Source organism: Streptomyces sp. NBC_00316, assembly GCF_036158715.1.
Taxonomy (GTDB): Bacteria; Actinomycetota; Actinomycetes; order Streptomycetales; family Streptomycetaceae; genus Streptomyces.
Genome location: NZ_CP108023.1, coordinates 2,872,745 through 2,930,415 on the forward strand (window position 1 = coordinate 2,872,745; position 57,671 = coordinate 2,930,415).

At 69.2% G+C, this 57,671-nt stretch carries 46 protein-coding genes, 5 tRNA genes and 2 pseudogenes (2 of these 53 running past the window's edge); 24 read left to right on the forward strand and 29 right to left on the reverse strand.

The window, feature by feature from the left end; all coding sequences use genetic code 11:
* Nucleotides 1–117, forward strand: the 3' portion of a protein-coding gene (gene cofC, locus OG878_RS12640; RefSeq protein ID WP_328886887.1) for a 2-phospho-L-lactate guanylyltransferase. The gene continues 567 nt to the left of window position 1, outside the view; 117 of the gene's 684 nt are visible here — the last part of the coding sequence; its start codon lies off the left edge, out of view; the stop codon is at nucleotides 115–117.
* 10 nt (nucleotides 118–127) lie between these two features.
* Nucleotides 128–331, forward strand: coding sequence for a hypothetical protein (locus tag OG878_RS12645; protein WP_277328562.1), 204 nt, complete (start codon nucleotides 128–130; stop codon nucleotides 329–331).
* Nucleotides 332–432: 101 nt separating this feature from the next.
* Here the strand turns inward: OG878_RS12645 and OG878_RS12650 are convergent, their stop codons facing one another.
* From OG878_RS12650 to leuC, 4 genes are all read right to left on the reverse strand, one after another.
* Nucleotides 433–1,089, reverse strand: a complete 657-nt coding sequence (locus OG878_RS12650; RefSeq protein ID WP_328886888.1) for an HU family DNA-binding protein — start codon at nucleotides 1,087–1,089, stop codon at nucleotides 433–435.
* 142 nt (nucleotides 1,090–1,231) lie between these two features.
* Nucleotides 1,232–1,459, reverse strand: coding sequence for a hypothetical protein (locus OG878_RS12655; protein ID WP_266924228.1), 228 nt, complete (start codon nucleotides 1,457–1,459; stop codon nucleotides 1,232–1,234).
* 104 nt (nucleotides 1,460–1,563) lie between these two features.
* A complete protein-coding gene (gene leuD, locus OG878_RS12660; protein WP_328886889.1) occupies nucleotides 1,564–2,157 on the reverse strand; it encodes a 3-isopropylmalate dehydratase small subunit in 594 nt (197 codons plus the stop codon).
* A 5-nt stretch (nucleotides 2,158–2,162) separates the two neighbouring features.
* Nucleotides 2,163–3,587, reverse strand: coding sequence for a 3-isopropylmalate dehydratase large subunit (gene leuC / locus OG878_RS12665; RefSeq protein ID WP_328886890.1), 1,425 nt, complete (start codon nucleotides 3,585–3,587; stop codon nucleotides 2,163–2,165).
* 173 nt (nucleotides 3,588–3,760) lie between these two features.
* On the opposite strand from leuC, the gene ndgR reads away from it, so the two are divergent.
* Nucleotides 3,761–4,477, forward strand: a complete 717-nt coding sequence (ndgR, locus tag OG878_RS12670; protein WP_026237628.1) for an IclR family transcriptional regulator NdgR — start codon at nucleotides 3,761–3,763, stop codon at nucleotides 4,475–4,477.
* Between the two features lie 68 nt (nucleotides 4,478–4,545).
* Here ndgR and OG878_RS12675 read toward each other — a convergent pair whose 3' ends face one another.
* Complete coding sequence (locus tag OG878_RS12675; protein ID WP_328886891.1) at nucleotides 4,546–5,052, reverse strand: DUF4188 domain-containing protein; 507 nt, start codon at nucleotides 5,050–5,052, stop codon at nucleotides 4,546–4,548.
* Nucleotides 5,053–5,152: 100 nt separating this feature from the next.
* Here OG878_RS12675 and OG878_RS12680 point away from each other — a divergent pair, with 100 nt between their 5' ends.
* Nucleotides 5,153–5,794, forward strand: a complete 642-nt coding sequence (locus OG878_RS12680; RefSeq protein WP_328886892.1) for a MerR family transcriptional regulator — start codon at nucleotides 5,153–5,155, stop codon at nucleotides 5,792–5,794.
* 88 nt (nucleotides 5,795–5,882) lie between these two features.
* Here the strand turns inward: OG878_RS12680 and OG878_RS12685 are convergent.
* From OG878_RS12685 to OG878_RS12725, 9 genes are all read right to left on the reverse strand, one after another.
* Nucleotides 5,883–5,955 (reverse strand) — tRNA-Glu (locus OG878_RS12685).
* A gap of 20 nt (nucleotides 5,956–5,975) precedes the next feature.
* Nucleotides 5,976–6,047: transfer RNA gene (locus tag OG878_RS12690), tRNA-Gln, on the reverse strand.
* 12 nt (nucleotides 6,048–6,059) lie between these two features.
* Nucleotides 6,060–6,132: transfer RNA gene (locus OG878_RS12695), tRNA-Glu, on the reverse strand.
* A gap of 60 nt (nucleotides 6,133–6,192) precedes the next feature.
* Nucleotides 6,193–6,265: transfer RNA gene (locus OG878_RS12700), tRNA-Glu, on the reverse strand.
* 25 nt (nucleotides 6,266–6,290) lie between these two features.
* A tRNA-Gln gene (locus tag OG878_RS12705) sits at nucleotides 6,291–6,362 on the reverse strand.
* A gap of 87 nt (nucleotides 6,363–6,449) precedes the next feature.
* Nucleotides 6,450–7,169: an HAD family hydrolase gene (locus tag OG878_RS12710; protein WP_328886893.1), complete on the reverse strand. Its 720-nt coding sequence runs from the start codon at nucleotides 7,167–7,169 to the stop codon at nucleotides 6,450–6,452.
* Between the two features lie 268 nt (nucleotides 7,170–7,437).
* Complete coding sequence (gene gltX / locus OG878_RS12715; protein ID WP_328886894.1) at nucleotides 7,438–8,913, reverse strand: glutamate--tRNA ligase; 1,476 nt, start codon at nucleotides 8,911–8,913, stop codon at nucleotides 7,438–7,440.
* Nucleotides 8,906–9,691: a fumarylacetoacetate hydrolase family protein gene (locus OG878_RS12720; RefSeq protein WP_328886895.1), complete on the reverse strand. Its 786-nt coding sequence runs from the start codon at nucleotides 9,689–9,691 to the stop codon at nucleotides 8,906–8,908. Before OG878_RS12720 ends, gltX begins: the two co-directional genes overlap by 8 nt.
* An 82-nt stretch (nucleotides 9,692–9,773) precedes the next feature.
* Nucleotides 9,774–9,956 carry a hypothetical protein gene (locus OG878_RS12725; protein ID WP_328886896.1) on the reverse strand — a complete coding sequence of 61 codons (183 nt, stop codon included), beginning with the start codon at nucleotides 9,954–9,956 and terminating at the stop codon, nucleotides 9,774–9,776.
* Between the two features lie 579 nt (nucleotides 9,957–10,535).
* On the opposite strand from OG878_RS12725, the gene OG878_RS12730 reads away from it, so the two are divergent.
* The 8 genes from OG878_RS12730 to OG878_RS12765 all read left to right on the forward strand — a co-directional run bounded on the left by OG878_RS12730 (nucleotide 10,536) and on the right by OG878_RS12765 (nucleotide 21,043).
* Nucleotides 10,536–14,225 (forward strand): sensor histidine kinase, encoded by a 3,690-nt coding sequence (locus OG878_RS12730; protein ID WP_328886897.1) that lies wholly within the window; start codon nucleotides 10,536–10,538, stop codon nucleotides 14,223–14,225.
* A 9-nt stretch (nucleotides 14,226–14,234) separates the two neighbouring features.
* The gene (locus OG878_RS12735) at nucleotides 14,235–14,648 is read left to right on the forward strand and encodes a roadblock/LC7 domain-containing protein (RefSeq protein ID WP_024495006.1); all 414 of its coding nucleotides are present in this window, start codon (nucleotides 14,235–14,237) and stop codon (nucleotides 14,646–14,648) included.
* Nucleotides 14,649–14,781: 133 nt separating this feature from the next.
* Nucleotides 14,782–15,189 (forward strand): DUF742 domain-containing protein, encoded by a 408-nt coding sequence (locus tag OG878_RS12740; protein WP_277328550.1) that lies wholly within the window; start codon nucleotides 14,782–14,784, stop codon nucleotides 15,187–15,189.
* Complete coding sequence (locus OG878_RS12745) at nucleotides 15,170–15,751, forward strand: GTP-binding protein (RefSeq protein ID WP_073738725.1); 582 nt, start codon at nucleotides 15,170–15,172, stop codon at nucleotides 15,749–15,751. The genes OG878_RS12740 and OG878_RS12745 overlap by 20 nt, the downstream gene beginning before the upstream one ends.
* A gap of 359 nt (nucleotides 15,752–16,110) precedes the next feature.
* Complete coding sequence (locus OG878_RS12750) at nucleotides 16,111–19,302, forward strand: sensor histidine kinase (protein WP_328886898.1); 3,192 nt, start codon at nucleotides 16,111–16,113, stop codon at nucleotides 19,300–19,302.
* A 10-nt stretch (nucleotides 19,303–19,312) separates the two neighbouring features.
* On the forward strand, nucleotides 19,313–19,726 hold the full coding sequence (locus OG878_RS12755; protein WP_030980891.1) for a roadblock/LC7 domain-containing protein: 414 nt from the start codon (nucleotides 19,313–19,315) through the stop codon (nucleotides 19,724–19,726).
* A gap of 89 nt (nucleotides 19,727–19,815) precedes the next feature.
* Nucleotides 19,816–20,481, forward strand: coding sequence for a DUF742 domain-containing protein (locus OG878_RS12760; protein WP_328886899.1), 666 nt, complete (start codon nucleotides 19,816–19,818; stop codon nucleotides 20,479–20,481).
* Nucleotides 20,462–21,043 (forward strand): GTP-binding protein, encoded by a 582-nt coding sequence (locus OG878_RS12765; RefSeq protein WP_014048542.1) that lies wholly within the window; start codon nucleotides 20,462–20,464, stop codon nucleotides 21,041–21,043. Before OG878_RS12760 ends, OG878_RS12765 begins: the two co-directional genes overlap by 20 nt.
* A 156-nt stretch (nucleotides 21,044–21,199) precedes the next feature.
* Here the strand turns inward: OG878_RS12765 and OG878_RS12770 are convergent, their stop codons facing one another.
* From OG878_RS12770 to OG878_RS12780, 3 genes are all read right to left on the reverse strand, one after another.
* Nucleotides 21,200–21,409 (reverse strand): acyl-CoA carboxylase subunit epsilon, encoded by a 210-nt coding sequence (locus tag OG878_RS12770; protein WP_328886900.1) that lies wholly within the window; start codon nucleotides 21,407–21,409, stop codon nucleotides 21,200–21,202.
* 84 nt (nucleotides 21,410–21,493) lie between these two features.
* Nucleotides 21,494–23,077: an acyl-CoA carboxylase subunit beta gene (locus OG878_RS12775; RefSeq protein WP_328886901.1), complete on the reverse strand. Its 1,584-nt coding sequence runs from the start codon at nucleotides 23,075–23,077 to the stop codon at nucleotides 21,494–21,496.
* A gap of 297 nt (nucleotides 23,078–23,374) precedes the next feature.
* A complete protein-coding gene (locus tag OG878_RS12780) occupies nucleotides 23,375–27,247 on the reverse strand; it encodes an endo-alpha-N-acetylgalactosaminidase family protein (RefSeq protein ID WP_328886902.1) in 3,873 nt (1,290 codons plus the stop codon).
* Between the two features lie 475 nt (nucleotides 27,248–27,722).
* Here OG878_RS12780 and OG878_RS12785 point away from each other — a divergent pair, with 475 nt between their 5' ends.
* Entirely contained in the window at nucleotides 27,723–28,949 is a 1,227-nt protein-coding gene (locus OG878_RS12785; protein WP_328886903.1) for a glycoside hydrolase family 64 protein, read from the forward strand.
* A gap of 73 nt (nucleotides 28,950–29,022) precedes the next feature.
* Here the strand turns inward: OG878_RS12785 and OG878_RS12790 are convergent, their stop codons facing one another.
* Nucleotides 29,023–29,547, reverse strand: a complete 525-nt coding sequence (locus tag OG878_RS12790; protein WP_328886904.1) for a hypothetical protein — start codon at nucleotides 29,545–29,547, stop codon at nucleotides 29,023–29,025.
* A 234-nt stretch (nucleotides 29,548–29,781) separates the two neighbouring features.
* Here OG878_RS12790 and OG878_RS12795 point away from each other — a divergent pair, with 234 nt between their 5' ends.
* From OG878_RS12795 to OG878_RS12835, 9 genes are all read left to right on the forward strand, one after another.
* Nucleotides 29,782–30,396, forward strand: a complete 615-nt coding sequence (locus OG878_RS12795) for a YceI family protein (protein WP_328886905.1) — start codon at nucleotides 29,782–29,784, stop codon at nucleotides 30,394–30,396.
* 831 nt (nucleotides 30,397–31,227) lie between these two features.
* Nucleotides 31,228–32,169, forward strand: a complete 942-nt coding sequence (locus tag OG878_RS12800; protein WP_328886906.1) for an ABC transporter ATP-binding protein — start codon at nucleotides 31,228–31,230, stop codon at nucleotides 32,167–32,169.
* Nucleotides 32,166–33,524: an ABC transporter permease gene (locus tag OG878_RS12805; RefSeq protein WP_328886907.1), complete on the forward strand. Its 1,359-nt coding sequence runs from the start codon at nucleotides 32,166–32,168 to the stop codon at nucleotides 33,522–33,524. Before OG878_RS12800 ends, OG878_RS12805 begins: the two co-directional genes overlap by 4 nt.
* Before the next feature lie 4 nt (nucleotides 33,525–33,528).
* Complete coding sequence (locus OG878_RS12810) at nucleotides 33,529–36,285, forward strand: alkaline phosphatase family protein (RefSeq protein ID WP_328886908.1); 2,757 nt, start codon at nucleotides 33,529–33,531, stop codon at nucleotides 36,283–36,285.
* A gap of 170 nt (nucleotides 36,286–36,455) precedes the next feature.
* Nucleotides 36,456–37,103: a class I SAM-dependent methyltransferase gene (locus OG878_RS12815; RefSeq protein WP_328886909.1), complete on the forward strand. Its 648-nt coding sequence runs from the start codon at nucleotides 36,456–36,458 to the stop codon at nucleotides 37,101–37,103.
* A gap of 443 nt (nucleotides 37,104–37,546) precedes the next feature.
* Nucleotides 37,547–38,908: an SGNH/GDSL hydrolase family protein gene (locus OG878_RS12820; protein WP_328886910.1), complete on the forward strand. Its 1,362-nt coding sequence runs from the start codon at nucleotides 37,547–37,549 to the stop codon at nucleotides 38,906–38,908.
* A gap of 52 nt (nucleotides 38,909–38,960) precedes the next feature.
* A complete protein-coding gene (locus OG878_RS12825; protein ID WP_328886911.1) occupies nucleotides 38,961–40,238 on the forward strand; it encodes an IS701 family transposase in 1,278 nt (425 codons plus the stop codon).
* A 681-nt stretch (nucleotides 40,239–40,919) separates the two neighbouring features.
* A complete protein-coding gene (locus OG878_RS12830; RefSeq protein ID WP_328886912.1) occupies nucleotides 40,920–41,009 on the forward strand; it encodes a DUF397 domain-containing protein in 90 nt (29 codons plus the stop codon).
* Nucleotides 41,010–41,106: 97 nt separating this feature from the next.
* Nucleotides 41,107–41,379: a hypothetical protein gene (locus tag OG878_RS12835; RefSeq protein ID WP_328886913.1), complete on the forward strand. Its 273-nt coding sequence runs from the start codon at nucleotides 41,107–41,109 to the stop codon at nucleotides 41,377–41,379.
* A 151-nt stretch (nucleotides 41,380–41,530) separates the two neighbouring features.
* Here OG878_RS12835 and OG878_RS12840 read toward each other — a convergent pair whose 3' ends face one another.
* From OG878_RS12840 to OG878_RS12885, 10 genes and pseudogenes are all read right to left on the reverse strand, one after another.
* Entirely contained in the window at nucleotides 41,531–42,880 is a 1,350-nt protein-coding gene (locus tag OG878_RS12840) for a hypothetical protein (RefSeq protein ID WP_328886914.1), read from the reverse strand.
* Between the two features lie 80 nt (nucleotides 42,881–42,960).
* Nucleotides 42,961–43,351 (reverse strand): annotated as a pseudogene (locus tag OG878_RS12845) (TetR-like C-terminal domain-containing protein); the annotation flags it as partial.
* An 84-nt stretch (nucleotides 43,352–43,435) separates the two neighbouring features.
* On the reverse strand, nucleotides 43,436–46,525 hold the full coding sequence (locus tag OG878_RS12850; RefSeq protein ID WP_328886915.1) for a glycoside hydrolase family 3 protein: 3,090 nt from the start codon (nucleotides 46,523–46,525) through the stop codon (nucleotides 43,436–43,438).
* A 44-nt stretch (nucleotides 46,526–46,569) separates the two neighbouring features.
* A complete protein-coding gene (locus tag OG878_RS12855; protein WP_328886916.1) occupies nucleotides 46,570–47,988 on the reverse strand; it encodes a GH1 family beta-glucosidase in 1,419 nt (472 codons plus the stop codon).
* Between the two features lie 28 nt (nucleotides 47,989–48,016).
* Nucleotides 48,017–49,036 (reverse strand): ABC transporter ATP-binding protein, encoded by a 1,020-nt coding sequence (locus OG878_RS12860; protein ID WP_328886917.1) that lies wholly within the window; start codon nucleotides 49,034–49,036, stop codon nucleotides 48,017–48,019.
* Nucleotides 49,033–50,010: an ABC transporter permease gene (locus tag OG878_RS12865; RefSeq protein WP_328886918.1), complete on the reverse strand. Its 978-nt coding sequence runs from the start codon at nucleotides 50,008–50,010 to the stop codon at nucleotides 49,033–49,035. Before OG878_RS12865 ends, OG878_RS12860 begins: the two co-directional genes overlap by 4 nt.
* A gap of 4 nt (nucleotides 50,011–50,014) precedes the next feature.
* A complete protein-coding gene (locus OG878_RS12870; protein WP_328886919.1) occupies nucleotides 50,015–50,995 on the reverse strand; it encodes an ABC transporter permease in 981 nt (326 codons plus the stop codon).
* The gene (locus OG878_RS12875; protein WP_328886920.1) at nucleotides 50,992–52,038 is read right to left on the reverse strand and encodes an ABC transporter ATP-binding protein; all 1,047 of its coding nucleotides are present in this window, start codon (nucleotides 52,036–52,038) and stop codon (nucleotides 50,992–50,994) included. Before OG878_RS12875 ends, OG878_RS12870 begins: the two co-directional genes overlap by 4 nt.
* A 20-nt stretch (nucleotides 52,039–52,058) precedes the next feature.
* On the reverse strand, nucleotides 52,059–53,735 hold the full coding sequence (locus OG878_RS12880; protein WP_328886921.1) for an ABC transporter substrate-binding protein: 1,677 nt from the start codon (nucleotides 53,733–53,735) through the stop codon (nucleotides 52,059–52,061).
* 205 nt (nucleotides 53,736–53,940) lie between these two features.
* On the reverse strand, nucleotides 53,941–54,915 hold the full coding sequence (locus tag OG878_RS12885) for a LacI family DNA-binding transcriptional regulator (RefSeq protein WP_328886922.1): 975 nt from the start codon (nucleotides 54,913–54,915) through the stop codon (nucleotides 53,941–53,943).
* A gap of 369 nt (nucleotides 54,916–55,284) precedes the next feature.
* On the opposite strand from OG878_RS12885, the gene OG878_RS12890 reads away from it, so the two are divergent.
* Together OG878_RS12890 and OG878_RS12895 are read left to right on the forward strand one after the other, a co-directional pair.
* Nucleotides 55,285–56,586 (forward strand): RNA-guided endonuclease InsQ/TnpB family protein, encoded by a 1,302-nt coding sequence (locus tag OG878_RS12890; RefSeq protein ID WP_328891221.1) that lies wholly within the window; start codon nucleotides 55,285–55,287, stop codon nucleotides 56,584–56,586.
* A gap of 83 nt (nucleotides 56,587–56,669) precedes the next feature.
* Nucleotides 56,670–56,888 (forward strand): annotated as a pseudogene (locus OG878_RS12895) (ricin-type beta-trefoil lectin domain protein); the annotation flags it as partial.
* A gap of 66 nt (nucleotides 56,889–56,954) precedes the next feature.
* Here the strand turns inward: OG878_RS12895 and cimA are convergent.
* Nucleotides 56,955–57,671 carry the end of a citramalate synthase gene (cimA, locus tag OG878_RS12900; protein WP_328886923.1) on the reverse strand. It continues 897 nt past the right edge of the window, so 717 of the gene's 1,614 nt are visible here — the last part of the coding sequence; its start codon lies off the right edge, out of view — the gene reads right to left on this strand; it ends in the stop codon at nucleotides 56,955–56,957.

Below are 57,671 nucleotides of genomic sequence, written 5' to 3' on the forward strand. Positions count from 1 at the left end.
GAATCGGTGCGCCAGGACGTGGACACCGGTGACGATCTGCGGGCCGCCGTCCGCCTCGGCGTGGGCCCGCACACCGCGGGCCGCTGGGCCGCGGGGGTGCCCGCGGGGGACCGATAGGCTGCCGTTCATGCAGGCGACCTCGTACACGTACGACCCAGAGACCCGCACCGGCAGCGTGCTGCTCGACGACGGCACCCCGGTGGACTTCGACGCCCCGGCGTTCGACGCGGGCGGCCTGCGGCTGCTGCGCCCCGGGCAGCGGGTGCGGATCGAGGTCACGGGCGAGGGCGCGGACCTGCGGATCACTCTGGTGACGCTGCAGACGTTCTGAAGGCGCTCCGGGCCGCCGGCCGGACCCCGGACAGCCCGCGGGCCGGGCTCCCCAGGGGGAGCCCGGCCCGGCGCATGTGAGCAGCCCTGCGCTGCCCGGTCTCACTTCTTCCGCGCGACGGCCTTCTTGGCCGTGGTCTTGCGCGCCGTGGTCTTCTTCGCGGGCGCCTTCTTCGCCGTGGCCTTCTTGGCCGGCGCGGTCTTCTTGGCGGTGGCCGTCTTCTTCGCCGCGGCCGCCGTGGTCTTCTTCGCTGCTGCCGTGGTCTTCTTGGCCGCCGCGGTGGTCTTCTTCGCCGTGGTCTTCTTCGCGGCCGTGGTCTTCGCCGCGGTCACGGTCTTCTTGGCGGCGGCCTTCTTCGCCGTGGCCTTCTTGGCAGTGGCCTTCTTGGCAGCGGCCTTGGTGGTCGCGCGCGTGGAAGCACCGCCCGAGAGGCTGCCCTTGGGCGCCTTCTTCACGGCCACTTCGCCGCCCTTGGGGAGCTTCTTCGAGCCGCTGACCAGGTCCTTGAAGCCCTGTCCCGCGCGGAAGCGGGGCACCGAGGTCTTCTTGACCCGCACGCGCTCACCCGTCTGCGGGTTGCGGGCGTAGCGGGCCGGGCGGTCGACCTTCTCGAACGAGCCGAAGCCGGTGACCGAGACACGGTCTCCCGCGACGACCGCACGGACGATCGCGTCGAGTACCACGTCGACGGCGTCTGCGGCCTGCTGGCGGCCGCCGACCTTGTCGGCAATCGCTTCTACGAGCTGCGCCTTGTTCACGTCTTCCCCTTCGGAGACATTGCCAGAACGAATGTGTTCAAGCCTTTTCGCACGTTAGGCAGATATATACCGCAAATCAAACACGAAACGGGCTAATCACCCTAGTGCCGCAACGAAGTCGACCGCTGCGCAGTTCACGGAGTCAGTCACCTTCGGGGAATCGGCCCTCATCGAGGTCCTTCATCAAACGGTCCAGACGCCTTGCCGCATCCGGTAGATCGTGCTTCGCCGCGGCCGTGACGACCAGCAGCTTCCGGGACAGCGCCATCCGTACGCCCTCCGGGACTTGCAGTGCGCGCACTCGTGCGTGCGCTTCCTTCAATCGGTCGGCGACTTGGCCGTAAAGCTTGAGTTGGCTGTCGCGTTCCATGCACCGATTGTGCCATCTGGGGCGAGTTGTCGCCCGACGGGGTCTCAACAAGCGACTGCGCCCTCTACCAGAAGGCAGAGGGCGCAGTACTGGAAACGCGCTGCTCAGGCGTTAATTGTACGCGGCTTGAAGGTCGGCCTTGCCGCCTCATAAGTCGCGATGTCCGCTTCGTTCTGAAGGGTGAGGCTGATGTCGTCCAGCCCGTTCAGCAGTCGCCAGCGGGCGTTCTCGTCGAGCTCGAAGTCGGCCGTGACGCCCTCGGCCCGGACTTGGCGGGCCTCCAGGTCGACGGTGATCTCGGCCGTGGGGTCGGCCTCGGTCAGCTCCCAGAGCGCGTCTACGACCTTCTGGTCGAGGACGACGGTCAGCAGGCCGTTCTTCAGCGAGTTGCCACGGAAGATGTCGGCGAACCGGGAGGAGATGACGGCCTTGAAGCCGTAGTTCTGCAGGGCCCAGACGGCGTGTTCACGCGACGACCCGGTACCGAAGTCGGGACCGGCCACCAGGACCGTGGCGCCGTCCCGCTCGGGGCGGTTGAGGACGAAGTCCTCGTCCTTGCGCCAGGCCTCGAAGAGTCCGTCCTCGAAGCCGTCGCGGGTGACCTTCTTCAGCCAGTGGGCGGGGATGATCTGGTCGGTGTCGACGTTGCTGCGGCGCAGCGGGACGGCCCGGCCGGTGTGTGCGGTGAAAGCTTCCATGATTCTCAGACTCCGGCGGGCGTACGGACGTCGGACAGGTCGGCCGGCGAGGCCAGGTGGCCCAGCACGGCGGTGGCGGCGGCGACCTGCGGGGAGACCAGGTGGGTACGGCCGCCCTTGCCCTGCCGGCCCTCGAAGTTGCGGTTCGAGGTGGAGGCGGAGCGCTCGCCGGGGGCCAGCTGGTCGGGGTTCATACCGAGGCACATCGAGCAACCTGCGTGCCGCCATTCGGCGCCGGCCGCGGTGAAGACCTTGTCCAGGCCCTCCTCGACGGCCTGCAGGGCGACCCGGACCGAGCCCGGGACGACCAGCATCCGTACGCCGTCGGCGACTTTGCGGCCCTCCAGGACGGAGGCGACGTTACGCAGGTCCTCGATGCGGCCGTTGGTGCAGGAGCCTACGAAGACGGTGTCGACACTGATCTCGCGCAGCGCCTGCCCGGCGGTCAACCCCATGTATTCCAGGGCCTTTTCGGCGGCGTTGCGCTCCGAGGCGTCCTCGTACGAAGCCGGGTCGGGGACGTTCGCCGACAGGGGCGCGCCCTGGCCGGGGTTGGTGCCCCAGGTGACGAACGGGGCCAGTTCCGCGGCGTCGATGACGACCTCGGCGTCGAAGACCGCGTCGTCGTCCGTGCGCAGCGTCTTCCAGTACGCGACGGCGGCGTCCCACTCCTCGCCCTGCGGGGCGTGGTCGCGGCCCTTCAGGTAGTCGAACGTGGTCTCGTCCGGGGCGATCATGCCGGCCCGGGCGCCCGCCTCGATCGACATGTTGCAGATGGTCATCCGCGCTTCCATCGAGAGCTTCTCGATGGCGGAGCCGCGGTATTCGAGGATGTACCCCTGGCCGCCACCGGTGCCGATCCGGGCGATGATCGCCAGGATCAGGTCCTTGGCCGTGACACCGTCGGGCAGTTCGCCGTCGATGGTGATCGCCATGGTCCTCGGACGGGCCAGCGGCAGCGTCTGGGTGGCCAGCACGTGCTCGACCTGGCTGGTGCCGATTCCGAACGCCAGGGCGCCGAACGCGCCGTGCGTGGACGTGTGGGAGTCGCCGCAGACGACCGTGGTGCCGGGCTGGGTGAGCCCCAGCTGCGGGCCGACCACGTGCACGACGCCCTGCTCGACATCGCCCAGCGGGTGCAGCCGTACACCGAACTCCGCGCAGTTCTTGCGCAGCGTCTCCAACTGGGCGCGGGAGACCGGGTCGGCGATCGGCTTGTCGATGTCGAGGGTCGGGGTGTTGTGATCCTCGGTGGCGATGGTGAGGTCGAGGCGCCGCACCTTGCGTCCGGCCTGACGGAGGCCGTCGAAGGCCTGGGGGCTGGTCACCTCGTGCAGCAGGTGCAGATCGATGAAGAGAAGATCGGGCTCGCCCTCGGCGCGCCGGACGACGTGGTCGTCCCAGACCTTCTCCGCGAGTGTCCTACCCATCGCTTTCCCTCCGGCCGGCGTCGTCGCCGGCCCAACTAGAGATTCCGTGGCCCCCGTCCCGACCCCCGTACGGGGCGGTGGCTGCCGGCCCTTGTACGGCCGCACCTACAGGTTCGCAACTTCCGGGGAAAATTGAACTTGCGTTTCACAGAGTGAGACGCGAGTATCGTCGTATGGACAACTCTAGCGGCGTCGGCGTTCTCGACAAGGCAGCTCTGGTATTGAGCGCCCTGGAGTCCGGTCCGGCCACCCTCGCCGGACTGGTCGCGGCGACAGGGCTCGCACGACCCACGGCCCATCGACTGGCCGTGGCACTGGAACACCACCGGATGGTGGCGAGGGACATGCAGGGCCGTTTCATCCTCGGCCCGCGGCTGTCGGAGCTCGCGGCCGCGGCCGGCGAGGACCGGCTGCTGGCGACGGCCGGCCCGGTGCTCACGCATCTGCGCGACATCACCGGCGAGAGCGCACAGCTCTACCGCCGGCAGGGCGACATGCGGATCTGCGTGGCGGCGGCGGAGCGTCTGTCCGGACTGCGGGACACCGTGCCGGTCGGCTCCACGCTCACCATGAAGGCCGGCTCGTCGGCCCAGATCCTGATGGCCTGGGAGGAGCCGGAGCGCCTGCACCGCGGCCTCCAGGGGGCCCGCTTCACGGCGACGGCGCTCTCCGGCGTACGGCGGCGCGGCTGGGCCCAGTCGATCGGCGAGCGGGAGCCGGGCGTCGCCTCGGTCTCGGCGCCGGTGCGCGGGCCGTCGAACCGGGTGGTGGCCGCCGTCTCGGTCTCCGGACCGATCGAGCGGCTGACCCGCCACCCGGGCCGGATGCACGCCCAGGCGGTCATCGACTCGGCCGCGCGGCTGAGCGAGGCCCTGCGCCGCTCCGGCTGACCTTCCCGCTCCCTGATCCGTTCCCTCCTGACCCGAAAGAGGCCGCCCCAGCGTCGTGGCGGCCCTGTTCAGCCCTCCCGCCCCGTGGACGAGCGGTGCGCGAGACGGTCCGCCGCCCGGCGGCCCCGCCCTTCGACGGGCAGCACCCCGGTCGCCGCAGCCAGTCCGTACGGCGGCATGTCGGCGTAGATCGACTCGTACGATCCCTCGGGTGCGATGTACGTCTCGTGCCACAGCCCCACGTGCTGCCGGGACTTCTTCTCCTTGCGGTTCATCATCGCCCAGGCCTTGCGGTGGAACATGTCGGGAGCGCTCGCGTACGCGTACAGCTTCTCCTTCGACTCCCAGTACTGGACGACGTAGTACGTCCGCGGCGATCCCGTCAGCAGCGTGCAGCCGAGCAGTCCACGGCTCCTGTCACGCCTCAACTCCCGCAGCATGCGCGGCATTGCGGCCAGCACGGGCAGCCAGTGGTGCACGCCCCAGAAGTGGTTGATGCGCATCCCGATGAGCAGGACGACCACATCTCCCTCGGCGGCCGCGGTCGTCCGTCCCGGTATCGGCTTCGCGAACATGTCATTCCCCCTGCCTCGTGGGCGATCATTGGAGAGCGCCACTATCCAATGATTGGATAGTGGCACTGCCCAATGGGGTGCGCAAGGGAAGGCACGGAAGATGCGACTCTCGGAACTGAGCGAGCAGAGCGGCGTCACGACCGCGACGATCAAGTACTACCTGCGCGAGGGGCTGCTGCCGCCCGGTGAACGCATCAGCGCGACCCAGGCCGAGTACGGCGAGACCCATCTGCGCCGGCTGCGTCTGGTCCGGGCGCTGATCCAGGTCGGCCGCCTCCCGGTGACGACGGCCCGCGAGGTCCTCTCCCATGTCGACGACGAGTCCCTCGGCCGCACGATCCGCCTCGGCGCGGCCCTGTGGGCGCTGCCGCACGGCCCCGAGCCGGACGAGGAGGCCCCGGAGACGGCCGTCGCACGCCAGGAGGCGGACCGGCTTCTCGACCGGCTCGGCTGGGCGTTCGTCCAGGACCTCGGCTCGCTGGACCCCGTGTACCGCGCGCTGGTCGCCTCGATGGCCACCCTCATCCGGCTCGGCTACCCCTGTGACATCGACTACTTGGCGGAGCAGGCCCGCCTCATGGAGCAAGTCGCAGCCCGGGACCTGGACATGATGGAGTCGTATCCGGCGGGCGTCGAGCAGGTGGAGATGGCGGTCACCTCGGTCGTGCTCCACGAACCGCTGCTGCTGGCGCTGCGCAGGCTGGCTCAGGAGGAGGAGTCGGCGCGGCGGTACGGCCTCTGAACGCGACGGGGCCCGCACCAACGGGCCCCGGACATACGGCAAAGGGCCCCTCACCGAAGTGAAGGACCCTTGCCTTGCTGCTCTGTTGTACCCCCGACCGGATTCGAACCGGCGCTACTGCCGTGAGAGGGCAGCGTGCTAGGCCGCTACACAACGGGGGCGTGTTTTACTGCATCTTGCGCTGGGCTACCAGGACTCGAACCTAGAATGACGGTACCAGAAACCGTAGTGTTGCCAATTACACCATAGCCCATGGTGTTACAAGTACCCCCGACCGGATTCGAACCGGCGCTACTGCCGTGAGAGGGCAGCGTGCTAGGCCGCTACACAACGGGGGCCCTAGCGATCCTGCATCGAAATCATGGGTGCGACCCAGATGATTTCGCGGGAAGGATCTGTACCCCCGACCGGATTCGAACCGGCGCTACTGCCGTGAGAGGGCAGCGTGCTAGGCCGCTACACAACGGGGGCGTGTTGTTACAGATGAAGCTCTGCGCTGGGCTACCAGGACTCGAACCTAGAATGACGGTACCAGAAACCGTAGTGTTGCCAATTACACCATAGCCCACCAAAACTCAACCCCCAGAGGGGATTTTGTTCGGCTTGCGCTTCCCGGCCGGATCTTTCGGCCCGCTCGGGCGGCGCAGGAAGAACATTACCCGAAGGTGTCCGACGCTCCAAAACGGGTATTGCCTGCCAGCAGCCCGGGCAGCTGATCGAGACCCGTGATGCGCACCAGATCGGGCCGCCCGCCCCGCCCGCCCCGGTCCAGCCAGACCCCGTTCAGCCCGGCCGCCACGGCCCCTCCCGCGTCGATGTCCGGATGGTCCCCCACGTACACGACGTCCTTCGGCGCCAGGCCGAGCGCGTCGCAGGCGGCGTGGAACGCCCCGGCCTCCGGCTTCGAGACGCCGAGCTCCACCGCACACACGACGGCCTCGAAGCGGTCGCGCACGCCGAGGACGCGCAGCTTGCGGTCCTGGTTGACGATGCTGGAGTTCGACAGGACGGCCTGCCGGTACCTGCCGGCCAGCAGCTCCAGGACCGGCGCGGCGTCCGGGAAGAGCGACCAGGCGGCCTCGTAGTGGGCGAGATGCCCCGCGAACCAGTCGTCGGCCTCGGCGTCCGTCAGCGGCCGTCCGAGGAACGCACGGACCCGGTCCCGGCGCTGCCCCTGGAAGTCGGTCTCCCCCGCGGCGAAACGGGCCCAGTGCACGTCCGTGAGGGCCCGCCATCCGTCGAGGGCCTGCTCGACGGATGCGTATCCGCCGGGCAGGCCCTCGCTCGCCAGATGTCTGTGCATACCGACGCGGTCGGCACCCGTGTAATCGAAGATCGTGTCGTCGATGTCCCAGATCACGGCTCTGATCGGCATGGGGCCACGCTACCGCTCGCCGGGCGGCGCGCGGCCACGGGACCGGCGCACCGGCGGCTCTTCCCGGGACAGCCCTGTTCCCCGCACGGCCGCGTCGCGGTGCCGTGCCGGACCTGCTGGGACTCCTCGCCACGACCGGCCGGGACAGCGGTACCGGGGCCGTCGAGCCCTGCGCGCAGGACCTCGGCGCGATCGTCCGCGGCATACCGGAAGGGGGCGGCCACCGGGACGATCCGGTGGCCGCCCCCTCCGGGCGTACAGGAGACGCTTACGCGGCCAGCTTCGCCAGCGCCGCGTCGATGCGGGCGATCGTCTTCTCGCGGCCCAGGATCTCCAGGGACTCGAAGAGCGGCAGGCCGATCGTGCGGCCGGTGACGGCGACGCGGACCGGGGCCTGTGCCTTGCCGAGCTTCAGGCCATGCTCCTCGCCGGCGGCGAGAACCGCGTTCTTGAGGGCCTCGGCGTTCCACTCGGCGGCGATCAGCTTGGCCCGGGCGGTCACGAGCAGGGCGTCGGAGCCCTCCTTCATCGCCTTGGCCCAGGACGCCTCGTCCTCGGCCGGCTCGTCGAGGAAGAGGAAGTCGACGTTGGCCGTGATGTCGGAGAGGACGGTGACGCGGGTCTGGGCGTGCGGGGCGATCGCCGCGAACTGCTCCGCGTCGAAGGACTCCGGGGCCCAGGGGGCGAACGGGGCCTTCAGCCAGGGGCCGCACGCCTCGGTGAACGTCTTCACGTCGAGCATGCGGATGTGCTCGGCGTTGATGTGCTCGCACTTCTTCAGGTCGAAGCGCGCCGGGTTGGCGTTGACGTCCTTGATGTCGAACGCGGCCACCATCTCGTCGATGGAGAAGATGTCGCGGTCCTCGGCGATCGACCAGCCGAGCAGCGAGAGGTAGTTGAGCAGCCCCTCCGGGAGGAAGCCGCGCTCGCGGTACAGGTTGAGCGAGGCCTGCGGGTCGCGCTTGGAGAGCTTCTTGTTGCCCTCGCCCATGACGTACGGAAGGTGCCCGAAGACCGGGGTGTCCTTGGCGATGCCGAGCTCGATCAGCGCCTTGTACAGGGCGATCTGACGCGGGGTGGAGGAGAGAAGATCCTCGCCGCGCAGGACGTGGGTGATCTCCATCAGCGCGTCGTCGACCGGGTTGACCAGCGTGTAGAGCGGGGCGCCGTTGGCCCGGACGATGCCGTAGTCCGGCACGTTCTCCGGCTGGAAGGTCAGCTCGCCGCGGACCAGGTCGGTGAAGGTGAGCGCCTCGTCGGGCATCCGGAAGCGGACGATGGACGTCCGGCCCTCGGCCTCGTACCCGGCGATCTGCTCGGCGGTCAGGTCGCGGCAGTGGCCGTCGTAGCCGGACGGCCTGCCGGCGGCGCGGGCGGCGTCGCGCCGGGTGTCGAGCTCCTCGGTGGTGCAGTAGCAGTGGTACGCGTACCCGCCGGCCAGGAGCTTCTCGGCGACGTCCTTGTAGATGTCCATGCGCTGCGACTGCCGGTACGGCGCGTGCGGGCCGCCGACCTCCGGGCCCTCGTCCCAGTCGAAGCCGAGCCAGCGCATCGAGTCGAGCAGCTGCTCGTACGACTCCTCGGAGTCGCGGGCCGCGTCGGTGTCCTCGATGCGGAAGACCAGGGTGCCGCCGTGGTGCCGGGCGAAGGCCCAGTTGAAGAGGGCGGTGCGGACCAGACCCACGTGGGGGTTGCCGGTCGGGGAGGGACAGAAACGTACGCGGGGGGAGTTCGTGTTAGCCACGCTTGATCACCTTGTTGGTGAGAGTGCCGATGCCTTCGATGGTGACGGCGACCTCGTCGCCGACCTGCAGGGGGCCGACCCCTGCCGGGGTGCCCGTGAGGATCACATCGCCCGGAAGCAGCGTCATGGCCTCCGTGATGTGGACGACCAGGTCCTCGATGGAGCGGATCATTTCGCTCGTACGGCCCAGTTGGCGCTGCTCGCCGTTGACCGTGGTCTGGACGCCGAGGTCGCTGGGGTCGAGGTCGGTCTCCACCCAGGGGCCGAGCGGGCAGGACGTGTCGAAGCCTTTGGCCCGGGCCCACTGCTTCTCACGCTTCTGGGCATCGCGGGCGGTGACGTCATTGGCGCAGGTGTAGCCGAAGATGACGTCCTTGACGCGCTCACGCGGCACTTCGCGGCACATCCGGCCGATGACCACGGCCAGTTCGCCCTCGTAATGCACGTCGTCCGAGAAGGAGGGGTACTCGATGGCGTCCCCGGAGCCGATCACCGACGTGGTGGGCTTGAAGAAGGCGACCGGTACCTCCGGGACCTCGTTGCCGAGTTCGGCGGCGTGCTCCGCGTAGTTGCGGCCGATGGCCACGACCTTGTTGGGGAGTACGGGCGGCAGCAGCCGGACCTTGCTCAGCGGGACCTTGGTACCGGAGAGTTCGAAGTCGGCGTACGGGATGCCCTTGATGATGTCGAGGACGAGGTCGCCGGAGTCGACGGTGCCGTCGCCCTCGACCGCGCCGAACGCGACATTGCCGTCGATGGAGAACCTGGCGATGCGCACGGGATGCTGTCGCCCCTCACTTGCTGGCTGGCTGAAGACTGACGCCCCAGGCTAACGCGGGTGAGGGGGACAACCGCGCGTATTACTCGGTGGCGGCGGCCGGGGCTGCCATCAGGATGGTGCGCCGCGGGTTGGCGGTCTGCGTCGGCAGGTCGATGGCGTGCTCCGGCTGCTCCGGCGTCTGCAGCGCTTCGGCGTCCTCGAGGTGCGCCAGCGTGGTGCGCCGGGGGTTGGCAATGTTGCGGAACATCATCGTCGTCTTCATCTGCCGTTCGGACCCTGTCGCTACGGGCGCCACCCGGAGGGGCGCCGGTTGTCGGATTTGCCATCCCTGTAAAGCGCCAGGCTAAACATCCAATTCCCTCCCGATCCCCGGATGAGACGGCGATCATCATGTGAGTTTGCTCACGAAGTCGCCGACAATTGCCCCATTCCGGACGCTCGATCGTGATCGAGAAAACGGACAATGCGCCACTGAATCAGCCATTCCGCTCCTGATCATGTCGACTGGGACACCTCTCGGTCGCATCCGATTGGGCGGTAATGATCCGTTTTGGCCGTGAACACTCTCCACATCTGGTTACCCAGCCGTCACTACGTGTCACTCCGGTCACAGCGTGGTGCCTGGGCCTTGTTGGAGATCCGGCACTGTGCTGGAATTCCACGCACCGCCGCGGGTTTCAGGCCGGCGCGCAGGGGCGCAACGCAGCGCCGAGTGGCGGCGGGAAGGGGGAGAGCGCCGGTCACTCACGACCACCATGGGGCGGGAAACAACGCCCCACGACGCCGACACCGTCCTGCCCGTCTACGCGGGAGGACGCCTGGTCCAGAGGTTGCGACGCTAGTGCAGGGACGTTTCAAGAGGGATGGCAGCGCTGCGGCGGAACAGGAGCCGCGCGGCGGGACCGACCGCGGTTCCTCGCCCCAGCACGCCCAGAACCCCGGACCGGCCGCGGCCGGCGACAGCAGCGACCGTGCCCCGCGCTCGGCTGCCGCGGCGAGCAGCGGCACCGATCAGGTGGCCGCGCTCAAGGCCCGCGGCCCGATCAACACGGGTTCGCGGATAGCTCTTCGCAACTGGCGCATCAGTACGCGCCTGGTCTCGCTGCTCGCCCTTCCGGTGGTCGCCGCGACCACCCTGGGTGGTCTGCGCATCAACGACTCCATGAACGACATGCAGCAGCTGGACCACATGCAGCTGCTCACCCAGATGACCAAGCAGGCGACCTCGCTCGCCCAGGCGCTCCAGGAGGAGCGCGACCGGTCGGCGGGTCCGCTGTCGAACGGGGTCAAGGCCACCGACTTCAAGGTGACCGAGCCGCGCAAGAAGACCGACCGGGCGAAGGCCGCGTTCTTCGACGCGACGAGCGCGATCGGCAACACCGACGGCGACGAGGCACTCGAGGGCATCCACGCGAGCGTCGCGCAGATCTCCAGCCAGCTGGGCCAGATCCGCGACATCCGCAAGAGCGCGTACGAGGCGGACACCCCGAGCCTCCAGACCGTCGACGCGTACAGCCAGCTGATCACCCTGCTGCTGAGCCTCTCTCAGGACATGGCGCAGGCGACCAGCAACCCCGAGATGATCAAGCGCACCCGCGCCCTGGCGGCGTTCTCCTCCGCCAAGGAGTACGCGTCGGTGCAGCGAGCGATCATCGCCGCCGCACTGCCCAGCGGCAACGACAAGGCACCGCACTTCGACCAGAACGACCAGCAGTTCGGCCGCGCCGCCCTCAAGAAGGAAACGCTGGCGCTGAAGTCGTTCAACGCGACGTACACGGCCACGGGCCAGAACGCCGAGGAACTGACGGCGACGCTGGAGAACGGCAACCCGGAGATCAAGGCGGCCGACACCTACGCACAGAAGGTGCTCGACAGCCCCACCGGCATGAAGGGCACGTCGCGCCGCTCGTACCTGGACTGGTACGACCAGAGCTCCACCAAGATCCAGGCGATGAAGACCATCGAGGAGACCCTCCTCGGCGACATGGAGGGCAAGGCCCGCGAGCTCCGCGACCAGTCGGAGCGCGAGGCCATCATCAGCGGTGCGCTCATCCTGCTGGTGCTCGGTGTCTCGCTGGTCGGCGCCTTCGTCGTCGCCCGGTCCATGATCCGCTCGCTGCGGCGGCTGCAGGACACCGCGACCCGGGTCGCCCAGGACCGTCTGCCCGAGCTCGTCAAGCAGCTCTCCGAGGCGGACCCGCAGGACGTCGACACCTCGGTCGAGTCGGTCGGCGTGCACTCCCGGGACGAGATCGGCAAGGTGGCCGCGGCCTTCGACGACGTGCACCGTGAGGCAGTCCGTCTCGCCGCCGAGCAGGCCCTGCTGCGGGGCAACGTCAACGCGATGTTCACCAACCTCTCGCGGCGTTCGCAGGGTCTCATCCAGCGTCAGCTCTCGCTCATCTCCGAGCTGGAGTCGCGCGAGGCCGACCCGGACCAGCTGTCCTCCCTCTTCAAGCTCGACCACCTCGCGACCCGTATGCGCCGTAACGGCGAAAACCTCCTCGTCCTCGCGGGCGAGGAGCCGGGCCGCCGGTGGACCCGCCCCGTCCCGCTCGTCGACGTGCTCCGTGCCGCCGCCTCCGAGGTGGAGCAGTACGAGCGCATCGAACTGGCCGCGGTACCCGCCACCGAGGTCGCCGGCCGCGTGGTCAACGACCTCGTGCACCTGCTCGCCGAGCTGCTGGAGAACGCCACGTCGTTCTCCTCGCCGCAGACGAAGGTCCGGGTCACCGGTCACGCGCTGCCCGACGGCCGGGTGCTCGTGGAGATCCACGACACCGGTATCGGTCTCTCCCCCGAGGACCTCGCGGCCATCAACGAGCGGCTCGCGTCGCCGCCCACCGTGGACGTCTCGGTCTCCCGTCGCATGGGTCTGTTCGTGGTCGGCCGGCTGTCCCTGCGTCACGGCATCCGGATCCAGCTGCGGCCCTCCGACTCCGGTGGTACGACCGCGCTGGTCATGCTCCCCGTCGACGTCGCGCACGGCGGCAAGCAGCCGCCGTCGAAGCAGGCCCCGGGTCAGCAGTCGGGCGACCGGGGCGGCAACCGTCCCGGGCTCGGCGGCACTCCGGGGGCTCCGGCCGCACGGGGTCTCGGCGCGACGGCCGGTGCGCCGCGCGGGCAGGTCGGCACGGGCTCCGGTCCGCGGGCCGCCCTGCCGGCGCGCGACGGCGGCCCCCGCCAGCAGGGCCAGCCGAACCAGCAGCCTCAGCAGGGCCAGCAGAACGCCGGCTTCCAGAACACCGGGATGTCCGGCAACGGCCCGCAGGACTTCTCGCGGCAGGAGCCGCCACGTCAGGGCGGCGGGGCCGCCGGTGCCTTCGGCGGCGGTGCCCGGCTCGGCGCTCGGGGCGGCCAGGGCGATCCCGGCCGTGCGGAGCCCGGCCAGGCCAACCTGTTCGGTCAGAGCCGGCCGGGGCAGTACGAGCAGCCCGGCCAGCAGAACGGTCCGGCCGGACGGCAGGCGCCGCAGCCGCAGCAGGCCCGGCACAACGGCCCCGACAACCAGGGCGGCTTCCAGCAGTCCGGCGGCCCCGGCCGTCAGCTGCCGCCCGTCGGCGGTCCCCGTGCCGAGCTGCCCGGTGGCAATCCGCAGCCGCAGCGTCCGCAGACCACCAGCTGGGGCACCGAAGACCCGTCGGCGGGGCGGCGTGCTCCGCTCGACGCCCCGCGCGGTCACGAGGAGCCCGAGTCCAGCGGCCAGTTCCAGCGGCCGATGAACCCCTCGATGGGCCAGCGCCCGCCGCTGGACGACCGGCAGGGCCCCGGCTCCACCGCCGAGTTCGCCCGCCCCGACTTCTCGGCACCGGCGCCGCACAACCAGGTCCCGCAGTACCAGGACCCGGCGGGCACCGCGCAGTTCGCCCGCCCGGACTTCGGCCGCCCGCAGCCCTCGCAGGACCAGGGGCTGCCGGCACCGCGTCAGCGCGGCCGGGACAACGAGGACTTCCGTCCCCCGCGTCCCGCCCCCGCTCCGGCGAACGAGGCGCAGTACCGTCCGGTGCTGCCGCCGCAGCCGCAGCCCGAGGCGCTGCCTCCGGCGGCCGGCCCCGGGGACGGTCGTACACCGCTGTACGACACCCTGGAGACGAACTGGTTCCACGGCCCGCAGCAGGGCGGTCAGCAGCCGCAGGCACCGGCCGCCGCCCCACAGCGGCCCGCCGCACAGAGCCGTCCCGCTCCCCCGATGCCGCGTCGCGGTGCGGGTGACGCGGGCGCCACCACCACGTCCTGGCGTGCCTCGCCGAACGACGAACTCGTACGGCAGGCGGAGCGGGCCAAGAAGCCCGCAGCAGGCGGAATCACCACTTCCGGTCTGCCTCGCCGGGTACCGCGTGCCAATCTGGTGCCGGGCACCGCCCAGCAGCAGAGCCATCAGTCAGGTCCCCAGGTCTCGCGTGCGCCCGATGACGTGCGCGGGCGTCTGACCAATCTCCGCCGGGGTATCCAGCAGGGGCGGCAGGCCAACAACAACGGCCCATCGACCGGCAGTTACCCACTCGGCCCCACTCACCAGCAGGAGCGTTAGTTGAGCCCGATGAGTCAGGCCGCACAGAATCTGAACTGGCTGATCACCAACTTCGTGGACAACACCCCCGGGGTGTCGCACACGGTGGTGGTCTCCGCCGACGGACTCCTGCTGGCCATGTCCGAAGGATTCCCGCGCGACCGCGCCGACCAGCTGGCGGCTGTCGCTTCCGGGCTTACCTCGCTGACCGCGGGCGCCTCCCGGATCTTCGAGGGCGGCGCCGTCAGTCAGACCGTCGTGGAGATGGAGCGCGGGTTCCTCTTCCTGATGTCCGTCTCGGACGGCTCGTCGCTGGCCGTGCTCGCCCACCCGGACGCCGACATCGGTCTGGTCGGGTACGAGATGGCCCTTCTGGTCGACCGCGCGGGAACCGTCCTGACCCCCGACCTGCGCGCCGAGCTCCAGGGCAGCCTGCTCCACTAGGCGGCCATGAACCGGTGAACGACGCGATCCCCCCAGGTCCCGCACTTCCACCCTCGACCGTCCGGCCGCTTCAGCCCCCCACCGGCCCCTTAAGACGGCAAGCCGACGCTCAGCTGTCACGCCCGGAGGATTCATGACCCCGCCACCCGCCTCGCCCGATCCGTACGGCGCGCTGCACAACGCGTCGTACGAAGGTGAAGGCGACCAGCCGCTGGTCCGTCCGTATGCCATGACCGGCGGCCGGACCCGGCCGCGTTACCAGCTCGCCATAGAGGCGCTGGTCTCGACCACGGCCGACCCGGCACACCTGGGGACCCTGCTCCCGGAGCACCAGCGGATCTGCCACCTGTGCCGTGAGGTCAAGTCGGTCGCCGAGGTGTCGGCGCTGCTGTCGATGCCGCTCGGTGTGGCCCGGATCCTTGTTGCGGACCTGGCGGAAGCCGGCATGGTGGCCATCCACCAGCCGGGCAACGGAGAGGCCGGCGGCGCGCCGGATGTGACACTGCTCGAAAGGGTGCTCAGTGGACTTCGCAAGCTCTAGCGGCGGAGCGGCCCGGGCCACCACCTCCGCGAAGATCGTGGTGGCGGGCGGTTTCGGCGTGGGTAAAACCACGTTCGTCGGTGCCGTTTCGGAGATCAACCCGCTGCGTACGGAAGCCGTGATGACGTCCGCGTCCGCGGGCATCGACGACCTGACGCACACCGGCGGCAAGACCACCACGACGGTGGCCATGGACTTCGGCCGTATCACCCTGGACCAGGACCTGATCCTGTACCTCTTCGGTACACCGGGCCAGGACCGGTTCTGGTTCATGTGGGACGACCTGGTCCGCGGCGCCATCGGCGCCGTCGTCCTGGTGGACACCCGCCGCCTCGCCGACTGCTTCCCCGCCGTCGACTACTTCGAGAACAGCGGACTGCCCTTCGTCATCGCCCTCAACGGCTTCGACGGACACCAGCCCTACACCCCCGACGAGGTGCGTGAGGCCCTGCAGATCGGCCCCGACACCCCGATCATCACGACGGACGCACGCCACCGCGGCGATGCGAAGAGCGGCCTGATCACGCTCGTGGAGCATGCGCTGATGGCCCGCCTGAAGTAGCCGGAGGCTCACCGCAAGTCGGTAGGGCCGTACGGAAGTTGCTGTACGCGCACGGGGGTGGACTGTGTCGTTTGACACGATCCACCCCCGTGTTCATAACGTTTCGAATGAGAATTGCTCCGGCATCAATACCCGTTGCATTCAATTGGTGCCGCTGCGCTCACATGAGCCCCGCCTTTTGGCGGGGCTCGCTCTTTATGCCCGTTTTATCTAGGGCCTGGACCACTCGGAATGGCTGATTCCGACTGTTTGGAACGCGGCCGGTCCCCGTGCTGCAATTCGACGAAACTCCCGAGTAGTACGGCCCTGAACGAAAAACGGCACAGCGTAGGTGCCGACGCCGAGAGGTTGTTGGTCGAGTGAGGCGTAGCAACGAGGGCTCCGCGGCGCAGCAGGAGCGGGGCAACTTCACCCCGCCGCCGCGCACCGCGGCGGCGCCCGCCGAAGTGTCCGAAGAGGCACCGGCCGGTGGCAGCACAAGTCGGCTGTCCCCGCGCAACTGGCGGGTACCCACCCGGCTGAACGCAATCCTTCTGATTCCCGTACTGGTCGGCCTGGTCATGGGCGGCTTCCAGGTGAAGGGGTCGGTCGACACCTGGAGAGAGGCCCAGGACGCCGAGAAGACCGCGCTGATCGTGCGCGCGGCCTCGGAGTACGGCCAGGCACTGCTCAACGAGCGTGACCTGTCCGCCCAGTCCCTGCTGTCCAACAAGCGCGACGCCGCCATCGTCTCGCAGGTCCGAGCCACCACGGACGCAGCCAAGACCAAGTTCGACCAGTCCCTGGAGGGCAGGCCTAAGAAGGAGGGCCTGGAGCGCCGCATCCAGCTCTTCCGGCTCGAGGAGCCCAAGCTCTCCGACCTGCGCAAGGCCGCCTACGCCGAGGCCATGGACCCGGTGAAGACGGAAGAGGGCTACGTCAAGGTCCAGCACTCCCTGATGGAGTTCTGCAACGAGCTGGGCCTCGGCACCGGAAACATCACGAGCTACGGCCGTACGGTCTACGCGATCGAGCTGGCCAAGGCCGCAGAATCGCTTCAGCGCTCCATCGGTATGCACCTGCTGGTGCGTCCGAGCCAGCAGAACGCCAAGTTCAACGCCCAGGTAAAGGCCTTCGGCTCGTACAACTACCTGGAGCAGATCGCCCTCGGCGAGTACATCTCCGGCGGTACGCAGGCGGACGCGACCCGCCTCAAGGAGGTCATGGCCGGCAAGGCCACCGAGGGCGCCGCGAAGCTGAAGGCCGCCAAGGCGCAGGCCGACGCGGCAGGCGTGCCCTTCGTCGCACCGCCCAGCATCGACGGCTCGGTCTTCGACGGGATGGCCCAGCAGATCGGCCAGGGGCAGTCGCCCGACGACCTGAAGGCCATGGGGATCACCCCCGAGACCTGGATGGCCGCCGCGACCGCCAAGTTCGACGGCTACACCACGGTCGAGGAGGAGCTCGTCGACAAGGCGGTGACCGAGGCCGCGAACATCTCGTCCGACGCCAAGACCGCCGCCATCGTCAACGCCGCCATCGTGCTGGTCGCGCTGCTGGTCGCCTTCGTCCTGGCCGGCCTCGTGGCCCGGCAGATGAGCCGCTCGATGCGCCAGCTGCGTACCGCCGCCTTCTCGATCGCCGAGCAGCGGCTGCCGATGCTCGTCGACCAGCTGTCGCGGACCGAGCCGGGCCGGGTCGACACCCGGGTCCAGCCGATCCCGATCACCACCCAGGACGAGATCGGCGAGGTCGCCCGCGCGTTCGACCAGGTGCACCGCGAGGCGGTGCGGCTGGCGGCCGAGCAGGCCATGCTGCGGGGCAACGTCAACGCGATCTTCACCAACCTGTCGCGCCGCAACCAGTCGCTGATCGAGGGCCAGCTGACCCTCATCACCGACCTGGAGAACAACGAGGCCGACCCGGACCAGCTGGAGAGCCTCTTCCGGCTGGACCACCTGGCCACCCGTATGCGCCGCAACGGCGAGAACCTCCTCGTTCTCGCCGGCGAGGAGCCGGGCCGCCGCTGGAACCAGCCGGTTCCGCTGGTGGACGTCCTGCGCGCCGCCTCCTCCGAGGTGGAGTCGTACGAGCGCATCGAGCTCTCCGGCGTCCCGGAGACCGAGATCCACGGTCAGGCCGTCACCGACCTCGTGCACCTGCTGGCCGAGCTGCTGGAGAACGCCACCACGTTCTCCTCGCCGCAGACCAAGGTCCGCGTCACCGCGACCCGGCTGCCGGACAGCCGCGTGATGATCGAGATCCACGACAAGGGCATCGGCCTCACCGCCGAGGACTTCGCGGACATCAACCACAAGCTGGCCAACCCGCCGACGGTGGACGCCGCGGTGTCCCAGCGGATGGGTCTCTTCGTGGTCGGCCGGCTCGCCGACCGGCACGGCATCCGGGTCCAGCTGCGCCCCTCGGGCGAGCAGGCCGGAACCACCTCGCTGGTCATGCTGCCGGACGCGATCACCCACGGTGGCGGTGGCGAGCTCGAACCGGCTCCCGTCCAGGACGACTTCACGGTCTCCTCGATCATTCCGCGGCAGCAGGCCTTCGAGCCGCACATGCCCCAGATGCGCACGGCGGCCGAGCTCGGCTTCGACGACTCGCGTTACGAGGAGCAGGTCGATCCCGCGCAGCTGGACCCGGTGGGCCGCTCACTGATGCGTGAGGAGCGCCGGGCCGCGCTGGAGGCCCAGACAGGGGGCGAACGCCCTCAGTTCCAGGACGAGGCGTTCCAGGACGCCTCGCACCAGGACAGCGCCTTCCAGGACGGCTCCTACGCGGACGACGCGTACGCACAGGACCCGCAGCAGGATCCGAACGGTCAGCAGCAGAACCAGTACGCGCAGGGCTCGTACGACGGCGGCTACGACCCGTACAGCAGCGGCAACGGCTACGCGGAGTCCACCGACTACCCCGCGCAGGGCGGCTATCCGGAGGCGGCATATGCCACCGCGGACACTGCCCAGCAGGGTTACGAGGACCCGTTCGCCGCCCAGCCCCACCAGGAGGAGTGGGCAGATCAGGGCGCGTACCAGGGTGCCTACGAGCCCATGTCCCAGGCCGAACCGGAATCTGTCGCGAGCGCCCCCGCGGAGCCGCAGGAGCGCGTAGGCTTCGAACGTCCGGGTCACACCCCGAACGCCGGCCGTGAGATGACCGATGCCGGTCTGCCGCGCCGGGGCGGTCAGCAGCACTGGCAGCCCACCGGCCGCGGAAACGACCAGTCCGTCGCAGCAGAGCAGCAGCCGCAGGGGCCGTCGCCCGCGCTGCAGGACGGGAGCGGCTCCGACGACTGGCGCTCGACGAACGACGAGCGCTGGGAGCGGGCCGAGAAGCTCAGGGAGCCGAAGGCGGGCGGGGTCACTCCGTCCGGGCTTCCCCGGCGAGTGCCCAAGGCCAATCTGGTCGAGGGCACGGCGGAGCAGACCCAGCAGGGCGGCCCTCAGGTCTCCCGCGCCCCTGAGGACGTCCGGGGCAGGTTGAGCAACCTGCGTCGGGGCATTCAGCGGGGTCGTGACGCTGGTTCGGACACAAGTACTACCTACAACCAGGAGCGTTAGTGTGAGCCCGATGAGCCAGGCGGCGCAGAATCTCAACTGGTTGATCACCAACTTCGTGGACAACACCCCCGGGGTGTCGCACACGGTGGTGGTCTCCGCCGACGGACTCCTGCTGGCCATGTCCGAAGGATTCCCGCGCGACCGCGCCGACCAGCTGGCGGCCGTCGCCTCCGGCCTGACCTCGCTGACCGCGGGCGCCTCCCGGATCTTCGAGGGCGGCGCGGTGAACCAGACAGTTGTGGAGATGGAGCGGGGATTCCTCTTCATCATGTCCATCTCCGACGGATCTTCGCTGGCTGTTCTTGCCCACCCGGACGCCGACATCGGTCTGGTTGGGTACGAAATGGCCCTTCTGGTCGACCGCGCGGGCACCGTCCTGACCCCGGACCTCCGCGCCGAACTTCAGGGAAGTCTTCTTAACTAGTAGACACACAGTGCGTTTCGCGCCACCGCACCATAAGGTGCGGTGGCGCGGCCCCACTGGGATCGGGACCGGCAGTCGGAGGAGGAATCGTGGCAACACCCCCAGGCGGACACCAATACGACGGTGGTCAGCAAACACCGGGTGAGCACGGGGACAATCGCTTCAACTTCCCCTCCACACCCAGCAGACAGGGCTCGCAGCAGCCTTACGAGCCCCAGCAGCCGTACCCGCGCCGGCAGGCGCAGGACGGCGGGTGGCAGCAGGCACAGGACGGCGGGTGGCATCAGCCGCAGGACGGCGGTTGGCAGCAGCCGCAGCATCCTCAGCGCCCGCACCGGATCGACTCGCCCCAGCAGCCCCGCATTCAGCCGGTGCAGCCTCGGCGGGCCTCCGAGCCTGCCGCTCCCGCGGCGCACAACCCGCTGGTCCGTCCGTACGCCATGACCGGCGGCCGGACCCGACCGCGCTACCAGCTCGCCATTGAGGCGCTGGTCAGTACCACGGCCGATCCGTCCCGGCTGCAAGGGCAGTTGCCCGAGCACCAGCGGATCTGCCGGCTGTGCTTCGAGATCAAGTCGGTCGCCGAGATCTCGGCGCTTCTCTCGATCCCCCTCGGCGTTGCCCGGATCCTCGTTGCCGACCTGGCCGAGGCCGGACTCGTCGCTATCCATCAGCCCGGCGGCGACGAGTCCGCCGGCGGCCAGCCAGATGTGACACTGCTCGAAAGGGTGCTCAGTGGACTTCGCAAGCTCTAGCGGCGGAGCAGCCCGCTCCACTACCTCCGCGAAGATCGTGGTGGCAGGGGGCTTCGGCGTGGGTAAGACCACGTTCGTCGGTGCCGTTTCGGAGATCAACCCGCTGCGCACCGAAGCCGTGATGACGTCCGCGTCCGCGGGCATCGACGACCTGACGCACACCGGGGACAAGACCACCACGACGGTGGCCATGGACTTCGGCCGTATCACCCTGGACCAGGACCTGATCCTGTACCTCTTCGGTACACCGGGCCAGGACCGGTTCTGGTTCATGTGGGACGACCTGGTCCGCGGCGCCATCGGCGCCGTCGTCCTGGTGGACACCCGCCGCCTCGCCGACTGCTTCCCCGCCGTCGACTACTTCGAGAACAGCGGACTGCCCTTCGTCATCGCCCTCAACGGCTTCGACGGACACCAGCCCTACACCCCCGACGAGGTGCGCGAGGCCCTGCAGATCGGCCCCGACACCCCGATCCTGACGACGGACGCACGCCACCGCGCGGACGCCAAGAGCGCGCTCATCACGCTCGTGGAGCACGCGCTGATGGCCCGCCTGCGGTAGGGCCCGCCCCGCCGGACATGCGAATGGCCCCGCACTCCTTCGGGAGTGCGGGGCCATTCGGTTGTGCGGGCGCCTGTGGCCATGTGCTGTGCTCTGCCGCCGGACGGGGCCGTGAGACCGGCTCCGGGCCCGTCCGGCGGCAGAGGACGAGTGTGGTCAGCCCTGCCAGGAGTGCGGGGCACGGAAGCCCGGGGTGCGCTCCAGGCGGCGCCAGCCGGCGTGGGTGCGGCTGCGGTGGGCCGGGGCGGCGGCAGCGGGCGCTGCGGCTGCGCGGGCGAGCAGGACCGCGGTTATCGCGGCCAGCTCCTCGGGGTCGGCAAGACCCTTCTCGACGCGCAGCACGGACTCGGCAGGAGTAGTGCTCATGTAGGGGTTCTCCGTCTTCTCGGCAGTGTGCAGGGCGGGCTGTGCCCGGGGTGCGCGGTGTGCGCGGTGGTGCGGCCGCCTCGGCTACTGCGGGGGGTTGCCGTGCTTGCGCGACGGCAGGTCGGCGTGCTTGGACCGGAGCATCGCGAGCGAGGCGATCAGCACCTCGCGCGTCTCGGCGGGGTCGATGACGTCGTCGACCAGGCCGCGCTCTGCGGCGTAGTACGGGTGCATCAGTTCGGCCTTGTACTCCTTGACCATGCGGATCCGCATGGCCTCCGGGTCCTCGGCGTCGGCGATCTGCCGACGGAAGATGACGTTGGCGGCACCTTCGGCGCCCATGACGGCGATCTCGTTGGTGGGCCAGGCGTAGGTCAGGTCGGCACCGATGGACTGGCTGTCCATCACGATGTACGCACCGCCGTACGCCTTGCGCAGGATCAGCGAGATCCTCGGCACCGTGGCGTTGCAGTACGCGTAGAGCAGCTTCGCCCCGTGCCGGATGATTCCACCGTGCTCCTGATCGACGCCGGGCAGGAAGCCGGGTACGTCCAAAAGGGTGATGATAGGAATGTTGAATGCATCACACATCTGGACGAAACGGGCCGCTTTCTCCGACGCCTCGATGTCCAGCACGCCCGCCAGCGACTGCGGCTGGTTGGCGACGATGCCGACGACCTGGCCGTCGAGCCGGGCCAGGGCGCAGATGATGTTGCGGGCCCAGCGCTCGTGGACCTCCAGGTAGTCGCCGTCGTCGACGAGCTCCTCGATGACCTTGTGCATGTCGTACGGGCGGTTGCCGTCGGCGGGCACCAGGTCGAGCAGGACGTCACCGCGCCGGTCGGCCGGGTCGTCGCTCGCCACGGTGGGCGGGTTCTCCCGGTTGTTCGACGGGAGCATCCCGATCAGGTAGCGGACCTCGGCGATGCAGGTCTCCTCGTCGTCGTACGCGAAGTGCGCGACGCCCGAGGTCTCGGCGTGCACGTCGGCGCCGCCGAGGCCGTTCTGCGTGATCTCCTCGCCGGTGACCGCCTTGACGACGTCCGGTCCGGTGATGAACATCTGCGAGGTCTCGCGGACCATGAACACGAAGTCGGTGAGGGCGGGGCTGTAGGCCGCGCCGCCCGCGCACGGGCCGAGCATCACGCTGATCTGCGGGATGACACCGGAGGCCCGGGTGTTGCGCTGGAAGATGCCGCCGTACCCGGCGAGCGCACTGACGCCCTCCTGGATACGGGCGCCCGCGCCGTCGTTCAGCGACACCAGCGGAGCACCCGCCGAGATCGCCATGTCCATGATCTTGTGGATCTTCGTGGCGTGGGCCTCACCCAGCGCGCCACCGAAGATCCGGAAGTCGTGCGCGTAGACGAAGACCGTCCGGCCGTCGACCGTGCCCCAACCGGTGATGACACCGTCGGTATACGGCTTCTTCTCCTCCAGGCCGAACCCGGTCGCCCGGTGCCGGCGCAGCTGCTCGACCTCCTTGAACGAACCCGGGTCCACGAGCAGCTCGATGCGCTCACGCGCCGTCAGCTTGCCCTTGGCGTGCTGCGCCTCGGTCGCCCGGTCACTCGGTCCGCGCCGCGCCTGCTCACGCAGTGCCAGCAGTTCGGCCACCCGGCCACGGGTGTCACTCGGCTCGCCCGGGGTTTCGTCCACAACGGTCATGTATCGACCCTACGAAGCCGACCAAGAAAATCCTGCCGTCGACTCTGTACAGTCTCCCGCCCCGTTTCCTGGTGGAGCTGGACAGAACCCATGCGCCATGCAGGCGACCCACCAGCTTCCAACCGCTCCTGATTGTGAAGGCTCGACAAAGACTCACTGTGGCGCACTCCACACGGCGGCCGGTGCCCGCACACCGCCGTCGGCGGGCGCGGCAGGCACGGGAGGCATGCTACCGAGAGGGGGCGGGCCCACGACCGGCCCCGCCCCCTCCCCGCTCACAGATCGACGCCGGCTCGATCAGCCGCCGCAGTGGAACCGCGCGTTCCCCCAGTCCGCGTGGTCGTTGCCGTTGCCGTCGCCGCCGTCCGCGACGAGCAGCTCGACGTATTTCGCACCGGTGACGTCCGCCGTGAGCGACCAGGCGGTGTCGGCCGCCTTCAGCACCGGTGACTTCACCTTCTCCGTACCGTCGGCGGTGACGCGGAACTGCACGCTGCCCGCGGTCTTCTGTACATCGTCCACACCCACCTCGGCGGTGAACGAGGTGCACCTGCCTCCGAGGTAGTAGCGGATCCTCGCCGGGGCGTGGCTGCCCAGGCCCTTGGCGTAGACGGTGGAGCCGATCGTCAGAGCAGTCCCGTCACCCGTGCCCGTCTCACCGTTGGAGAGGTCGCGCTCGACCGGTCCCCAGCCGTTCTCGGCCACCGTCCAGTCGAGGTCGCTGGCCCAGCTGTCCGTGGTGGGCGGCGGCGGCAGGGTGCGCACGGACGTCTGCGCGCCGAGGGTCCGCTGCGCCCCGCCGACCGAGTACGTGGCCTGCGAACTCACGCTGTACGTCATGTACGTGGCGTCCACCGGCGGGGTGACCTGCCAGCGGGCCGTGACCTCGGCACCCGGCGCCACCGAGTCGAAGGTGACGGCACCGGAGGGCTCCGCCGTCCAGCCGTCGGGCACGGTGAGGCCGACCGACACGCCGGTGGCGGCCGTCGCCTCGTAGTTGGTGAAGCTCGCCTCGACGAGGTTGGCCGTGCCCGGCTCCAGGGTCTCCGCCGCCGGGTCGACGCTGAGCGTGCCGCAGGCGGCCTGCTCACCGGCGGGGGCCGGACCGAGGTCGGTCACGGTGAACCCGTCGAGCACGAAGTCGGCACCGTCGGGCGCGTCGTCGCGCTTGCGCAGCCCGGTCCAGGTGTCACCGCAGCCCGCCGTGACGGTCTCGGTGAAGTGCCCGGTGGTGCGCTGCTGCCCGATCGCCGTGGTCCGGGTCTCGACCGCGTCGGGGTCACCGGCGGCCGTGATCCGGTCGTAGCCGTCGACCCATTCGTAGGCACCGGCGTGGCTGGACTGGTAGTCGTACTCCACCTTGTAGCGGTGGCCGTCGGCCATCGGCACGGTCCAGGGGGCGGTCCGGTAGACGAGCCCGCTGTTCTCCTCATGGGCCTTGAGGGACTCCTTGCCGCCGATCACGTCGTCGACGAGCTTCCCGTTCCAGCCGGCCTGCGTGTACGGGGCGTGCAGCTGGGAGATGACCGTGCGGGGGTCGGTGGAGCCTCCCGCGTCGCCCTTGAGGAAGGGGCCCCAGCCCTGGTCGACGTCCTCGAAGTCCTCGTACACGACCGTGTTCTTCCTGGTCGCCGGGGCGTTGGCGACGATCCGTACGTCGTCGGCGCGCACCGTCGCGGTGCTGTCGCCGGCCGCTTCGATGCGGAACGTGGTCCGGCCGTCGGCGGGGGCGGTGAAGTTCACCTTGGCCCGCTGGAAGTACGTGCCGTGCCAGTCCGAAGCGGCGACGTAGTCCCTGGCCGTGGAGCGGTCCACGGCCACGGACCTGCCGCCGATCGAGAGCGTCGTGTGCCGGGTCCCTCCGGGCTGGACCTCGATCAGCGCGGAGGCGGTGTAGCGCGCGCCGGGCCTGAGACCGGTGATGCGCTGCGCGACGGCGGCCGTGCCCTCGCCGGAGAGCTTCGCGCTGTTGCGGCCCTGACCGTCGGTGTCACGCGCGACGGTGCCGGTCTTCGACCAGGCGTCGAGCCCGTCGTCGTTGAAGCCGGGGTCGTCGACCGGGGTGCCCTCGCCCCACTTCGGGTCGGCGGCGGCGGGTGCGTGGTCCGGGTAGAGGACGTACGGCTGACCGGCGGTGGCCGTCAGCGTGATCTTCCCGTCGACGGGCCGTACCGTGGCGGTCTTGACCCGGCCGTTGTCGGTGAGCTTGTAGACGGTGTACGCGCCCGTGGACGGCACCGGCCAGCTGCTCGTGCCGCCGGACTTGCTGTAGTGGTAGAGCTTCTTTCCGCCGTCCCACGGCAGCAGGTAGTCGGTGCCGCTGAGCACCTTGCGGCCGTGGTCGTAGAAGGTCCGCCTGCCGTCCTCGACCGTGCCCCGGACACCGCCGGTGAAGGTGATGTCGTTGCCGTCCCAGCGGGTGATCTTCTCCTGCTGGAGGAACTTGGCCGGCAGGTCGCGCTGCCAGACGTTGTCGTAGAAGGCGTTCCAGTCGGTCTCGCCGGTCCAGCCCTCGAACTCGTCGATGGCGCTCTGGCCGAGGACCGGGTCGTTGTTCCAGACGTCCTTCTCGCTGTTGCGGATGAACCGGATGATCTGCGAGTTGAGGCCCTTGTTGGTGGCCCCGCCGTAGTCGAGGTCGTTGGCCCAGTGCGACCAGAGCGAGCCGCGCTCGAACTTGTCGGCCCATTCGCTGGCGACGTTCCAGCCCTGCTTCTGTACGGACTGCAGGGTCTTGTCGGCGATCCAGCCGTGCGTGTAGTAGACGTCGATGTAGAGCAGGCTGAGGTTGGAGTCGGTCTCGTCGCGCAGCTGCTGGAAGCGCTTGGCGAGGTCGCCGCTGTTGATGTCGCGGCGCTGGTCGATGTAGTAGCTCTGGCCGAGCCAGTTCCAGCCGGGCTTCGTCCTGTCGACGAGCTGCTCGTCGAAGGCGTGGGCCTCCGGGTACGCCTCGGTGGCGTTGACGTGGACGCCGAAGGTGGCGCCCCACTTCTTGCCGTCCTTGAGGAGCTCGTTGAGGTCCTTCAGCCCGCCGGCACGCTCGTTGTAGTTGCCGCCGTAATCGGGGTGGGCGGAGTCGTGGCCCTCGGCGGCGTACCCCTTGAGCAGCGCCAGCTGGCCGAGGCCGTCGGTGGCCAGCGAGATCCGCTTGACGTCGTCGAGGGTGCGCAGGAAGGGGTGGGTGGCCTGGCTGGCGAAGTTGAACGGGATGTGCGTGATGACCCGGTCCGCGGTGTCGTCGCTGCCGGGCGCGGTGACGCCGATGGTGCGGAACGCGACGGCGCCGTCCTGCCAGTCGACGGTCTGGTCACCGTTGGCGTCGGGGGTGACGACGACCTTGGCCCAGGGCAGGTTCGCTCCGCTCTCCGGCTTGGGTGCGCCGTCGCCGCGGTAGGTCCACTGCCCGGACCAGACACCGACCCGGACACTTCCGTCGTCGGCCTTGCGGGCCTGGTGCCAGAACCGGGCGTCGTCGCCACCGGTGGCGCCGGCCGGCTTGTCGTACGAGGAGTTGGACTCGAGGGCCGCGGCGAGTGTGCCGGTGTTGACGATGGCGTACGAGGCGCCGACCGGCGCCTTGTCGGCGACGGTGTCCGTGGTGACCTTGGCGAAGACGTCGGCGGTCTTCGTCGAGTCCGGGTCGAGGCGGGTGAATGCGGTGGCGGCGCCGGTGTCCGCCGAGCCGACGGACACCAGGTCGTGGCCGGGGATGTCGATGGTGCCGACCCGGAAGGCTTCGGTGTCGCGGACGGCCGTCACCTTGAAGGTGGTGGCCCGTCCCGAGACCGAGAGCGAGGCGTCGATCTCGACGCCGGGCAGGTCGGGGAAGGCGAGCGTGTACCGCGCGGTCGAGGCGGTGACCCTGGGGGCGCCCTTCAACTGCACTGCGTGTGCGGCGCCGTTGAGGGTGACCGCGGTGACCGGCTGCGTACTGCCGGACAGCCGGCTTCCACTGGCCCGGTCGGTGTACGACAGGACGCGCGGGAAGTCGTCGGCAACGGCGACCGAGAGCTGCGCGGATCCGATGACGGCGGCGTCCGCGGGGACGGCTGCGCCGGCTGCGGCGGGTGAGGGGGCGGCGGCTGCGGCGGGGAGTGCGGTCCCCACGAGCGCCAGGACGGCGGCTGAGGCGGCGGCGACAGCGCCCGCCGAAGTGAATCTTCGCGACATGTGCCCTGAGTAGTCCCCGTGTCGGGACACCGTCAACGAGGTACGGCTCCGAGGGGCGCGCCAGTCCAACAACCGCGCTACGTAAGTCCAAGTGGGCCGCCGCCCGGCCGGGCCCCCTCACGCGTCTCGGCCCCAGCCCCTCCGGGTACGCGGGGCCGTCGCCCCGCCGCGCACGGACGCCGCAGATCCACCCGGACGACCGGGAGATCGCCGCGATCCCGGAAGCTTCGCAACGTGGCGGGCGCGGCGTTCAGGTCCTGACGGATGCGTCACGGGCCTTTCGATGTTTCCCCCGGCAACTACCGAAGTCAAGCGTCGAGTTCCGAAGGATTCGATTTTCTGAGAGCGCTCTCAGTCACAAGTCTTGACGCCAACCACGGGCGTCACGAGAGTGGTGCACACCGCGGACCCCCCCTTGCCCCATCCCCCCGCACGATCGTTCCCGTCCGCGGCCCCCACACCTCAGGAGTCCCTCGTGATCTCGCGCAGACTGTTCCTGACGGGCGCCGCCGCCACGGCGACCGCGCTCACCTACCCCACCTGGGGAAGCGCCCTCAGCCCGCACGCCTCGGCGGCGGCCGCCACCTGCGAACTGGCCCTGGAGAACCGCTCGTTGCCCGGCACGGTGCACGCCTACGTCACCGGCCACGAGCAGGGCACCGACCGCTGGATGCTGCTGCGGGCGGACGGCAGCGTCTACCGCCCCGACTCCCCCGCCGCACCGCAGACTCCACTGCCGGTCGACTGCGCCATCCCGCTGAAGTCCGCCGGCGCCGGGCCGGTCGTCCTGACGCTGCCTCAGATGTACGGCGCCCGCGTCTACTTCGTACGCGACAGCAAGCTCGACTTCTTCCTCAACCCGGGCCCGGCACTGGTCGAGCCGGCGTTCGCGACGTCCGCCGACCCGAACTACGGGCGGACCTGGTCGTTCTGCGAGTTCACCTTCAACCCGCAGCAGCTGTACGCGAACATCAGCTACGTCGACCTGGTCACCGCGCTGCCGATCGGTCTGACGCTGGAGGGCGACACGACGCACACGGTCGCGCCCCTGCCAGGCGGCGCCGTGCAGCGCATCGCCGACGGGCTGACCGCGCAGGCGGCGGCGGACGGACAGCCCTGGGACAAGCTGGTGATCCGCGGCGGGGACGGCAGCGTGCTGCGGGTGATCTCGCCGCAGAACCTGATGGCGCCGTACTTCGACCGCCCGGACCAGATGCCGTTCCGGGACCTGTTCACCGCGCAGATCGATCAGGTCTGGGAGAAGTACCGGAGCACGGACCTGCGGATCGATCTCCAGGGCGGGCGCGGCATCCGGACCGGCCGGGTCAGCGGCGACATCCTGACCTTCGACGGCGGTCACACCTTCACCAAGCCGGTGTCGAAGGACATCTTCACCTGCAACCACGGGCCGTTCACCAACAACCCTGGCGACTCCGACGACAAGAAGGCGCTGCTGGCACGGCTGGCGGCGGGCTTCAACCGGTCCCTCATGCTCACCCACCCCGACCAGCCGAACGGCACATCGGTGGCGGACTACTACCAGGGCGCGGTCACGAACCACTGGTCGCGCGTGGTGCACGCGAACACCCCGATCGGGTACGCGTTCCCGTACGACGACGTGCGCCCCGACGGCCAGCCGGACGTCTCCGGGGCGGCGAACGACAGCAACCCGCGACGGTTCACGGTGAGCGTGGGCTCCTGAGCCGCGGCGAATGATCCGCAAGGTGCCCCCGCCCGGACTCTGCCGGGCAGGGGCACCCCTGCCCACGGGGCCGTCAGCAGCCGCCGCAGTTGTAGTAGAGGACGTCCCAGTGGTTGCCCTCGTCCGCGTAGATGTTCCCGGAGCCGGACTTGTACTGGGGTGCGCCGTCACCGCGGAGCCCTATGTAACCGAAGGCGCTGTGGATGTAGTTGGTGAGACAGGTGGACTTGCCGTAGTCGAGCTTGTAGCCGTTCCAGTGCGAGTACGTACCGCTGGCGTGCCCGGTCTCGGTGCCGCCGGTGATGTTGAGCGCGCAGCCGGTGGCGCTCTTCAGGGTCTGGGCACCCTGAGCGGTGGCGAGGTTGAGCTGGTCGAACGACGTGCAGGTGGCGACGTTCCGGTTCGAGCAGCCGCCGGACGACGACCAGGTGATGCCGGACGAGCTGAACCGGGACGTCGCCTGCGCGTGCGTGAGCTTGGTGACGGCGTGCGCCTGCGTGGCGCCGGTACCGAAGGCGCCGACACCGGGGACGAACAGCGCACCCAGGACGAGGGCGAGGGCGGTCAGGACGGGGCGCAGTGTCATTCGGGACACCATGGGGGACTCCTCCTGCTCATGACAACAAGGGCAGGGAGATAGTGCCCGAGTTCTACGCGCGTCCGCCAGAGGGCATCGCGCACCGGCGCGACGGGCGCCACGACCTGCCGGACGGGCCACGAAAAAGATCCGCGCCAGATGTTGAACTTTGAACAAGATGGGGCTACGGTGAATGTCGTTGAAGGTTGAACAACACCTTCGACCCCGCTCGATCACGTCCCCCGAGGAGGAGCCATGGCTCTGTTCAACCGCAAGTCCGCCGATGCAACCACCACCGCCACCACCACGGTGGACCCCGCCCTCGCTGCCCTGACCGGGGAGTACACGATCGACCCGTCGCACAGCAGCATCGGCTTCACCGTGCGTCACGCCATGGTCACCAACGTCCGCGGCTCCTTCGGCGCACACGAGGGCACCCTGAACCTGGACGGCTCGGACCCCAAGAACTCGACCGCCTCCATCGACGTCACGATCGAGAGCATCGACACCGGAATCGCCGACCGCGACAACCACCTGCGCAGCGCCGAGTTCTTCGACGCCGAGAAGTTCCCGAAGATGACGTTCCGCTCCACCCATGCCGAGCAGCTCGGCGGCGACACGTACCGCGTCACCGGCGACCTGACCATCAAGGACGTGACGCGTCCGCTCGCCATCGACCTGGAGTTCAACGGCACCGCCACCGACCCCTACGGCAACGAGCGCATCGGCTTCGAGGGCAGCACGAACATCCTCCGCTCCGACTGGGGCCTGACCTGGAACGCGGCGCTGGAGACCGGCGGCGTGATGGTCAGCGACAAGGTCAAGCTCAACTTCGACATCTCCGCGATCAAGACCGCCCCGCAGGCCTGATCCACGGAGAATCCCGACCCGAGCGCGCCCGTCTTCCATTCCCCCGCCGGGGAGGAAGGCGGGCGCTCGGCGTTCGCGTCCGGTCGGCCGGCCGGATCGGGTGTCTGGCCGAGCCGCGGACCCACCCGGAGGCACGCGGCATGCCGCCTCGGGAAGGGGCTGGAAGATGTCCGGGCGTCGCTGTTCATGAGCGGGCCGTACGGAAGCACGCTCTCCGGTCTTCGTTCCGCATGAGGTTCGCAGGCGGCTCTCATCTCCACGACGAAGAAGCGGCCGCGACAGGGACACCGCCGCTCGGCGACTTCCGGACAGTCGCGACGTCATCCTCGCGCCTGCGCGCGCACGTGTGCCCGATGGCTCCTCACATGCGCGACGAGCGCCGCTGATCTGAGACCGACGGGCCTGTCGAAGAGGTCGGGGTGACGCAGAACCCGCCGCCCTCGACGCCGCTCCGGCACCCGCACCGTGCGCCCCGGACACGCTTCGTGCTGTGACGCACCGCATTGCGGGCACGGTGCGCCGTACGGACTCGTTGCGTCCACGCATTGCCCAACTCCGCCTCGATACCGGCCATTCCATGCCCCCAGGCGGGCCGACGCCTTCTCGCGATCACGATCCGGCCTGCGGCGATGTTCGCGATCGCAGGTGTCCGGCAGCCCGGCATGCTCCGCGATCCGGCCGTCGGAAGGTGTCGGCCGGCCTGTCAACGGCCGCGGGGCATCGGCGCATTGGATGCCCGTCGCCTCCTGTTCCATGAACGTTCAATCAGCCGCCCCCGCCTGCGTCGTGTGCCGTCCCTAAGGTCCCTGAAGGGTTCGAAAGAAGGGGCTCATGGACACACGCATCGCGATCCGGGCTCGCGGGATCACCAAATGTTTCGGCGATGTCGTCGCACTCGACGGCATCGACCTGGACCTGGCACAGGGGCAGATCCACGGCCTGGTCGGACCGAACGGCGCCGGCAAGACGACCTTGCTCGGCCTCCTGCTGGGCCTGGCCGTCGCCGACCGCGGTCGCCTCGAGATCCTGGGCAGGCCGGTCTGTCGGTCGCTCGCCGCTCCCGACGGCGTCGCCGGCTTCGTGGACGGGCCCGGTCTCTACCCCTCGCTCACCGCCAGGCAGAACCTCGCCGCGCTGGCCGCTCTCCGCGGCCGTGACGCGCGGACGACGGGGATCGACGACGTGCTCGACCAGGTCGGGCTCACCGATGTCGCCGACGAACGGGCCCGTGGCTTCTCCCTCGGCATGCGTCAGCGGCTCGGGCTCGCCGCCGCCCTGCTCACCAAGCCCCGGCTGCTCGTGCTCGACGAACCTTCCAACGGTCTCGACCCGGCCGGGAAGAAGCACGTCCACGGTGTCCTCACCCGGCTCGCGGCGGACGGGACCGCCGTCGTGCTCTCGAGCCATCGCATGGACGACCTCGAGGCACTGTGCTCCGAGGTCACCATCCTCGCCACGGGACGGATCGTCTTCTCCGGTCCGCTCGGCAAACTGGCCGCCGAGAACCGTGAACTCGACTACCGGCTGCTCACCTCCGACCCGCAGGCGGCCCGCGTGCTGGCTGCCGACACGGCCGGGATCGGCGTCGTCGACGACGCCGGGACATGGCACGGCGCCGAGGTGCTCGTCGTGCGTGCGCTGGTGCCCGCCCTCGACGAACTGGTGGTGCGGCTCGTGCAGGGAGGTATCGCGGTGCGCGAACTCGCCCCCGTGGTGTCGCCGCTCGAAGCCGCGTTCCTCGCCCTCACCGAGCAGCAGGAGGCCGACCGATGACCGCGACCCTCACCCACGACAACGTTGCCAGGGTCCACCCCGTCTCGGTGACGCGCGGCTACCGCTTCGAACTGCTCAAACTGGTCTCGCAGTGGCGTGTCCGTCTGCTGGTTATCGCCTGCTGGATCGCACCGGCGCTCTTCGTCGCCGCGGTGAGCCAGCAGAGTTCGCTCCCCTCCGATACCCTCTTCGGTCGCTGGATGCACGCCACGGGGTGGGCCGGCTCGCTGGTGGTGCTCGGTTTCGCGGGCACCTGGGCGCTCCCGCTGCTGACTTCGCTCGTCGCCGGCGACGTATTCGCCTCCGAGGACCGGCTCGGCACCTGGCGCCACCTGCTGGTGGCGGTCCGGTCGCCTCGGCGGATCTTCGTGGCGAAGGCACTGGCCAGCCTCACCGTCATCCTGCTGCTCGTGGCGGGGATGGCGTGTTCCAGCGCGGTCGGCGGGATCTTGGCGGTCGGCAACCAACCGCTGGTCGGACTCGACGGCCACGTGCTGACGTCTTCGGAGACCGCCGGTGCGGTCCTCCTCGCCTGGGTGTGCGCGCTCGCCCCGACGGTGGCCCTCGCCGCGATCGGACTGCTCGGGTCAGTGGCCCTGGGGCGGTCCCCGATGGGGCTGCTGCTGCCCGCGCTCGTCGCGCTCGTGATGCAGCTCGCCCAGATGCTGCCGCTGCCCGTGGCCGTGCGCCTCGCCCTGCCCGGCTACGCCTTCATCGCCTGGAACGGTCTGTTCACCAGCCCGGCACAGGTCGGCCCGCTCCTGATCGGCATCGCGGTGAGCCTGGTGTGGGCCGTGATCGCGACGGCGCTGGCCTACCTCCTTTTCCTGCGGCGCGACTTCACCGATCTGGCCTACGACGGCACCGGGCGCCGGGCGATCGCCACCGGGCTCCTGCCGCTGGCCGGACTGGGCGCCCTCACGGTCGCGGTCGTCGCCGTGACGACGCCGTCCATGGGTTCCGGAATCGAGCAGGACAAGGTCCAGCGGTCGGTCGCCACGGCCTTCGCCCACCTCTACCGCATCCAGACCGAGCAGCTCAACCGCCCCGATGTCACCGAGGCGCAGCTGCGGGTCACGGCGGCGTGCAACAAGGGCGCCGGCCAGGTCGCCGCCCGTGGGCCGGGCAACGACTGGCGTTGCGTCGTCACCTGGCATCTCCCCGGCGTCGAGGCCGCAGGAACGGCCATCTACCAGCTCGACGCCACCTCAGACGGGCGGTTCGTGGCCGATGGCGACGGACCGAAGGAAGTGAACGGCTACTTCCTGGTGCGGACCCCGACCGGGGATGCACCGAACCCACTCTGGCAGTTCGACGGCAACGTCGAACTGCTCGCCATCACTTCGAAGGGATGACCCCATGCAGGTAACACGCCGCCGCAGGCGTGTCGAGAAGGAGCATTTCGTCCTTCTCGGTAGAAACATAGGCCGCCGGACCACGCTGGTAACGGCATGCGTCAGCGCTGTCGCCCTGGCTGTCACCGGCACCGCCTTTGCCCAGACACACCAGTTCGGCACTGAGCAGGTCGGCCAGATCACCGATCAGGGCCAGGTCATCTCCAGCGACCAGTACATCGCGCCGTACGGTGACCGCCTCGTCATCAACAACGGCAAGATCATGTCGTCCTCGGTCAGCCCGGACGGCACCCACCTCGCGGCCTCGGTCACCGACGGTGGGGCTGCGCTGTCCATCGTGGACCTGAAGAGCTGGAAGGTGCAGCAGCTCGTCAGCAACTCCGCGTCGTCGACGCCGCGCATCAGCAGCAACAGCGTGGGCCAGGAGGGCCCCACGTACTCGCCCGACGGTTCCCAGCTGTGGCTGGGCCAGACCGACGGCTACACCAGGTTCACCGTGAACGCGGACGGCAGCGTCGCCGACCCGACGTCCGTCAGCATCCCGGCGGACGGGCCCAAGCACGCACTGGTCGGCGAGGCGGTGTTCTCGGCCGACGGTTCCACCGTGTACTCCGCGGTCAACGGCCAGAACCGGGTGGTCGCCATCAGCGCGGCGACCGGGGCCATCCAGCAGAGCTGGTCCGTGGGCAACGCCCCGCGTGACGTGACCGTGGTCGGCTCCAAGCTGTACGTCAGCAACGAGGGCGGGCGTCCGGCGAAGGCCGGCGACACCACGATCAACTCATACAACACCCAGGTGCCGGCCGACCCGAAGACCGCTGCCACCACCACCGGCACGGTCAGCGTCATCGACCTGGCGAACCCGGCCGCCGCCGTCGCGAGCATCAACGTCGGTCTGCACCCGACCGCCCTGTACGCCAAGAACGGGGCGCTGTTCGTCACCAACACCGCCACCAACGAGGTGTCGGTCATCGACACCCACCGCGACAAGGTCGTGCAGACCATCGCCACCCAGCCGTGGCCTGAAGCGTCCGTGGGCTACGAGCCCGACGCGGTGACGCTCACCGACGACGGCCACCTGCTGGTGACGCTCGGCCGCGCCAACGCGGTCGCCGTCTACCGGTACACGACCCCGCAGGAGCCGGTCAGCTACGTCGGTCTGATCCCGACGGACTACTTCCCCGCGGAGATCGCCACCGTCGGCAACAAGGTGGTCGTCTCCAACACCCGTGGCATCGACGCCCGCCGCCCCACCAACAGCGCCGGACACGCCACCCACGACACGACGTCGAGCCTGCAGCAGTTCACGCTGCCGAACGACCGCGCCATCAAGTCCGAGACCGCCAAGGTCTTCAAGCAGAACGGCTGGACCGGCGGTGCGGTCTCGCTGGCCAAGGGGAAGGGCAAGGCGAAGCCGGTGCCGGTCCCGGCCCGGCTCGGCGACCCCTCGACGATCAAGCACGTCTTCCTGATCGTCAAGGAGAACCGGACCTACGACCAGGTCTTCGGTGACATCCCGCAGGGCAACGGAGACCCGTCGCTGGCGCAGTTCGGCGAGAACGTGACGCCGAACCAGCACGCTCTGACCCAGCAGTTCGGGCTGTACGACAACACGTACGACATCGGCACGAACTCTGCCGAGGGGCACAACTGGCTGATGCAGGCCGACAATCCGGAGTACACCGAGTCCTCGGCCGGTGAGTACCTGCGCAGCTACGACACCGAGGACGACGCTCTCGGCCACCAGCGGACCGGCTTCATCTGGACCGGTGCGCAGGCGGCGGGGAAGTCCGTGCGGGACTTCGGCGAGTTCCAGCAGTTCCTGGCCAAGCCGTCCGGCTCGAGCTGGCAGAACCTTTACTGCGACACCAAGAACATGGAGGCGACCGGGCAGGACACCGCCTACCGTCTGGACTCGTCCTCGCCGATCCCGTCGCTCAACGACGTGTCGGTGCACGGCTTCCCGAAGTTCGACACCAGCGTCCCGGACATCTACCGGGCCGAGATCTGGAAGCGTGACTTCGAGAAGAACGGGCCGGCGAACCTGAACATGTTCTGGCTCTCCAGCGACCACACCGGCGGTCCGGCGAACGCGACCGCTCAGGTCGCGGACAACGACCTCGCGGTCGGCAAGATGGTCGACACGATCTCGCACAGCCCGTACTGGAAGGACTCGGCGATCTTCGTCGTCGAGGACGACTCCCAGGCCGGCCTCGACCACGTCGACGGCCACCGTGCCCCGATCCAGATCATCAGCCCCTGGGCCCAGCACGGCACCGTCGACAGCCACTACTACTCGCAGATCACGATGATCCGGACCATCGAGCAGATCCTCGGGATCCACCCGATGAACCAGAAGGACAGTGCGGCGACCCCGATGCGTGGGGCGTTCACCAAGAAGGCCGACTTCCGGCCGTTCAAGGCGCTGCCCAACCGGACCTCTCTGACCGCGGGTCTGGCGACTCCGCCTGCCTGCGGCCTGGACACCCCGGCGCCCGAGGACCCCGGTGCGGCGCCGGTGCCGTCGGCGAAGGTGCCGGCGGCCAAGCAGGCGGTCGCGGCGAAGTGGGACACCTGGAAGTCGCACCAGCGGCTGACCGGCCCCAACGCCGTGCCCGACTTCGCCAACCCCGCGCAGATGAACCACCTCACGTGGTACCAGACGCACGAGTGGACGAAGCCGTACCCCGGCGAGGACAAGGTCTTCGCGCCGGAGGACGTGCCGGGTGCCTACATCCCGTCGCCGGAGTCCGACGGCTGACACGGCCTGTTCGCGTCGAGGGGCCCCTGGCCGGCGTCACCGCCGGCCGGGGGCCCCTCTTCTGTCCGCCCGCCCTTCCCCTCCCCCGCCGGGTGGCAAGCGGGGCTCGGCGTTCCGTTCCTCGGCGGTGGGACAGCAGGTTCGCGTAGGGCAGCAGTAGGGTCTGCGGCGTGACCGAGCCGTCCCATCTGCGCGAAACCCGGACGTCGTACGACACCGTCGCCGTCGACTACGCAGAGATCGTGCGTCCCGCGTTCGAGAGCGACCTGCTGGGTCGCGCGATGCTGGGCGCCTTCGCCGAACTCGTACGGTCCGCCGGTGGCGGCCCCGTCGTGGGATGCGGACCCGGCCATGTGACGGCGCACCTGTGCTCGCTCGGGCTGACCGCCTTCGGTGTCGACCTGTCGCCGGGGATGATCGAGGTCGCCCGGCGGGACCACCCGGGCCTGCGGTTCGACATCGGGACGATGACCGCCCTGGAGCCGGCGGACGGCGAACTCGGCGGCGTCGTCGCCTGGTACTCCATCATCCACACACCGCCGGACGCGCTGCCCGCGGTGTTCGCCGAGTTCCACCGCGTGCTGGCCCCCGGAGGACATCTCCTGCTCGGCTTCCACACAGGGGACGAACGGCGGCGCAAGAATTCCGGATACGGCGGCCACGAAATGTCTCTCGACGTTTATCTGCTGCCGCCCGACCGTATCGCCGAATTGGCAACCTGTGCCGGGCTGGTGGTACATGTCCGACTGATTCGCCAATCGGAGAACACGCGATCTCCGCATGCCTGTCTTCTGGTGCGCAAGCCGGCGAATTCGTAACGGTCGAAGGTCGGCGTGCTGCCGATTCCGGGACGGCGTGGATGTGCGCCGCCCTGAGGTGCAGGACGCGATGCGTCTGATCATCAGAATTCGTTCGCGGCCCGAGTGATTACCTGGTCCGCGACGTCGCAGGAATGCACCGCATTGCCTCCCGGAAAACCGCTGCGGACCGGTCGGCGCCGCCGATCCGCTCGGCACATGGACCGCCCCGGCCCTTCGTGGTCCACACACCCGAGATGCCCCCGCAACAACCAACTGACAGGCCGGCAGTTGGGCGGCAGACGCCTTGCGTCGTATCGCCCCAATTTTTCCGACGCTCGAAAGTTTCGCTCCTCCGATCGACCGAGTCGGTTCGTACACGACTCCTTGACACCCAGTAACCGACCCGCCTACCGTCACCGCCACAGCGTGCATGGATCATTTTGACGGAGGGGACAGAGTCCATGGCTCGAAAGTTTTCGATCGCCGGCCTGGCCGTGACAGTGGCGCTCGCCGCCACCGTGGCGACGGCCTCAGCCGTGGGAGCCGTGGACACGGAGGGCGCCCGCAGCGCATCCGGGCTCGTCATCGACGCAAAAGCTCAGCAGGCGAAAAAGCACTGGGTCAATACCTGGACCTCGATGCCGCAGTTGACCGAGCCCAGCAATATGCCGCCCGCACCTTTCACGCAGGACAATCGGGTCCTCGCCGACAGCACGCTACGGCAGACCGTCCATATGTCGGTCGGCGGCGAACAGATGCGACTGCGCTTCTCCAACGCTTTCGGCGGCGCGGCACTGCCCATTACCGCGGTCTCGGTCGCACTTCCCGTCGACGGGCGGGCCGGCGCAAGTGCCATCCAGCCGAAGACCTCCCGGAAGGTGACTTTCCACGGCCGGCCGTCCGCGGTCATTCCGGTGGGCTCGCAAATCGTCTCCGATCCGCTGGACTTCGGCCTAGAGCCCGGGTCCAACCTTTCCGTGACGATCTATCTCGCGGACGGCCAGGCATCCAACAGCATCACCTCGCACCCCGGTTCCCGGACGACGTCCTATATGCAGACCGGCAACCATGTCGAGGATGCGGACCTGACCGGTGCGGCATCGGCCGCCCACTGGTACTTCCTGAGCGGCGTCGAGGTGTGGTCCCCCGCCTCCACCTCCGCGGCCGTCATGCTCGGCGACTCCCTGACCGACGGCCGGGGCTCCACCACCGACACCAACAACCGCTGGCCGGACCAGCTGCTCACCAGGTTGCAGTCGCGCCCGGACACGGCCGGGACCGCGATCCTCAACCAGGCGGCCGGCGGCAATCGCGTACTGAACGACGGTCTCGGCCCCAACGCCCTGTCCCGGGTGGACCGCGACGTGCTGGCGCAGAGCGGTGTCGACTGGCTGCTCGTCTTCGAGGGCGTCAATGACATCGGCACGGCCGAGGCCTCGGAAGCCGCCCAGAAGCAGACCGCGGACGATCTGATCGCGGCCTATGACCAGATCATCGTCCGCGCGCACACCCAGGGCATCCGGGTGTACGGGGCAACGCTGACGCCCTTCGGGGGCAACACCGCTTACGACGATCCGGACGGTTACCGCGAGAAGGCCCGGCAGACGGTCAACGAGTGGATTCGCACCAGCGGCCGGTTCGACGCCGTGGTCGACTTCGACCGCGCGGCGCGTGACCCGCAGAAGCCGCTGCAGATCCTCCCCGCGTTCGACGACGGCGACCACCTGCACCTGAACCCGGCCGGCTACAAGGCCCTGGCCGACGCCGTCCCCGCGCACCTGTTCCGACAGGAGCCGCTGCCCAGGAACTTCGGCTTCAACTAGTAGGGCTCCGTTAGGTCTGTCTCGCGGTCCTGTTTGGGGGCATGTTGGGGGTGTGGACGCATACGAAGTGAACCGTGCTCGGGCGAAGTTGGCGTTATTCGTGGCTGACGTGTTCGCGTCGGTGCCGCGGAAGGATCAGCGGGCGAAGGGTGACTGTTATCTGCGGGGGCTGATGCTGGACGGGCGGCGTAAGTCGATCCAGCCGATGGCGGAGCGGTTGCCGGACGGCAACGAGCAGAACCTGCAGCAGTTCGTGAACCAGTCCACCTGGGATCCGGTGCCGGTGCGGCGGCGGATTGCGGAGCGGATGGTGCCGCTGATCGGCCCGGATGCCTGGGCGGTCGATGATGTGTCGTTCCCCAAGGACGGCCGGATGTCGGTGGCGGTCGCGCACCAGTACTGCGGGGCGCTGGGCAAGCAGGCCAACTGCCAGGTCGCGGTGAGCGTGCACGCGGTCTCCGACACTGCGTCCTGTCCGCTGCAGTGGCGGTTGTTCGTGCCCGAGCAGTGGGCGCACGACGCTGGACGGCGGCAGAAGACCGGGATACCGCAGGAGGTCGGGCACCGGGAGAAGTGGCGCCTGGCCCTGGACACCTTCGACGAGCTGGCCGGGTGGGGTCTGGTGCCGCCGGTGGTGGTGGCCGACGCCGGATACGGGCAGAACGCCGACTTCCGCGACGGCCTGGACGGCCGGGGCATCGGATATGTCGTGGCGGTCCGTTCGGATGTGACCGTCCACCCGCACGAGGCCAAACCGGTCACGCGGCCCTGGCCGGGCAACGGCCGCAAGCCTCAACCCCGCTACCGGGACAAGCCGTCCCCGGTGGCCGTGCTGGCGACCGGCCATGGGCGGCAGGCCTTCACCGAGGTGACCTGGCGGGAAGGCTCCCGCGGACCGATGCGCTCGCACTTCCTGGCGCTGCGGGTGCGGCCCGCCGGAGTCAAGGCCCGCCGCCTGGCTCAGAGCGCCGCCACCGAGCGGCACGGCAGCTGGGACGGTGTCCTGCCCGAGGTCACGCTGCTGGTCGAATGGCCCGAGGACGCCGAAGCACCCACCGACTACTGGTTGTCCAACCTGCCCCAGGACACCCCGACGGCCGAACTGGTCCGCCTGGCGAAGATCCGCTGGCGCATCGAGCACGACTACCGGGAACTCAAGCACGGCCTCGGCCTGGACCACTTCGAGGGACGTTCCTGGGCAGGGTGGCATCACCACGTCACCCTGGTCACCGCCGCCCACGCGTTCCTCACCGAACAGCGACTGTCCCCAAAAGCCGATACAGCGGACTCACCCTCTACCAGATCCTCGACGCCATCCAGGACCTGCTGAACTGCTGGACCGGCATCTGCACCACCTGCCACCGCCCCCTGCCCAGAACAGCCACCACCACCAGCCAGAACCCAAGAGCCAGAGCAACCTAACGGAGTCCTACTAGGGCTGTGACCGGAAAGGTTCACCGGCTCGCGCCGCCCGGCACGGCACCTCGCCGCGAGCTTCCCGGCAAACCGTTCCGGTCTCAGCACCAGGCGCAACCCCCACGGCGAAATCGCATCGCACCGCCGTGCCGGGGTTCCGCGCCCCCGCACCCCACGTGTCGGCGCGCTCCACCACCAGCAGCAGCCCCCGCCCTCCGCATCCGGCTCCGTCCCGGGTGCGGAGGGCCGGGTGTGTTCGCCCCCGCTGTCGTGCACCTCGGTACGGAGCAGGCCCTCTGCCCGCTCCGGCGAAGTTCCGTACGAGCGGCACGGACCTGCGCTCACGTCGATGGAACGCCCGGCGGAGGCAAGGCAGTTGAGTTGGCTCGTCCATGCGGACAAGTCACTGCCGTGGATCGGTGGTTCGCAGGCGCTTCCGCCGAGAAGAACGTGCGCCTGTTGGACGACCTGCGGGGAGAGACATGACCCGCGCAGCGCATCCGGACTCCCGCCTCGCCACCCCCGACCGGCTCAAGTCCAGCTGCAGCAACGGTCAGGGCGGCGCTTGCGCAGAAGTCGCCACCCACCCCACCGCGTGCACATCCGCGACGCCGAGATCGCCGACGGCCCCGCCCTCACCGTCGCTCCCTCCTCCTGGACATCCTTTCTCGGCACCACGTTCTGATCGCAAGCCGACAGCGGCATCACGCCCCCGTGACGCGGTCTTTGACTCCAATGGGCTCCCTGGAGTCGCTGGTCGTGGCAACTCGGTGTGATCTGACATGGCGCACCGCGTTCAGAAGCGGGCGCCGCACGGGGCAGCTCTCGCCGAACGGGCGGAGCGCCCCCTGCCGGATTGCATCGAGAAGGAGAACCAGACAATGCCGCACCTCGAAGGCCAGCGCGTGGAGTACCGCGACGACCAGAACAAGAAGTGTCAGGGCGAGATCAAGCAGGTCAGTGGTAACGGACCTGCGGCCACCTACGTCATCAAGAACGAGCAGACGCAGCGTGACGACAGGGTCCGCGAGATGCAGATCGAGCAGGACCTGTAACAGCAGCTTCCCTCACTGATGCGCCGCCCGGGCCCGGGCGGCCCGCTCAGTCCGGGAGAACCGAGGGCGTCCGCCACCGCGGCGAAGCGGCTGCGCGGGCGCCCTCCGGTCGATCGGTGCGCGGCGCCGGTCCTCCCGAGGTCGCCGGCTCTCAGAAGCCGCCGCCACCGAAGTCGCCGCCACCGCCGAAGCCCCCGCCGTCTCCCCCGCCCCCGAAGTCGGACGCGTCGAAGTCGGAGCCGGAGTAGTCGCCGCCCGAGTAGTCCCCACCGTCGAATTCGCCGCCGCCGTAGTCCGCCGCGTAGGCCGGGGACGCCAGCGTCGAGCCGAGCAGGGTGCCGATCAGCAGGCCGGGGAGGATGCCGCCGCCGAAGTAGCCGCCCGCCCAGGGGCCGTATGCCGGACCTGCCTCCCAGTACGGGCGGCGGCCGTCGCCGGTGTCGACCGTGCGGCTCAGCGGGTCCTCGCCGTCGCGCAGCCGGATCTCGTCCGCGCCGCAGACCGGGACCTCACGGGGTGCACCGCCGGAAGGGGTCCACATCGCGTCGGCCACCGAAGGGCCGTGGCGCGGGTCGAAGAAGCACGGGGGGCGGCGGTCCGGGAGCGGGCTGCCGGTGCGGCGGGCCTCCAGCACGGCCAGGGAGAAGCGGCCGTTCTCCAGGGCCTGGGTCACCCCGCGCACGTCGGACGGGTGCTGGGCCTTGTCCATGCGGGACTTCGCGTCCTCGTACGAGTCGAGTGCCCTCTCGTAGTCCGCACGCATCGCGTCGTCGGCGCCCGCTTCTGCCGGGTGGAAGTCGAGGCGGTCGAGGGTCTCGCCGTATGCGGTGATGTCCTCGTCCACGACGACCCGCAGTTTGTCGAGCGCCGCCCGTTCCTCCTCCGCCTTGCGGCGGCGGTTGCGGCGGACGATCGTGTACGCGGCCCCGCCGCCGATCACGGCGATCGCGCCGACCGCGATCAGTGCGGTCACGCCGGAGCCCGTGTCGGTCGAACCGCCGCTCCAGGAGGCGGGGGCGTGGCCGCGCGCCTGGGCGACGGCCTGGTCGACGAAGGCGGTGAGCTGGGTCGGGGCGTCGGCATTCGTGCCGGGGGCCTGCAGCGCCGCGGAGAGATTCTGGCGGGCCGCGGCGGGCATGACCGACCGGTCGGCGCCCAGTTTGAAGGTGTCGCCGAGCCGGATCCCGTACACGCCGGTGATCCCGGTGTCGTTGCGCAGCGTGCGCAGGACCGTGGCCTCGGGGAACGCGGAGCTCTGGGGCAGGACGGCCACGAAGACGGGCTTGTCCGCGTCCTTGATCTTCTTGGTCAGGGCGTCGGCCTGACGCGCGGACAACTGGTCCGCCGCCGCCGGATCGACGTACACCGGGCCCTGGCGCAGTGCCCGGGCCACGTCGCTGATCGTGGTGGCGCTCGGCGCAGCGGGGGCCATGGCCAGCACGGCTGCCGACAGAATCAGCAGCAGGCCGGCCAGCAGGGCGGAGAACAACCTGTTCCGCATATATCGAAGCTAACCCAGATGGGCGACTCCTGCTCCGCCCCGCCGCGCCGATCCGGCGTCCGTTGCACGCCCAGGACCGTTCAGCGGGGGAACAGGGTGCGTGCCTCGGCCTCGAAGAGCAACTCCGGGTCCAGGTCCATTCCGGCGAAGTGGCCCGCCAGTTCCAGGGAGAGCAGGCCGTGGAGTCGGCTCCAGAAGGCCAGGGCGCGGCGCAGGGTGGCGGGTCGAGCGGCCTGGTGGCCGGCGGTCCAGCCTCGGTGGCCCTCCAGATACGCGTCGAGGGCGGCTTCCTCGCCTGTCGGGGCCTCCTCCGGCGGCGATGCAGGCGTCGAGCAGCGTCGACATGATCTCCGACGCGATCGCGGTGACGTCCTGCGGCGCCTGGTATCCGGGCACCGGGGTGCCGTACACGAGGAAGTAGCGCTGCGGGTCCTCCAGGGCCCAGCGTCGCAGCGCCAGTCCTGACCGCCCCGCACACCGGCGCGGGTCCACGGACACGGGCGGGCCTTCAGGGTCTCTGTGACCCCGAAGGCCCGCCACCGACTTCTGTGCGCCTCAGGCGGCCCGGTACGCCGCCTTCAGCTTGGCCAGCGCACCGGTCAGATCACCGGTGAGCAGCAGGTGGTCCGCGTCGGCGAACGGCTTGGACACCGCCGCGGTCAACTTTCCGCCGGTCTTCTGCTGCACCAGCAGCCTGCCCTGGTCGACGATCGCCTTCCCCGCCGCGGTCCTGCCCAGTCCGGCCTTCTCCGCGATCTGCGCGGCGACCGTGAGCGCGGCGAGAGTCAGCTCGCCACCGGTCGGGGCCTTCTTCAGCGTGGTCAGTCCCCAGCCGTACGGGAACTGCGGGTCGTACGCCGCGTCGCCGACGTTGATCGGCAGCTGCGATTCGGACTTCGGCCAGGTGACCGGCAGTTGTCCGGTGAAGGCGCGCTTCCCGTACAGCACGTCCGCCACCCCGTCGCCCTCGGTGCCGGGCAGCCACGACGCGACGAGCGCGTCGATGTCGCCGAGCCGGTCGCCGATGAGCTGCGGGCGGCCGGAGACGACCAGGACCGCACACTTCATCGCGGCGCAGACCTTGTCGATCGCGGCCTTGTCGGCGGCGGTGAGCTCCAGGTCGTTGCCGTTGCCGACGTCGCCGATGCCTTCGGCGTACGGGGTTTCACCGACGACCACGACACCGACGTCGTAGCCGTCCGTGGAGGCGGAGGCGTCCTTGGAGTACGTGGCCGAGGCGGCGTCCTTCTTGATGCCGTCCAGGATCGTCGTACCCGTGGTGGTCTTTCCGGACGCGCCCTGCCAGCTGACGGTCCAGCCGCCGGCCTGGTTGCCGATGTCATCGGCGTTGGATCCGGCGACGTACACCTTCTGGGACGCCTTGAGCGGCAGCACCGCGCCGTCGTTCTTCAGCAGCACCTGGGACTCGGCCGCCGCCTCCCGGGCCACCGCCCGGTGGGCGGCCGAGCCGACCTGACCGATGTTCGTGGTGTCCGCGTACGGCTTCTCGAAGAGGCCGAGCTGGAACTTCTGGGTCAGGATGCGGGTGACCGCGTCGTCGATCCGGGCCTGGCTGATCCGGCCCGCGGTCACCTCGTCCTGCAGCGTCCTCGTGAAGTCCTGGTACGCCGTCGGGACCATGATCATGTCGAGTCCGGCATTGATGGACGTACGGACGTCGCTCGCATAGTCGCCGGGGATCTGGTCGATGGCCTGCCAGTCGCTGATGACGAAGCCCTTGAAGCCCATCCGGTCCTTGAGCACACCGTTGATCATCTCGGCGTTGGCGTGCATCTTCACCGGGCCCTCGTCGTCGCCGAGGATGTCCAGCGAGGAGTACGAGGGCATGACCGTGCCGACCCCGCGCTTGACCGCCTCGTCGAACGGAGCGAGGTGGACCGCTTCGAGCTCCTGCCGGGTGACCTTCGTGACGCCCTGGTCGATGGTGTACGAACCGGTGGTGGACGAGCCGAATTCCGTGCCGCCGTCGCCGACGTAGTGCTTGGCGGTGGCCAGGACCTTGTCGTTGCGGTGCAGGTCCTTGCCGGACGCGCTGCCCTGCATGCCCTGGATGACGGTCTCCATGGACTCGACGAGCGCCGGGTCCTCACCGTACGACTCGTAGGAACGTCCCCAGCGCTCGTCGCGGGTCACGCAGAGGCAGGGCGCGAAGTCCCACGGAATGCCGGTGGCGCGGACCTCGCTCGCGGTGACCGCGCCGGTCTTCTCGGCGAGCTTCGGGTCGCGGCCGGCGCCGATGCCGATGTTGTGCGGCATGATCGTCGAGCCGATGACGTTGTTGTGCCCGTGCACCGCGTCCACGCCGTAGATCAGCGGGATCTGGAAGCGGGTCGCCTGCGCGCGGAGCTGGTAGGAGTCGACCATCTTCGCCCAGGCCTCGGGCGTGTTCGGCGTCGGGACGGAGCCCCCGCCGGAGAGCAGCGAGCCGAGGTCGTACGTGGCGATGTCCCCCTGCGACTTGAGCGCGTTGCGTTCGGCCTGGGTCATCTGGCCGGCCTTCTCGGCGGGCGACATCCGGGACAGGAGGTCGGCGACGCGCTTCTTCACCGGGAGCTTCGGGTCGAGGTACGGGAGGCCGTGGGCGTCGATGACGACCTGCGGGTTCTCCTTCGGCGGCTTGGCGCCGGTCACGGTGAGTTCGAGCGGGATCGTCTCCGCGGACTCGGCGGCGCCGTCCTTCTTCGTCGCGACCGAGATCCGGTGGGTGGTGCCGGAGGCGGTGCCCGCCGGGAAGGTGTACGTGCCGCTGACCGGGGTGTAGTCCGTGCCGGCCTCGGCGCTGCCGCCCTTGGTCTCGTACGCGACGGTGACGGGTTCCTCGATCGGTACGGAGCCGGTGGTGGCGACGGAGACATCGATGTCCGCCGTGCCGCCCTCCTTCACCGTACGGACCGCCGCGTCCGTGACGACGCTCGCCTTCAGGGCCGCGTCGGCCTTCCCGTACAGCTCCACACCGTCCATGGCGAACGATCCGGGGGCCCCGGTCGGCAGCGTGACGGCATAGCCCCACATCGCATCGAGGCCGAGGACCTGGTCGATGCCGCCGACGGGCTGGTAGTCGGTGCGGTACGTGAAGTCGGTGAACGGGATCTCGACCTGGTGCCAGCCCTCCCAGTCGTCGGTGAACGACGTGGTCCACAACTCGGACGCCTCGCCGTTGGCGCCGCCGTCCTTGATCTCGAAGTTGATCCTCTTGCCCGAACCGGGCGGCAGCGGGGCGTTGTTCTGGCCGTACCACCAGAAGCGGATGCCCTTGTGGGCCGACCAGTCGTGGGCAGGCCGGTCGGCGGCGAAGTCGTGGCTGAGCCCGCCGTAACCGCTGATGTTGTACGTACCTTCGAGGACCTTGGCGCCCTCGGGGGCGTCGGCGCGGTCCTTCAGGGCCAGGGTGGGCGGGTCGTCGGAGTCGCCGCCCCAGGTGAAGATGCCGTCGGCGGGCTGGTTGGCGAACGGGACCTCGCCCTCGAAGCGGTCGACGAGGACGGGTGCCGGGTCGTCCGCGGTGGCCGCGGTGGCGCTCGGGACGGCTCCGGCGAGCAGGCCGGCCAGGACCGTGACGGCGGCGAGGGCCGCCGTCGTCGGTCTGGCCCGGTGCCGGTTGTGCTGGCGCATACGTGGTGGCATTGCGGCTCCTTCAGGCACGGATTCTTCTGTCGCAGCGGTCGGTCTTATGCGTCCCGGGTGAGGCGGATGGTGTCCCGGTACCACTTGGCGCTGTCCTTGAGCGTCCGCTCCTGCGTGTCGTAGTCGACGCGGACGATGCCGAACCTCTTGTCGTAGCCGTAGGACCACTCGAAGTTGTCCATCAGCGACCAGGCGAAGTAGCCGCGGACATCGGCCCCTTCGGCGCGGGCCGCAGCGACGGCGGCGATGTGGTCGGCGAGGTAGGTGGTGCGGTCGGCGTCATGGATCTCGCCGTCCTCGGAGACGGTGTCGTCGAACGCGGCGCCGTTCTCGGTGATGACGGTCGGGATGCCGTAGTCCTTCTCCAGCCCCACCAGCAGGTCGGTGAGGGCGGTGGGAGTGATCTCCCAGTCCATGGCGGTACGCGGCAGGTCGCGCTCGATGCCGCGGGTGACCGGCAGGCCGTCGGCGTCCACCGGGGACCCCTCTTCCGTGACTCCGGAGAAGAGCGTGCCGCGGTAGAAGTTGACGCCGAGGACGTCGAGCGGGGTCGAGATGATCTCCAGGTCGCCGTCCTGGACCGGGAGTTCGACGTTCTGCAGGGCGAGGTCGGCGATGACGTCCTCGGGGTAGGCACCCTTGACCATCGGATCCAGGTAGAGGCGGCGGCCGAGCCCGTCGGCGCGGCGGCAGGCCTCGGCGTCCTCGTGGCTGTCGGTCTCGGGGCTGGCGGTACCGAGGTTGAGCGTGATGCCCAGCTCGAGGTCGTTGCCGCGGGCGGCGGCGGTCTCGCGGATGTACCGGGAGGCGAGCCCGTGGCCGAGCAGCAGGTGGTGGACGGCGTGGATCGCCTCGCCGAAGTTCGTACGGCCGGGCGCCTGGTTGCCGTACGCGTAGCCGAGCATGGCCGAGCACCAGGGCTCGTTGAGCGTGGTCCAGTGCTTGACCCGGTCGCCGAGCGCGTCGTAGGCGAGGGCGGCGTACTCGGCGAAACGGTAGGCGGTGTCGCGGGCCGGCCAGCCGCCCGCGTCCTCCAGCTCCTGCGGGAGGTCCCAGTGGTAGAGGGTGATCCAGGGGGTGACGCCCTTGGACTCCAGCTCCTCGATCAGCCGCTTGTAGAAGTCGACGCCCTTGGCGTTGGCCGGGCCCCGGCCGCCGGGCTGGATGCGCGGCCAGGCGAGCGAGAAGCGGTACGTGTCGACGCCCAGGTCCGCGATCAGCTGCACGTCCTCGGGCATCCGGTGGTAGTGGTCACAGGCCACATCGCCGTTCTCGCCGCGGACGACCATGCCCGGCACCCTGCAGTACGTGTCCCAGATCGACGGGGTTCTGCCGTCCTCTGCGGCCGCTCCCTCGATCTGGTAGGCGGCGGTGGCGACGCCCCAGCGGAAGTCGGCGGGCAGTCCGGTAACGGGCTCGGCGGCGATCTCGCGAGCGTATCCCTGGGGGATGACGAGGTTCATGGTTCTCCTGTGGTGTGCTGTGGGGTCGCTACGAACGGGGGGCGGCGGTGGCCGGGGCCGGGGCCGGCTGATGCAGCCAGCAGGCCACCGTGCGGGAGCCGTCCCCTTCCGGCCGGCCGAGGACCGGCACCTGGGTGGCGCACGGTTCGAAGGCCTTGCCGCAGCGCGGGTGGAAGGCGCAGCCGGCCGGCATCGCGGACAGATGAGGGGGCGAGCCGGGGATGCCGGTGAGTTCGCGGCGGGGGCCGTGCAGAGCCGGGAAGGAATGCAGCAGGCCGTCGCTGTAGGGGTGGCGGGGGTCCTGGTAGATGTCGGAGGCACCGGCCTCCTCGACGATCCGGCCGCCGTACATGATGGCGATCCGGTCCGAGAACTCGATGAGCAGCGAGATGTCGTGCGTGATGAAGACGACCGAGAAGCCCAGCTCCTCGCGGAGCCTGACCAGCTGGCGCAGGATCTGGCGCTGCATGACGACGTCCAGGGCCGTCGTGGGCTCGTCCATGATGACGATCTCGGGCTCCAGCGCAAGGGCCATCGCGATCATCACACGCTGGCGCATGCCGCCGGAGAGCTGGTGCGGGTAGGCGGAGAGGCGGTCCGCGGAGATGCCGACCAGCGACAGCAGCTCCTTCGCACGAGCGGTGCGTTCGGCCCGCTTCATCTCCGGGCGGTGCGCCTTGAGTACGTCGGTGAGCTGGCTGTGGACCGTGTGCACCGGGTTGAGCGAGTTCATCGCTCCCTGGAAGACGATCGACAGCTCCTGCCAGCGGAAGGCGCGGAGCTCCGGGGCGGTCAGGGTCAGCAGGTCGAGCGTTTCGCCGTCCCGCTGGTGGTAGTGGACCTCGCCGCCGGTGATCACTCCGGGCGGGGAGAGCAGGCGGGTGACGGCGTACGCCAGGGTGGACTTGCCGGAGCCCGACTCGCCCGCCAGGCCGAGGACTTCGCCGCGGTGCAGGGTGAGGTCGATGTCGCGCAGCGCGTGCACGGCGGCGTCCCCGGTCCCGTAGTCCACGTTCAGGCCGCTGATGGTGAGGACGGGCTCGCTCATGAGCGGGTCTCCTTCTCCGTGGTGCCGGTGCGTGCCACGGGGGTGAAGCCGACCCGCATCCGGACCTTCCTGGTCGCGCCGGTCTCCGTACGCAGGCGGGGGTTGACGAACTCGTCGATGCCGAAGTTGATCAGAGCGAGCGACATGCCCAGCAGGGCGATGCAGAGCCCGGCCGGCACGAACCACCACCACGCGCCCTGCGCCAGCGCCTGGTTGGACTGCGCCCAGAACAGGACGGTCCCCCAGTTCCAGTTGGAGATGTCGGCGACGCCGATGAAGGCGAGGGTGATCTCGGAGAGGATCGCGAAGATGACCGTGCCGACGAAGCCGGAGGCGATGACGGCCGTCAGGTTCGGCAGGACCTCGAAGAGGATGATCCGCCAGGTGGACTCACCGGTGGCCCGCGCCGCTTCGACGTAGTCCCGGCGGCGCAGCGACAGCGTCTGGGCGCGCAGGACGCGCGCGCCCCAGGCCCACGAGGTGAGCGCGATGACGCCGGCGATCAGGAGGTCGCCCGTGTCGGAGACGAGACTGGCGATGATGATGATCAGCGGCAGTCCCGGGATGACCAGGAAGACGTTGGAGAGCACCGAGAGCAGCTCGTCGGCGGTGCCGCCGAGGAAGCCCGCACTGACCCCGATCAGCACGGACAGGATCGTGGCAAAGATCCCGGCGACGAAGCCGACGACCAGGACGCCGCGGGTGCCGACGAGGATCTGCGAGAGCACGTCCTGACCGGTCTGCGTGGTACCGAACCAGTGCGCCCCGGACGGCGGTTGGAGCAGTTCGTTGCTCATGGTGTCGGGGTCGTAGGGGGCGATCCACGGCCCGATGACGGCGATCACGACGAAGAACAGCAGGATCCCGAGGCCGATGACGGTCTTACGGCCGCGCAGGAAGCGGAGTCTGCGCTTGCTGGGCGCCGGGGTCTCGGTCGCGTCGAGTACGGCGACCTCGGCAGCGGTGACGGCCATGTTCCTAGGCCTCCCTTCGGGTACGGGGGTCGAGGACCATGTAGATCACGTCGGCGAGGAGGTTCGCCGCGAGGACGGAGAGTGTGATGATCAGGAAGACGCCCTGCATCAGGGGGTAGTCCTTGGCAGCCACACCCTGGAAGAGCTGGTAGCCGATGCCCGGGTAGGAGAAGACCATCTCCACCAGCAGCGTGCCGCCGACGATGAAGCCCAGGGAGAGTGCGAAGCCGGAGATGTTGGGCAGGACGGCGTTGCGCGCGGCGTACCCGAACATCACCCGGCGCTCCGAGAGCCCCTTGGCCTGGGCGACCATGACGTAGTCCTCGCTGGACACCGTCACCATCATGTTCCGCATACCCAGGATCCAGCCGGCCACGGCGCTGAGCACGATCGTCAGGCCCGGCAGCGCGGCGTGGTAGAGCGCGCTGGAGATGAACGGCCAGTCGAAGGCGGGCACCAGCGAGTTGTCGTAACCGCCCGCGGCCGGGAAGAACGGCCACTTCACGGCGAACAGCGCGATGGCGATGAGTCCCAGCCAGAAGTACGGGATGGCGGAGATGAAGGTGGTGACGGGCAGCAGGCTGTCCATCCAGGAGCCGCGACGCCAGCCGGTGAAGACACCGATGCCGGTGCCGAGCGCGAAGCTGATCAGCGTGGTGACACCGACGAGCGCCAGCGTCCACGGCAGCGACTGACTGATCACCTCGCTGACCGGTGTCGGGAAGAACGTGAAGGACAGCCCGAGGTCGCCGTCGAGCAGATGCGACCAGTAGTCGGTGTACTGATCCCAGAGCGACATGTGCTTGTCGAGGCCGAAGAGCGCCGTGAGCGAGTCGATGGCACTGGTGTCGAGCTGGCCCTGGAAACGGGAGAGGAGGGCCTGGACCGGGTCGCCCGGCATCAGGCGCGGGATCAGGAAGTTGATGGTGATCGCGGCCCACGCGGTGACCAGGTAGAAGGCGAGCCGTTGCAGCAGATACTTCACTTCGCAGCCTCCTTCTCGCGGTCGTCGGTGGCGGTGGCGTCGTCGGCGTACAGCCAGCAGGCCGCCCACTGGCCGTCCGCCAGGTCGAAGCGCGGCGGCAGTTCGGTGCGGCAGCGCTCCATCGCCTTCGGGCAGCGCGGGTGGAAGCGGCAGCCGGCCGGCGGGGCGATCAGTGAGGGCGGTTCGCCGCTGCCGGCCTCCTCCTGTTCCTCCTCTGCGACCACCCGGTCCGGGTCGGGCGCGGAGGCGATCAGCAGCTGGGTGTACGGGTGCGCGGGACGCTGGGTCACGGTCTCGCTGTCGCCGCCCTCGACGATGCGGCCCGCATACATCACCAGCGTGCTGTCCGCGAAGTAGCGGGCGGAGGCGATGTCGTGGGTGATGTAGAGGATCGCCAGATGGAGGCGTTCCTTGAGGTCCCGCAGCAGGTTGAGGACGCCGAGCCGGATGGATACGTCGAGCATCGAGACGGGCTCGTCGGCCAGGAGGACCTTCGGGTCGGCGCCGAGCGCACGCGCGATGGCGACGCGCTGGCGCTGGCCGCCGGAGAGCTCGTGCGGGAACTTGTCGAGGTACTGCGCGGCAGGGGTGAGCTGCACCCGCTCCAGCAGTGCGGCGAGTTCGGTCCCGGTCGCCTCCCGGCCGTGGATCTTCAGCGACCGGGTGAGGTGGTAGCGCACGGTGTGCACCGGGTTGAGCGAGGCGAACGGGTCCTGGAAGATCAGCTGGACCTGTCGTACGTACGAGCGGAAGGACCGGCCACGGCCCGCCTTCACCGCCTTGCCGTCCAGCCGGATCTCGCCCTCGGTGAGCGGATACAGCTGGGAGAGCAGCCGGGCGACGGTGGATTTTCCGGAGCCCGACTCCCCTACCAGGGCCGTGACGGTGCCGCGCCTCAGTTGCAGCGAGACGTCGTCGACGGCGTGGACGGTGCGGCGATGACGTGCGACGAGATCGCGGCCGGTGCGGCGGACGGGGAAGTGCTTGGTGACTCCGCGTGCTTCGAGCACGATGTCGTCGGTCTGATCGGTGGTGGTGGTCATGGCCGGTCCGTTTCCCCGTACTACTTGGAGGGCTTGAGCTTCAGCACGATCTGCAGCACTGAGGGCTGGGTGTGCTGCGGCGGGGCGTACGGGTCGGCCTCGGTGGGCCAGCCCACCCAGTTCTTCGTGGAGTACTCGGCTCCGATGGGGGCGGCGGACGTCGGGATCATCGGCGCCTGCTCGACCATGATCTTCTGGAGCTTGTTCATGGCCGCGGTGCGGGTGCCCTCATCGGTGGCGTTGGCGAAGTCCTTGAGCGCCTGGGTCGCCTCGGGGCTCTTGAAGCGGCCGAAGTTGCCCGTCTGGGAGGCCTTGCCGATGGGCTGGAGGATCGCGCCGTCCATGATGTTCTGGTACATGTCGTACGGGGTCGCACCGCTGTTGGTCCAGTGCAGCGTGGCGTCGAAGTTGCCGTTGGCGACGTCCGCGCCCCAGGCCTCGGCGGTCTGCGTCTTGACCTGCGCCTCGATGCCGAGCTGCTTGATGTTGTCCTTGATGATGGAGAGCCCGGTGATGTAGTCGTTCCAGCCGGCCGGGTCCGTGAGCGTGAGCTTCACCGGCTTGCCGCTCGGGTCCTTCAGCACGCCGCCGGCGAGCTTGAAGCCGGCATCGGTGAGGACCTTCTTGGCTCCTGCCACATCGGGCGCGGTCGTGGCGCTCTTGTACTCGGGCGCCAGGAACGAGTCACCGGCGGGCAGCGGGATGCCGGTCGGGTTGGTGATCTCCGGGTAGAGCGTCGCCTCGGCCTGGGTGTAGATCGCCTTGCGGTCGACGACCATCGCCATGGCCTTGCGCAGCGCCGGGTTGTCGAACGGCTTGCGGGCGGTGTTGAACCACAGCCCGTGGATGCCGAGGCCCGAGGGGAACCACAGCTTGTGGTTCTTGGCGTCCTTGTTGATGAACAGCTGCTTGTAGTTCGGCATGAAGACGAACGACCACTCGAGCTTGCCGCTCGCCAGCGCCGTGGTCGCCGCGCTGTTGTCGTTGTACGCGCTGTACCGCAGCTCCTTGACCTTCGTCGCGCCCTTCCAGTACGTGGGCGTCGCGGTCAGCGTGGTGGTCTGCGGAGTGAACGTCTTGAGCTTGTACGGGCCGGAGCCGACCGGGTTCCGGTTCGGCCAGGTCTCCGGGTTGTCCACCTTCTCCCAGATGTGCTTGGGCACGATGAAGGTCTGGATGATCTTGTTCTGGTTGACGTACTGGGACTCCTTGAAGGTCAGGACGACCTTCTCGCCCTCGATGGCGACGCCGTCGAACGGGATGCCGTTCCAGTTGAGCGCCGAGTGCGTCTTCAGCAGGTTGAACGTGTACGCGACGTCGTCGGCGGTCAGCGGCTTGCCGTCGGCCCACTTCGCCTTGGCGTCGAGGCTGAAGGTGACCTTGGTGAAGTTGTCCTCCCACTTCCAGTCCGTCGCCAGCCACGGCTCCGCCTTGTCCGCGGGCTTGATCTGGTTCGTCATCGCCAGCGGCTCGTAGATCATGTAGCGGTAGCCGAGGGTGGCGCCCGCCGAGGTGTTCAGGAACGGGTTGCTGTTGTTCGTCTGCGGCCCGTCCGGCTTGCCCAGGGTCAGCACACCCGTGGCGGCGCCACCCCCTTTGTTGGCACCCGAGTTGGCGGAGGAACAACCGGCGGCGAGCGCGACCACGGCGGTGGCGACCGAGAGCGCTCTCAGCGTGTGGCGACGGCGTACGGACATGGCGACTCCAGAAGGGACTGCGGGTCCGGAAGATCCGGGACGGAGGGTGGGAACGGGCGGTGGGCAGCGCTCGGCGCGCCGGGTTCGAGCAGAGCGGTACGGGGCGGTGCAGGTTCGGGCGGAGCGGGGCGGTGCCGACGGCGCGCACGAGGGCGCGGAGGCGGTACGGGGAGCGGGCGGCCGGGAGGGAAGCCCGGCCGGACCGCTACGGCGCCGAGAGGCGCACGACCAGTTCGGTGGGCAGCACGACCGGTGCGTCCGGGGTGGCCGTGCCGCCGAGATGGGAGAGCAGCAGCCGCGCCGCCGTCTCACCCATCTGCCGGGTGGGCTGGCGCACGGTGGTCAACGGTGGTGCGGTGTGCTCGGCCATCGGGATGTCGTCGAAGCCGACCACGGCGATGTCGTCGGGCACCGACCGGCCTGCCGCGCGCAACGCCCGCAGCACGCCCGCCGCGCTGATGTCGTTGTGTGCGAAGACCGAGTCGAACCGCACGCCCTCGGAGAGCAGTTGCTCCACGGCCTGCCGGCCGCAGAGTTCGGTGAAGTCTCCGTGGACGACGAGATCGGTGGGCAGAACCGAACGGAATCCGTCCAGCCGGTCGCGTACGCAGCCGAAGTGCTGGGGCCCGGTGAGGACCAGGGGGCTGGTGCGTCCGGCGGCCAGCAGGTGGCGGGCGGCGGACGCGCCTCCTTCGTGGTTGGTGGTCACGACGGAGGGGAATTCGGGGTGGTGGCCGCGATCGTCGATGAGCACGATCGGCAGGCCGCTGCGGTGCAGTGCGGTGAGGTGGTCGAGGGTGTTCTCAGGTTCGACCACGACGAGTCCGTCGAAGGCGCGCGCCGACACCTGGCTGGTGAAGCGCTCCACCGACTCCGCACCCCGGTTGCAGGTGAAGAGCAGCAGCCCGTAGTCCGCGGCCTCGACGGTGTCGACGACGCCCTGGAGCACTTCGCCCATCCACGGCCAGGCGAGCGAGGGCACCAGCATGCCGACGGTACGGCTGCTGCCGCGGGCCAGTCCGACGGCGCCCGAGCTGGGCACGTATCCAAGCTGTGCAATCACTTCACGAACACGGGCCGCTGTTGAACCGTCCACCTCGCCCTTGGTGTTGATGACCCGGGACACGGTCGTCTTGCTGACGCCGGCCTCGCGGGCGACATCGGCGATGGTGACGCGCATCGGGGCCTCCAGGACAAGGCAGGACAGGGAGCCGAAACCGGTACCGCAACCGGTTCCGGAACCGGTACCGGCGTTGCGGCGTGAGTTAACCCCGCTGGAACACTGCCGTCAATACTTCACGTCGACATTGGTCCGTACCCATCTCCCCAGCAGGCAGGACGCGTTGTGCGTTCAAGTCATGAACGCACGCCCCCTTGACGCGAGTCCACAACAGCAGTTCACTCTCGACTCGATCAACCAACCATCCTCGCCTCGACATCAAGCGGAGCGCGAACACAGATTCGATCCATGTCTTAGGGGAGCGAGCTCACCTCAATTGTGGCGAAGTTATAAGCAAAGATGGCTATCGTCCGGAGCGTGAAAGCGGACATGGGGCGCAGGTATCGTCTGTACCCAACTCGAACTCAGGAGCAGGTGCTGACTGGGTGGGCTCATACAGCACGAGCCTTGTGGAACACGGCCCTCGCGCAGCGTATCTACGTGTACGAACAGCGGGGCCGATCAGTACGGGCCATCGAGCAATGCAAGTCCCTCACCGAGGCACGTGCAGACAAGGAGCTCCGGTGGCTTGCGGAACTTCCCGCGCAGTCGGGACAGCAGATTCTGCGACGTCTGGACACCGCCTTCGACAACTTCTTCAACCCCGAACATCCGGCTGGATTCCCTGCATTCAAGCGGCGCGGGGTCCGACCATCGGTGTCGTTGCCCGGACAGGCAGTGCAGGTAAACAAACTCAACCGGCACTGGGCTGAAGTGCGGCTGCCAAAGCTTGGCTGGGTGCGCTTCAGACTCTCCCGGCCCCTCGGCGGCACTGTCCGTAACGCAACCGTCTCCCGCGACGGCGCCGGCTGGCACATCGCCTTCGGCGTCGCCATCGGCAAGAAGCCCACCCCGCCGAACACCCAGCCTGGCTGCGGTGTCGACTTCGGCGTGATCGCATCCGCCTATGTATCCACCGAATGCCAACCGCGCATCAAGCCACCCAGCCTCTCCGTGCCCGAGCATTCTCGACTCAAGCACCTGGAACAGCGCAAGGCCCGACAGGTCACTTACGCGAAGAAGCACAACAGAGGAAAGTACAGCAACCGCCTGCGGGCAACGATCACACAGATCGCAAAGCTCAAGTCCCGTGAGGCCAGCCGCCGGACGGAGTTCACGCACCAGCTCACCACCGACCTCGCCAAAAACCACGGCTTCGTCGGGATCGAGGACCTGCGCGTGACCAACATGACGGCCAAAGCGAACAGCACCGCCGGACAGCCGAACCGGGGCGTCGGGGCAAAGTCGGGGCTCAACCGGTCAATCCTCGACAATTGTCCCGGCGAGCGCCGTCGTCAACTTGAGTACAAGTGCCCCTTGTACGGATCCGAGCTAGTCGTTGTACCAGCATTCCACACCTCGCAGACCTGTGCGGCCTGCGGACAGGTCGACCCGGCCTCCCGCAAAGGGTGCGGCAGAACGTTCGCGTGTGTGCACTGCGGGTATGAAGACGACGCCGACCACAATGCGTCGGTTGAGATTGAGGCACGCGCCCGCCAGGAGCTTGTCCTGGCCCGAGCCCGCCGGACGGGTGGCTCGGTCATCAACAGCACGCACAGGCGCCGTGAGGCGTCAAGTTCCGCCCCCAGGCGAAAGCGGTCGCGTGAAACCCAACCGGCCACCCACGGGTAGCCTCCGGGAATCTTTCGGCCTCACAGCCGCGAGAGCATCGTCAAAACATCGAGTACTGCACCGTCGACCACTCCGTGCAACTCATACGGTCGGGGTCGACGGCCAATGGAGCAAAGGTTCAGCTGTACACTTGCAACGGAACGTCGGCGCAGCGCTGGACGTACAACGCATCGACGGGTGACGTCGTCAACACGGCTGCGGACAAGTGCCTGGACATCACCGACCAGTCGACGGCGAACGGGGCCCGGGCCCAGATCTGGACCTGCACCGGGGCCGCCAACCAGAAGTGGCACCTCCAGTAGCGGGGCCGGTCCGGTCCGGGGCGGGCCCGCGGAGACTGCTCCGTGGGCCCGCCCCGGACCGCTCGGCTACTCCATCGGCTCGACCCCGGCCCGCAGCAGGCCGTAGGTGTACGCGTCCTCCAGCGCCTGCCAGGACGCGGCGATGACGTTCTCGGCGACACCGACGGTCGCCCAGTCGCCGGTGCCGTCGCCCGTGGTGATGAGCACCCGGGTGGTGGACTCGGTACCGGTGCGGCCCTCCAGGATGCGGACCTTGTAGTCGACCAGCTCCAGCTTGGCGAGCTGCGGGTAGATCCGCTCCAGCGCGACGCGCAGCGCCCGGTCGAGTGCGTTGACCGGGCCGTTGCCCTCGGCCGTGGCGACGAGACGCTCACCCTTGGCCCAGACCTTCACGGTCGCCTCGTTGGCGTGGGTGCCGTCGGGGCGGTCCTCGACGATCGCGCGCCAGGACTCCGTACGGAAGTAGCGGCGTGCCCGGCCCTCGGCCTCGGCGCGCAGCAGCAGTTCGAAGGAGGCGTCGGCCGCTTCGTACGTGTAGCCGTTGAGCTCCCGCTCCTTGACCCGCTCGACGACGCGCCCGACGAGCTCGCGGTCGCCCTTGAGGTCGATGCCGAGCTCCTTGCCCTTGAGCTCGATGGACGCGCGGCCCGCCATGTCGGAGACGAGCATCCGCATGGTGTTGCCGACCAGCGCCGGGTCGATGTGCTGGTAGAGGTCGGGGTCGACCTTGATGGCCGAGGCGTGCAGACCGGCCTTGTGGGCGAAGGCGGAGACACCCACATA

Coding starts and splice junctions, on each gene's coding strand:
- OG878_RS12655 (WP_266924228.1), bottom strand. CDS start 1,459: ATGGAACGCGACAGCCAACTCAAGCTTTACGGCCAAGTCGCCGACCGA.
- leuD (WP_328886889.1), bottom strand. CDS start 2,157: ATGGAAGCTTTCACCGCACACACCGGCCGGGCCGTCCCGCTGCGCCGC.
- OG878_RS12725 (WP_328886896.1), bottom strand. CDS start 9,956: ATGAAGACGACGATGATGTTCCGCAACATTGCCAACCCCCGGCGCACC.
- leuC (WP_328886890.1), bottom strand. CDS start 3,587: ATGGGTAGGACACTCGCGGAGAAGGTCTGGGACGACCACGTCGTCCGG.
- OG878_RS12810 (WP_328886908.1), top strand. CDS start 33,529: ATGCAGGTAACACGCCGCCGCAGGCGTGTCGAGAAGGAGCATTTCGTC.
- OG878_RS12840 (WP_328886914.1), bottom strand. CDS start 42,880: ATGCGGAACAGGTTGTTCTCCGCCCTGCTGGCCGGCCTGCTGCTGATT.
- OG878_RS12645 (WP_277328562.1), top strand. CDS start 128: ATGCAGGCGACCTCGTACACGTACGACCCAGAGACCCGCACCGGCAGC.
- OG878_RS12885 (WP_328886922.1), bottom strand. CDS start 54,915: ATGCGCGTCACCATCGCCGATGTCGCCCGCGAGGCCGGCGTCAGCAAG.
- OG878_RS12735 (WP_024495006.1), top strand. CDS start 14,235: ATGAGTCAGGCCGCACAGAATCTGAACTGGCTGATCACCAACTTCGTG.
- OG878_RS12860 (WP_328886917.1), bottom strand. CDS start 49,036: ATGAGCGAGCCCGTCCTCACCATCAGCGGCCTGAACGTGGACTACGGG.
- OG878_RS12865 (WP_328886918.1), bottom strand. CDS start 50,010: ATGGCCGTCACCGCTGCCGAGGTCGCCGTACTCGACGCGACCGAGACC.
- OG878_RS12775 (WP_328886901.1), bottom strand. CDS start 23,077: ATGACCGTTGTGGACGAAACCCCGGGCGAGCCGAGTGACACCCGTGGC.
- OG878_RS12875 (WP_328886920.1), bottom strand. CDS start 52,038: ATGACCACCACCACCGATCAGACCGACGACATCGTGCTCGAAGCACGC.
- OG878_RS12835 (WP_328886913.1), top strand. CDS start 41,107: ATGGCGCACCGCGTTCAGAAGCGGGCGCCGCACGGGGCAGCTCTCGCC.
- OG878_RS12855 (WP_328886916.1), bottom strand. CDS start 47,988: ATGAACCTCGTCATCCCCCAGGGATACGCTCGCGAGATCGCCGCCGAG.
- OG878_RS12770 (WP_328886900.1), bottom strand. CDS start 21,409: ATGAGCACTACTCCTGCCGAGTCCGTGCTGCGCGTCGAGAAGGGTCTT.
- OG878_RS12675 (WP_328886891.1), bottom strand. CDS start 5,052: ATGTTCGCGAAGCCGATACCGGGACGGACGACCGCGGCCGCCGAGGGA.
- OG878_RS12820 (WP_328886910.1), top strand. CDS start 37,547: ATGGCTCGAAAGTTTTCGATCGCCGGCCTGGCCGTGACAGTGGCGCTC.
- OG878_RS12710 (WP_328886893.1), bottom strand. CDS start 7,169: ATGCCGATCAGAGCCGTGATCTGGGACATCGACGACACGATCTTCGAT.
- OG878_RS12790 (WP_328886904.1), bottom strand. CDS start 29,547: ATGGTGTCCCGAATGACACTGCGCCCCGTCCTGACCGCCCTCGCCCTC.
- OG878_RS12780 (WP_328886902.1), bottom strand. CDS start 27,247: ATGTCGCGAAGATTCACTTCGGCGGGCGCTGTCGCCGCCGCCTCAGCC.
- OG878_RS12795 (WP_328886905.1), top strand. CDS start 29,782: ATGGCTCTGTTCAACCGCAAGTCCGCCGATGCAACCACCACCGCCACC.
- OG878_RS12680 (WP_328886892.1), top strand. CDS start 5,153: ATGCGACTCTCGGAACTGAGCGAGCAGAGCGGCGTCACGACCGCGACG.
- OG878_RS12800 (WP_328886906.1), top strand. CDS start 31,228: ATGGACACACGCATCGCGATCCGGGCTCGCGGGATCACCAAATGTTTC.
- OG878_RS12805 (WP_328886907.1), top strand. CDS start 32,166: ATGACCGCGACCCTCACCCACGACAACGTTGCCAGGGTCCACCCCGTC.
- OG878_RS12880 (WP_328886921.1), bottom strand. CDS start 53,735: ATGTCCGTACGCCGTCGCCACACGCTGAGAGCGCTCTCGGTCGCCACC.
- OG878_RS12890 (WP_328891221.1), top strand. CDS start 55,285: ATGGGGCGCAGGTATCGTCTGTACCCAACTCGAACTCAGGAGCAGGTG.
- OG878_RS12740 (WP_277328550.1), top strand. CDS start 14,782: ATGACCCCGCCACCCGCCTCGCCCGATCCGTACGGCGCGCTGCACAAC.
- OG878_RS12755 (WP_030980891.1), top strand. CDS start 19,313: ATGAGCCAGGCGGCGCAGAATCTCAACTGGTTGATCACCAACTTCGTG.
- OG878_RS12850 (WP_328886915.1), bottom strand. CDS start 46,525: ATGCCACCACGTATGCGCCAGCACAACCGGCACCGGGCCAGACCGACG.
- ndgR (WP_026237628.1), top strand. CDS start 3,761: ATGGACAACTCTAGCGGCGTCGGCGTTCTCGACAAGGCAGCTCTGGTA.